This is a genomic window from Halofilum ochraceum (assembly GCF_001614315.2).
Classification (GTDB): domain Bacteria; phylum Pseudomonadota; class Gammaproteobacteria; order XJ16; family Halofilaceae; genus Halofilum; species Halofilum ochraceum.
This window is the reverse complement of the sequence record NZ_LVEG02000001.1, coordinates 626,310-683,980: the sequence shown is the minus strand read 5'-3', so window position 1 is coordinate 683,980 and position 57,671 is coordinate 626,310. Positions and strand designations below refer to the sequence as shown.

The following is a 57,671-nucleotide window of genomic DNA, read 5'->3' as shown; positions in this document are numbered from 1 at the left end:
CCGCAAAGGTGCCTCTCCTCCTCAGCGCAACACCAAACACGCAATGACCAGAAATCAGTCCGGCAATTCGGACGACGCCCAGCCGACCACCCCGTCGCTCGACGCAGAGTGGAGTTTCATTTTCCGCTCGGCCGTCGAGTCGGCTTATGACGCCGTGCTGATCACCGACGCAGAGCTCACGGCCCCGGGCCCTCATATCCTCTACGTGAACAAGGCCTTCACCGAAATGACCGGATGGAGCGCCGAAGAGATCATCGGCCAGAGTCCCCGGATCATGCAGGGGCCGGAAACGGATCCCGAAGTGCTCACTCGCCTGCGCCGCGCCCTGGAACTTGGCGAATCTTTCGACGCACGCGCGATCAACTACCGGCGTGACGGCAGCGCCTTTCAGCTCGAGTGGCGTACGGCCCCCATCCGCGACGCCGACGACAGGATCACGCACTTCATCTCGATCCAGCGCGACGTGACCGCGGAAGAGCGGATGCGCTCACGACTTCAGCAACGCGCGGACTTCGACGACCTGACTGGCGTGCTGCGCCGGGCCCCGGCCGAGCAGGCCCTCCAGGGTGAGATCAAGCGCGCCGGACGGTATGGGACACCATTCAGCCTGATCCTGTTCGACATCGATCACTTCAAGACCATCAATGACGAACACGGACATGCCGCAGCCGACGAAGTGCTCAAGCAATTGACTCGGGTGATCACGACACGCCTGCGCGAACATGACCATTTCGCACGCTGGGGCGGTGATGAATTTCTGCTTGTGCTCCCGCATACGTCGCTAGACGGGGCCGAGCAATTGGCACAAGCCCTTCAGGATCGGGCCGCGAATGCCACGTTCGTCGATCACATCGCGATCACGCTCAGCATGGGCATAGCGGAATACGCAGAAGGCGATACGCCACAACAACTCATCGAGCGGGCCGACGAGGGCCTGTATGCAGCGAAGGAAGCCGGGCGAAACTCCGTCGGCGCAGGCGGAACGCCTGCTGCCACCCGCTGAGCCGACCACCGCGCGTGAACCAAGCGAATCTGGAAACGCGTCCGGCGGCCCGCGACTCTTCCAGCCTCTACTCTACACTCCCACGCGCTCCCGCCAGTAAAAGCCACTGACGCCCGGCATCGCCGGGGCTCCATGATCATGTCGGCCATGGTCAATTCCACTGCGGCTTCGTGCACGACGCCTGCCGGCCCCGCCTCCATGCTCTCCACATTCGTGAAACCAGGGCTTACGGAGACGGCATCATGCTGGAACGAGCGCAGACATTCACTTTCGAGAACGGCGAGAAGGTCCCGGGGACTTTCTCCGACGCGGAAATGCAACGCCGGCAGTCGGCGCTCCGTGCATATATGGAATCAGCCGGCATCGATGCCGTGCTGTTCACCTCCTACCACAACATCAACTACTACGCCGATTTCCTGCACTGCCGCTTCGGCCGGCGTTATGGGTTTGTGGTCACCAATGAACGTGCTACTTCGATCTCCGCCGGAATCGACGGCGGTCAGCCGTGGCGCCGAACGTTCGGCGACAACCTCGTGTATACGGACTGGCATCGCGGCAACTTCCTGGTAGCAGTCCAGCAACTGATCGAGGATGGAATGTGCGTCGGCATCGAGTATGACGAAGTCAGCATCGAGCTCCGCAAGCAGATCGAGGGTGCGTTGCCCACTTGTCGATTCGTCGATATCGCACGTCCGGCCATGCGTATGCGCATGATCAAGTCGGATGAGGAGATTGCGCAGATACGCGAGAGCGCGCGGATCGCCAACGTTGGCGGTCGGGCCTGTCTGGATGCAATCGGCATCGGCGTCGCCGAACACGAGGTGGCGCTGCACTCCACCCAGGCGATGGTCCGAGAGATCGCACGTACCTTCCCGCACGGCGAACTCATGGATACCTGGACCTGGTTCCAGTCCGGCATCAATACCGACGGTGCGCATAATCCGGTGACCGCCCGTGAAATCCGCGAGGGGGACATTCTAAGTATCAACTGCTTCCCGATGCCCGCCGGCTACTACACGGCACTCGAACGAACCGCCTTCGCCGGTACCTGCGACGAGGCCGCCGAGCAACTCTGGCGCGTAAACACCGAGGTTTTCGAGAAAGGCTGCGAACTGATCCGCCCGGGCGTGCGCTGCTGCGACATTGCCCACGAACTCAACGCCATCTACGACCGCCACGGCCTTCTCCAATACCGCAGCTTCGGTTACGGGCACTCGTTCGGTGTGCTCTCGCACTACTACGGCCGTGAGGCCGGACTGGAACTGCGCGAGGACGTGCAGACGGTACTCGAGCCGGGAATGGTGGTCTCGATGGAACCGATGATCACGATCCCGGACGGCATGCCTGGTGCCGGTGGTTACCGCGAGCACGACATCCTGGTCCTGACCGAAGACGGCGCCGACAACATCACCGGCTTCCCGTACGGCCCCGACAGTGAACTCGCGGCGGCGGGCTGACCCCGCCGCCGGCGCACCCTGTGCCCCGACAAAGCGGAGGTTAAACATGTCTACCGGCTCCTGGCCACTCGATCTTTTCTGGCTGCTCAGCGGTCTGACGCTGCTCTTTGCCATCGGTGCATACGTTGTCGGCCAATCCCGGCAATGGCGGAAAGATCAACGCGGATGACCGCCACAAACGGCGGAGGAGACGACCAACATGAACGACTGGCTACTGCTCAACTGGACGCTGATGGGGCTGTCGATCGGCGTGCTGATCTACCTCGGCATCCGCTCAATGCGGATCGCCAACACCCGGGACGAATCGGGCTTCCTGATCGCGGGGCGTTCACTCGGGCCGTTCGTCGGTGCCGCCAGCATCATGGCGACCGGCTACAGTGGCTGGGGCTTCGTCGGCTCACCCGGCGTGGCCTATCAGTATGGCGCAATCGAGGTGCTCGGCAATTTCCTGTTCGCGCCGGCCTTCGTACTCGCCATCCTGTTCTTCGCACAGGCCCTGCGTCGCCGCGCGGAGGAAATCGGTAGCTACACGATTCCAGAGTACATCGCCCGACGCCACGGCGGTGGCGGGCACTGGCCACACGCACTGCAGGCCGTATCAGCGATCATCATGGTGGCGTTGCTTCTTGTGTTCCTCACCAGCCAGATCAAGGCGGTCGGCGTGATGGGCGCGGAATGGCTCGACATCCCGCTCGGTGGCAGTGCGGCGCTGATGATCTCGATCATTATCCTGTACACCCTGCTGGGCGGGCTGGCGGCCGTTGCCTGGACGGACACTCTGATGCTCTGCGGAATGATGGTCGCCGGTCTCGTGATTCTCGCCCAGATCATGGGCGATACGGGCATGACGGGGCTCGTCGATCGTCTGCAGGCGGTCGACCCCGAGCTGGTCAACCCGAGTGACTCGGGACCGTATGGCGACACACGAGCGTCGGTGTTCACGATTCTCGTTTATGCCACGCTCTGGGCCTCGGTGCTCCCCTACATGGGAATGCGCTTCATGGCCTTCCGGCCATCGGTGAACATGCGCACCGTAGCGCTGTGGGCCGCCCCCATGGGCGTCGTCCTGAGCCTCGTACCGCTGGTCGGGATGTATGTGCGCGCGAAGATCGGCGGCCTCGAAGATTCCGACAACGCCATGCCCGTGTATCTCGATCAGTTCATGCACCCCGCCGGGGCCGCGTTGATCACGCTGTGCATCCTGTTCGCGATGAAGTCGACAGCGAACTCGATCCTCCATGCGGTTTCGTCGGCTGTATCGCACGATCTGCGGCGGGCACTGATGCCATCGCCTGAGCTCGCACCCGGGCAGGCTTTGACCCTCAACCGTGCGGCCGTGGCCGTGCTCGGGATCGTCGGCCTCATCATGATGCTGTACGCACCACCGTTTCTGCTCTCATGGCTGGGTATCCTCGGCACCGGCACGCTGTTGGCGGCCACCGTCGCCCCCGTATTCGTTTCGGTGTTTTGGAGGGGCAATGCGGTCGGCGCGCTCGCAGCCATGGTCGTGGGAACGATCACCAGCGGCGGTCTCCTGCTAACGACGGACATAGGCTGGATGCTGGGGCCGCTTGCCGGCTGTGTCAGCTCGACGGCCACCTACGTCGTCGTCAGCCTCGCGACATTCGGCATCCAGCCGCGCGGCGCGATGGACACGTCCTGATACACCGTTCACCCCCTGGGCCCCATCATCAGAAACAGGCCCTCTGCCGGCCGGCGGGCGCAGCATTCCGCCGGCCGGCCTTTTTCATTTCATGCCCCTGTCCAACAGGCTGCTACAGTACTTCACGCTGAACTCCCGTAATATTCACCGGGGATGGCTGACGCCATGACCGCAACACGCGAACACCCGGAACCGGAAACACACAGCGCAGCCGCGCCCGTCCCGCTCAATGGAGCGACGTTCGACGCGGCACCCCACCGCGTCGCGCTCCTGTTGGTACCCGGGTTCTCCTACATCGCCTTCGCTTCCGCGATCGAACCGCTGCGCATGGCCAATATGGTCGTGCACGAGACTTTGTTCGGTGCCCTCACCTGTTCGCCGGACGGGGAGCCCATAGTGGCCAGCAACGGGGTCCGTACCGAGGTCGACTGCGCGATTGACGATCTACCCGCGGTGACAGCCCTGTTCCTCTGCGGTCCCAACCCGATCGAGTTCCCGGACGAGCGCCGGCTGATCCACTGGCTCCGGCGCATGGCCGGACGCGGCACAGGGCTGGGCGGAATCGACACGGGCAGCTGGCTGCTGGCCCGTGCCGGTCTGCTGGATGGTTACCGCTGCACAATTCACTGGCAGGACCTGCCTTCGCTGACGGCCGATTTTCCGCGCATCATCGCCTCCGAGCATGTATTCGAGGTCGACCGTCAGCGCTATACCTGCAGCGGCGGCACGGCCGCTATGGACATGATGTTGCAGTTCATCGCAGAGACCTGTGGTGACGGCACCACCAGCCCCGCCGCGGCCGATCTGTTGATTCACGAACGCATGCGGGATCGAAACGACCGACAGCGGATTCCATTGCGCCACCGTATCGGTACCGGCCAGGACCGACTGAGCGGTGCGGTCGCGTTGATGGAAGCGAACGTCGAGGAACCGATACAGCTGACCGAGATATCGGGCTACATCGGTGTGTCCGAGCGCCAACTCGAGCGGCTGTTCGAAGCCCATCTCGCCACCACGCCGACCGCATTCTACATGGGTGTCCGTCTGGCCCGCGCCCGCCAACTGTTGCTGCATACGGCCGCCAGCATCACCGAGATCGCGCACCGAAGCGGTTTCCGCAGCCCGGCCCATTTCAGCCGTCGATACCGCGGTTATTTCGGTATATCCCCGCGGGCTGACCGGAAGGGGCTGGATGCAGAAATGACGTAGCCGCCGGGCCTGTAAGAATCGACGCTGGCAGTTCCCGTTCACCCCCTCATCCACTCGCAGCATGCAGTCGAATGACTGCACGAACTCCCCGGGAAGACTTCCTGATGCGGACGATCAATCGCTGTCTGACCGTACTCCTGACGCTGCTGTCGGTGCCGGCCACCGCCGATCCGTCGAGCGCATGGGAGGCGATGTCACAACCGGGCCACGCGATTCTCATGCGACATGCGAACGCACCGGGAACGGGCGATCCAGCCGACTTCACGCTCGGCGACTGCAGTACGCAGCGCAATCTGGATCAGACGGGCCGCGAGCAGGCGCGGCAGACCGGGGCGCGGCTGCGCGAACGCGGCATCGATGGGAGAACGGTCTATACCAGTCGCTGGTGCCGCTGCACCGAGACGGCGGAACTGCTGGATATCGGGCCGGTCGAGCCGCTCGACGGACTCAACTCCTTCTTCGGCGACGCGTACACGCGCGCGGAGATCATGCCGCGGCTGCGGGCGTTCCTGCGCGAGGCCGCGCTCGATCCGCCCCCCGTGCTTGTGACCCACCAGGTGAATATCACCGCCCTGACGGGCGTGTTCCCGCGCGAGGGGGAACTTGTCGTCGTAGCGGTCGAAGATGACGCCGACGTGCGTGTGGTCGGCCGGATTCCGGCAATCGATTAAGGCCCGGGATTACTGCCCAGCGGGCGCTGTGCGGTACCCGCGTCAGAGAATTTGGAGAACAAACGGGGCCGGCGGGCATACCCGCCGGCCCCTTTCCTGGGCCGCCTTCAGCTCTCGCCGGGGAGGCCCGGATGGTCCTCGATCGACAGCAGCGAGGCATTGCCGCCGGAGGCCGTCGTGTCCACGGACAGCGAACGCTCGTGGACGAAGCGATACAGATAGTGCGGACTGCTCGCCACGGGCTGCCCCTGGCCGATGAAGTCGTCCGAATCGGCGGGCATTTCCTGGAACAGCACCAGCTGGCGCAGTGGTCCCTCGGTCCCGGCCAGTACGGTCGCGGCCTCGCGTGCCGTCGGCCCCTCGCCCGCGAACGCGACCAGATCGATTGCTTCAGCACTGATCAGATCGGAGAGCGTCGCATCCTTGCCCGGTGCGACGGCCTGGACCGCGTACTGCGGCACGCCCGCTTTGTGCAACACTTTGACGACCGCCTCCGCGGCGCCCGCTTCCGGGTGCCAGAGGACGGCGGTGTTGCCGGCCGCGAGTGCGGCGCCGGCCTGGGCGATCAGGTTCCCGACCGCGCTTTGCCCGTCCAACGCGATACAGGCCACGGCACCCTTCGGCCAGAACGACAGTTCGTTGCGCTCGCCGGTTGGGCCGGCCAGCTGCATCGGCGAGGCGAAATCCGCTTCCACCTGGGCGGCATACACGCGCAGATAATCGCCGCCGCGCCGGGCTTCACCGTCGCCGGCGGCGTCGATGCCCCGCAGCGCCTTCGGTTCCGATTCGAAGGCATCGGCCGCTTTCTCCAGTACGCCTGATCGGGCCTCGGGCCCCTCGTGCCATTCGGAGCCGTTCTTCGCCAGGGCTTCCACCGCGCGCTTGAGGCCCGAGGCGCTGACACATTGCTCGTCGATCGCGGTCGCACCATTACCGGCCGAGGACGCGGCCCGGGCATCGCCGTTCACCGGGCGGTCCGAGACGAAGCGGTGGAGATACAGCGGTCCGCCCGCCTTGGGACCCGTCCCCGACAGGCCCTGTCCACCGAACGGCTGTACGCCGACGATGGCACCAATCTGATTGCGATTGACATAGTTGTTACCGACACGGGCGCGCTGGTAGCACTGCTTCCACATCTCGTCGATCCGGCTGTGCACGCCCATGGTCAGGCCATAGCCGGTGGCGTTGATCGAGTCGATCACCTTGTCGAGCCGGTCCGCTTTGTAACGAACGACATGAAGCACCGGCCCGAATACCTCGCGCTTGAGCTGTTCGATGCCGTCAATCTCGAACGCCGCCGGCGTCACGAAACTCCCGTTCTCGGTCGCCGGGCCCAGACGCGCACGGCGGATTTCGGTGGCATCGCCCAGCATGCGCTTGATGTGATCCTTCAGCATCTTCTGGGCGTTGTCGTCGATCACCGGCCCCACGTCCGTCGAGATCAACTGCGGATCGCTGACCGTCAGTTCATCCATCGCGCCCGAGATCATGTCCAGCGTGCGGTCGGCCACATCCTCCTGCACGAACAGTACGCGCAGAGCGGAGCAGCGCTGACCGGCATTCTGGAATGCGCTGGTGACGACATCGCGCGTGACCTGTTCGGTCAGCGCGGTGGAATCGACGATCATCGCGTTCTGGCCGCCGGTCTCCGCGATCAGGGGCGGGATCTGGCCATCCCGCTTCGACAGCACGCGGTTGATCGCCCGCGCGGTCTCGGTCGACCCGGTAAAGCAGACACCGGTCACGCGCGGGTCCGCAGTCAGTTTGCCGCCGACGCGTCGGCCCTCGCCCGGAACCAGATGCAGCACGGCCGGCGGGATGCCGGCCTCGTGCAGCAGTTGCACGGCCTCGGCTGCGATCAGCGGGCTCTGTTCCGCCGGCTTGGCGAGCACGGAGTTGCCCGCCACCAGCGCCGCCGTCACCTGGCCGTTAAAGATGGCGAAGGGCAGGTTCCAAGGGCTGATGCAGGTGAACACGCCACCGCCCTGCAGCTCGATCCTGCGGTCGACACCGATCGGCGCCCGCAGCTGGATCTCGCTGGAGAAGTCCTGTTTCGCCCGCAGCGCGTAGTAGCGACAGAAATCGATCGCTTCGCGTACCTCGGCCACGGCATCGTTGAGCGTCTTGCCGACCTCGGCGACGATCAGACCCAGCAGCCGGGTCATGCGCTCTTCCATCAGGTCCGCGGCACGCTCGAGGCAGGCCGCCCGCTCCGCGACCGGGGTTCGCGCCCATTCGCGGGCGGCATCATGGGCCGCCTGGAGGGCGCGTTCGATCTGCTCGTCGGTCGCCTCGCTGGTCTCACCGAGGACCCGCCCGCGGTCGTGCGGTGCGCGGATCTCGCGTTGATCCTGACCGTCAACCGCTTCGCCATTGATGATCGGATCCGCCCGTCGCGCCTTGCTGGTCGCGGCCTCCATGCCGTCCTTGAGGCCCTGCAGTTCCGTCCGATCGGTGAGATCGACACCGAGTGCGTTGGTCCGCTCCGGGCCGAACATATCGCGCGGCAACGGGATCCGCGGGTGCGGCACGCGGGTCAACGCCTGTACCTGCGGCACCGGATCGGCGATCAGCTCATCGATCTGCAATGACTCGTCCTGGATGCGATTGATGAACGAGCTGTTGGCGCCATTCTCGAGCAATCGCCGCACGAGATAGGCCAGCAGATCCTCGTGCTGACCGACCGGGGCATAGATGCGGCAGCCCGCGCCGACCTGATCGTGCTCGATCACGCGCTCGTAGAGGTCCTCGCCCATGCCGTGCAGCCGCTGGAACTCGAAGTCACGGCTGTTGCCGGCGAACTCGAGCACGCTGGAGATCGAGTGTGCGTTGTGCGTGGCCAGCTGCGGATAGAACACATCCGTGTTCGCGAAGAGTTTGCGGGCGCATGCGAGATAGGAGACGTCGGTGTTCACCTTGCGGGTGAACACCGGATAGTCCTCGACGCCCATCTCCTGGGCGCGCTTGATCTCCATGTCCCAGTAGGCGCCCTTGACGAGGCGCACCATGAATCGCCGCTCGTGGCGCCGGCCCATATCGGCCAGCACATCCAGGACGTACGGCGCACGCTTCTGGTAGGCCTGGACGACGACCCCGAAGCCCTGCCAGTCCTTGAGTTCGGGATCGCCCGAGATGGCCTCGATGCAGTCGATGGAGATATCCAGGCGGTCCGCTTCTTCGGCGTCGATGTTGAGGCCGATGTCGTAGTGCGCGGCATCGACACACAGCGCCCGCAGCCGCGGCATCAGCTCTTCCATCACGCGCTCGTGATTGGCGACCTCGTAGCGCGGATGCAGGCCGGAGAGTTTGACCGAGATCCCCGGCCCGTTGATCGGGCCACGCCCGCCAGCGGTCTCGCCGATTTTCTTGATCGCGTGCTTATAGCGGCGGAAGTAGCCCTTGGCGTCGTCCATTGTGCGCGCGGCTTCGCCGAGCATGTCGTAGGAATAGCTGTAGCCGCGCTTCTCCCACTTCTCGGCGCGCTCGATCGCGTTCTCGATACTGCGCCCCATCACGAACTGACGACCCATGATGCGCATCGCCTGGTTCACCGACTCGCGCACCACCGGCTCGCCGAGGCGGGCCACGAGGCGCCGCAGCGCGGCATCCGGTGAGCGGCCGACGGAATCGTGCATACCCACGACCCGTCCGGTCATCATCAGCGCCCATGTCGAGGCATTGACGAACAGCGAGCGCGAATGACCCAGATGCTGTTTCCAGTCGGCGCTACCCAGCTTGTCGCGGATCAGGCGTTCACGGGTCTCGGAATCGGGGATCCGCAGCAGGGCCTCCGCGATGCACATCAGCAACACGCCCTCATGGGTCGCGAGCCCGTACTCGTGCAGGAAGGCGTCGATGCCGCCCTGGTTTGCACTCTCCTCGCGCACGGCCTCGACCAGCGAGCGGGCATAGGCATGGATCCGGCTGCGGCTGTCCCCGGAGAGTTCGAGGTCGGCGAGCAGATTGCGGATACAGTCACTCTCGTCGGCGCGGTAGTGCTGATCCAGCGCGGCCCGCAGTGCGTCACGCTCGGAAAGGGGCGTCTTGAAAACCATCTTTGAGGACATGGGCATACCCGTTGGTTCAGTTGCAGAGGCCTGGACCGCGGTCTCCCCGACCGGGGCTGTGGCTTCGTCGTGAGTGGGAATGGATGATGGATGGATCGAAAATCAATGGACCGGTCCCGCGACCGTTGTGTCCGTGTCGGCATCGAACCGCTGTCGATGCTGCCCGGTGCGGAACGCGTGCAATGACTGTTCCACTCTCTTCCCCGGCCAGATGAAGGTCGCCTCACCACTGGCCGGACGATAGACCGCCGTGTAGATCGTCCCGAACCCGTTCGCATACGCGCGCGTGTACAACGGGGGTTTGAGGAAATGGTCGATCAGGCGCTCCGTGGTCATCGAGCTGTCCTGCAGGCGGAAGTACAGAAAACGCTCGCGCTCCAGCGTCGCGGTCGCGCGCGCGAAGTTGTGCCAGTCGATCCGGCCCTGATGGTTGGCGGCAACCGGCACCTGGCGGATGACGGTCTCGCGGTCCGGCGCGAGATAGGCGGTCGCGAAACGTCCCGCCCGGTCGACCACGGTCACGTTGTACGCCATGTGACTGGGCAGTCGTTGCAGCGCAGCGCAGGCCTCGGGGACATCGGCACAGAACTCCAGCACATACCGCACGATCAGGGGGATCCCGAAGCCTTCGCCGACGACCTGCCGGCCGCCGAACGTAAGCGATGCGGCCAGACCATCCTCATTGACGCCATCCAGGGCGCCCCAGAGGCAGTCGGTCGCGGCCATCACCTGGCGACCGTTCCAGCACGAATCAAGCAGAACGCCCTCACAGGCGCCCGGCGCGTAGTCATAGTTGCGGATGAGCATCGGCTCATCATCAAGCCAAACGACCTGGCTGCAGCCGGTTACATATGCCGGCGGCGACCACAGCGCGAGGCAACGCGCCTCCAGATCACCGCCCCCGGCGGCCTCGCAGGCGGCCTCGTAGGTCGGGATCAGCTCCGGCATGTGCTCGCGCAGCTGGCGCAGACCGGCCGCGTAGGTCGGCCGCCGGTCGATGCCCTCGCCCAGAAACCAGCGCCGATACGCGGGCCAGAATGAGCGGAACAGGCGCGACCATTCCGACCCGATCCGCTGTTCCGCTACTGCCTGAAAGGTCAGTTCCACGCTTTCTCCCCGATCCGGTCACACCGAGCGCCCCCGGCGCTTGCTGATGTGACTCGCCTGATCGCTCGAAACCGAAGTGTAGCGCCCGGCCCACCGCCCCCTCGCCGCCGCTGCGCGACCACGTGGCGCCCAGTGAAGCTAGAAGATCTTGAAGGCCCCCGGTTCAGGAACCCGCTGCCCTTCCTCCGCCGCCGGACGCCCAGCGTACTGACTCTTGACGCCTTCGATCCAGCGCCGGGCGCGCTTGTTGAGCCGGAACCCTTTGGTCATCAGGCGTCCGCGGGTGATCAGGATGCCCAGATCGGCCCCTTCATAACGGACGTCGCCGGGACCGGCGATGCGCATGAAGAAGCACTCATCCTCGTTCTCCACGGCACGCCGGTGATAGTCGAAACGACTGAAGACCATGCCTTCATCGGTCAATTTGTAGATGCCGGTTTCCGGTGCCGATTCGACGACGTCGACCGTCTCTTCGGTGTGTTTGATGACGACCTGGCTCCAGCTGTCGATGTTGTCCGGGTCCGACCAGCGGGCGTTCAGCTCGTGCACGTCCAGATCGAAATCCACGCCGGACATTTCGAGCAGATGGAACACGAACAGCGGCGCATCCGCGTGCGCGAAGGCCGCGTGGTTCGTCATCGAGCTGGCGCCGGTGATCCGGGGATTCAGTTCGCCCAACCAGAGTTCCCCGGTCTTCTTGTCGATGAGGAAATCGAGATCGAAGTAGCCACGATACCCTTCCTTGCGCAACTGCTCGCCAAACCGGAACGTGAGATCACGCGCCCTGGCGCGGATCTCCGGGGTGAACGCGTCCGCGAAGATCTCGTTCCCCGCCCAGCCGCCGCGATACGGCGTCAACTCGCTGAACCCCACGATCTCCGTCATCAACGGGCCAACGATCGTTCCGCGGCGCGTCGTGCACGCCTCCAGTGTCGCCTGGCGCACGTCGACGCGCTTCATGACCTTGATCTCGCCCTGGTCGACGATTTCCCCGGCGTGCCGATCGAAGTCCCGTCGTTTCGAGACGAAGAATGTCGTATGGCCGCTATCGCCATAGGCCGACTGCAGCACGAGGTCGCGGCCCAGCCCGTGTTTCTCGGCCTTCGCCATCAGGTCGTCGTACGACTTGATGTGAACCAGCATGTTCGGGACGGACGGCACGCCCGCCTTGTTGCCGATCCGGACCGTTTCGATCTTGTCATCGAGTCGGCTTCGCAGTTTCGCCGACGGCATCCAGACCTTCAGCCCGAGTTCTTTGGCGAGTTTCTCCGTGGATTCGTCGAACATGAGGAAGACCGCCTTGGGCCTCCCGCCCCGCTGTTTGATCCAGTCGATGACCTCCTTGTGCTCCAGCAGGTAGTTATTGATCTCTTCGATCGACTGGAACTCCGGATGCGGCTCGGGGCTGGGTGCCAGCGTGTTCGGGTGGCGTCCGTCGTAACAATCCATGTAATTGATGTACTTGAAGTTCTTGACCCACTCGTCGAGTCCGAGCAGGTTGAAATTCGTTGCGCTGATGAAGTAGATCGGGTCCGAATTGCGGTGAAAATACCGGCGGATATCGGAAATCCCTTTGAGCTTCTTTTTTCCGCGCTTCTGTGTCATGCCCTGCGCCCCCTCATGAGCCGGCCGTCCCGCTTCCCCGTTCATGCACGGGCGGCGACCGTTCCGTTGTATTGACCCGTTAGGCCCCCGTGCCCGCGCTGCTTTCGTCGCCCAACACCGCCTGCGTAAAGACGCGCAACCCGAGTTCCGGCCGATAGCCGTGAATCTCGGTTACATCGAGCGCCCGCATGAAATCCAGTATATCGTTCGATACGACCTGCCCCGGGACCAGAATGGGAAAACCCGGCGGATACGGGATCACGAACATGGCCGATACGATCTCGCGTCCGGATGCCATTTCGCGGTCGATCTCGCGGTTATTCAGTCCGAGGTATTCGCAGGCCGGCTCGTCGTACGACAGGAAGAACGCCTCGCGGATATTGCCCTCGGGGGTATCGCCGGCCGCATCGATGCGGAACCGGTCATGGAAATAGCTGAAGTCCGGCAGCGGCGGCAGTTCGCTCGTCAGCGCCCGCACGCGCTGCTCGTGGATCCGCTTCTGCGTCCGCGACATGTCCTCGAGCTGCCCGTCGAGATCACGCGCGATGGCGACCAGCACCTTGATCAGATACGCCACCGAGGAGCGCGTCGTGCCGATGTTCGTCATGAACAGCACGGTGTTGCGCGAGGTCTTGTTGATCTGGATGCCGTACTTGTCCATCAGGTGGGCATTCTTGAACTCGTTGCCCTCGATCCCCGCTGCGCCGACGAACAGGGTCAGGCGGGTGGGGTCGAGCACGAATTCGCCGTCGGTCCACGCATCCCATAGCACCTCGCCCTTGCCGCCATCCACCTCCGATTCGTATGCACTGCCGGTGCCGCGGAATTCCTCGGGGATGAGATCCGCGGTCTCGAGGAAGCGGAACCAGCGCGACAGGAGCGGGTGGCTGCGGATGCGCTGGCGCAGGACCATGGCCATTTCGACCTGTTTCTGGATCAGTTCGTAGCCCTCAAGCTCCACCTGGCGACGCCCCAGGTCCAGCGATGCAAGGATCTGGTAGTTCGGTGAGGTCGAGGTATGCGTCATGTAGGCCTCATGAAACGCGTCCTCATTCAGGTGTTTGAAGTCCTGATCGTGGACGTGGATCATCGAACCCTGGCGCAGCGCCGTCAGCGTTTTATGGGTCGAGTGCGTGGCATACACGCGCATCCGCACGGCGGCTGGATCCGCAAGCAGGTGGGTCGACTGCAGGGTTTCGTCGTCGGCCCCTTCGAGCGCCGCGACCTGCGCGCGATACGCCTCGCGGTAGCTCTCGCTCGCCATCCGCTCGCGCAGTTTCCGGGCCGCCCACATGGCGGTGCGCTGGCGGTAGGTGGCGCCCAGCGAGGCGAACGCGAACCAGGCCTCATCCCAGAGAAAAACGAGGTCGGGCTTGATCGCGAGGCACTCCTCCATCACGCGCTGAACGTTGTAGACGATGCCGTCGAAGGTGCAGTTGGTGAGCAGGAGCAGTTTGACGCGATGCAGCTTGCCCGCCGCCTTGAGTTTCAGCAGGCTGCGCTTGATCTCGCGCAGCGGTACGGCGCCGTACATCGAGAAGTCGTCGAGCGGATAACTGTCGAGGTAGACCACCTCGGCGCCGGCGAGCACAAGGCCGTAATGATGCGACTTGTGGCAATCGCGATCGACCAGAACGATGTCGCCCGGGCGTACCAGCGCCTGCACCACGATCTTGTTGGCGGTCGACGTGCCGTTGGTGACGAAGAAGGTGCGCTGCGCGAAGAACGCGCGCGCGGCGGCCTCCTGGGCTTCCTTGATGGGACCGTGCGGGTCCAGCAGCGAGTCCAGTCCACCGGATGTCGCCGAAGTCTCGGCGAGGAAGATATTCATCCCGTAGAACTCGCCCATGTCGCGGATCCAGTTCGACTTGGATATCGACTTGCCGCGACTGATGGGCATGGCGTGAAACACACCGGTCGGCTGGCGGCTGTATTCGCTCAGCGCCTCGAAAAACGGGGTGCGGTAGCGCCGATTGATGCCGCGCAGCAGGTTCAGGTGGAGCTCCAGGAAGTCTTCCTGCTGATAGAACACGCGCTGGACGTTATCGGGCAACCGCACGGCGATATCTTCGACCGGGAAATCGGTCACGAGGTAGACATCGACCTCGGGCCGGAGATCGAACAGCAGACTCGCCAGGAGTAGCCCCCGTTCCGATGGCTCGGCCTCCGCCGCCTGGTCGAGCGAGACGTGGCTCAATTCACGCTGGATCAGCGGCTGTTCGTTCTGCGTCTTCAGGGGGAAATCGTAGCGGATGACGACCGCCTGGATGATCGGATTGAGCAATGCGGCAATCACGGCATCCTCGAGTGAGGGCACGATCACCGTCTCGTACAGGAATGCGTCCTCGGAGCGCCGCATCCGATGCAGGCCATGGCGCAGCGACTGCTTCGCCTGGTGTGACATGTGGTCGACGACCATGACCTCGAAATAAGGCCGCCCCGCCTGCGGATCGCTGGAGAAATCGTCACTCGCCTCGTGGTCATCGAGGTCGTCGAAGTGGCTTTCCTGGTCCTGATCGAGACGCCGGCGCCGGTAACTCCCGGAGACCATCGCCCGCACCAGACGCCCGACTTCATGGGCGAGTTCTACATACTCTTCATCGTTGAAAAAGTCATGCAGTTGGCGGAAATGGAACGGCCCCGGGAAAGCCCAGTAGGTCTCGATGGGAGTCAGTGTCTCGAGTGCCGCTCGCACCCGCTCACGCAGTTGCTGCACCTCGCGGCCGCTCGATACGTGCTCCGCCAGGCGCATCGAGTCGTGCTTGAGCCGCTGCCAGGTGTCGGCACGCAGCTGCGAGGCGTTGTAATAGTGTCCCGGAGACAGCGTCATGCTCACCGTGCGGGCCCTCGGCGGATCGGGTGGCGGGTGGACCATGCAGCCGGGCAATGCCCGGCCTGCATCGCGAGGATGCCACGGCGGCTCACGCCCTGCGCGGCCGATATCCGGTCTGACGGAGTCAACCCGGCTGGAATCCGGGCGTGCCGTCGCCGGTGGGCGGCAACTGGAGATCGTCTGGGCGCGGATGCGTACCGGCCGCCTTCGGTGGCTGACGCCGATCCGGCTTGCGGATCTCGCCGAGGCTGTCGAGATAGGTGCTGTCGAAGGTTTCCCAGCGATAGACCGGGAATTCCACCCGCCGGTCCCGGAACGATTTGAGCACCTGCCCGAGACCATGGATTCCGTTCTCGCGCTCCCAGCGAACCCGTTCCAGATTGAGCTGCAGCGGCACGAGCTCCGGACCGGCGCCCGACTGGTGGATCACGTTGCCCTGGGGACCGACGAAAGTGGACTGTCCGTAGCCGCCGTCACCGACCCCATTCACGTCGATCACATAACACTGGTTGACCGCGGCCATGGCCCGGGCGATAGCCAGTTCAACGCCCCGATCGATCGTATTCGTCAAGGTGGGTGCCAGGATCACTTCCGCGCCCATCGACGCCAGCGTGCGGGCCACCTCCGGGAACCAGAGGTCGTAACAGATGGTCAGGCCGAAGCGGCCGACACCCGGGACGTCGAATACAAGGAAGTCGTGCCCCGGCTCCACGCCCTGCTCATAGGGGGTGAACGGGAACATTTTCCGATACCGCCCGACGATGACGCCGTCCGGATCCAGCACCATGGCCGTGTTGTACATGCCCCCCTGGTCGTGGACGAACATGGATCCTGGAACCAGCCACACGCCGAACTCCCGCGCCATCTCCTGGAACTCGGCTTCGGCCGCGGCGGCGTCCTCGGGGGCATTGCCCGGAAGCGGTCCATACGGTGCCAGTTCACTGAAGACGACCATGTCGACCCAGGGGAACTGATGGACCAGGATCGCGAGCTGGCGGCGCATCTCGCTGACGTTGCTGGTGGTGGCCGAGACGTACATCTGTACGCCGGCGACTGAAAACGGTGTCATTCGATCCCCGATTGTGCTGATTCCCGATCTCCGGCCGACGGCGCGGGCGTGTCGTTGTTATATGCGCATGGAAACATACGCGTACGCTTCACCGCCCGCAATCCGAAGGCGCGCGGCGAGCGCTTTTCATTCATCCGTCGCCTCGCCCGGAACGGTCGCGCTCTCCGCCTCGCCCTCGAAGAGGGCCGTCGGCTCGAGATCGTTACGGGTCCACCAGTAGCGGAACCCCTGCTGGCGGAGCCACCGCTCGAGACGATCGAGACTGGTCCACTCGCGCGCGGCGCCCCGCACGGAGTACATGCGCGCGAGCACACCGTCCACGTAGACCAGCACGCCCCAGGTCAGCGGATGCTGTTCCTGGCGGCCGAAGCCGCCGCCGGCCTGGTGCCGGTATGTACGGTAGACCACCGCGAATTCCCCCACACGGCCGACCGATCGCAGGTAGGCGAGATCCGCCTGGGAAATGGTGGTGGCGACGCCGAGACTTGCATCATGGCCCATGGTGCTGACATCATGGCCTTCAATATCCACATCATGAAACATGATGTCGGCACGGAGCAAGAGCAATCGCAGGCAATCGACCGCGGTCGCGGTCGCGGTCATCTGGAGAACTGACCACCATGACGCAGAAGATCAATCCCGTACCGAAAGGCTACCGCACCGTCACGCCGGGCCTCGTCGTCCGGGGTGTCGAGCAGGCCGTCGAGTTCTACGAAACCGTATTCGAGGCCAAGGCCGGTCCCCGCAGCCACGAGGCGGAAGGCGAACGCGTGAGCCAGGTCGAACTCAAGATCGGCGGCTCCCTGATCCTGATGGCCGAGGAAATGCCCGAATGGGGCCTGCTGTCGCCTCTCGCCCTGGGCGGGACCCCGGTCGGCCAGAAGGTGTTCCTTGCGGATCCGGACGCGGTTTTCGAGCGCGCGCTGGAGGCCGGTGCCCACGCGCTGCTGCCGATGACGCGGATCGAGATCAGCGAGCGTTCCGACGAACGCATGGGCCGTTTCATCGATCCGTTCGGCCATGTGTGGACCGTCGCCGCCCGGGTACCGGCGGCCCCGCGCGAAGCGGCGCCCGAGCCGGAGGCCACGCGGCACGAGGCCGACGAGATGAGTGCTACGACTCCGCAGCCGCCGGTTCACCATGGCGACGACCACCGCCACGAGGCCGGTTTCGGTCAGGCCTGAAGGCGGCCTAGGTCCGCTGCAGGTACGAAATCGAGCCGGTTTGAGCATGCGCGGGAGCGATCACATGAACGATAACGCCAGTCTGAATGGGCGGCGTGCGGCAGCGACGCCGCGCGCCGTCACGCCGGGCGCGCCGTTCTTTGTCGATCGGGCCGAAAATGCCGAGCTGTGGGATGTGGAGGGATACCGCTACATCGACTTCGCCGGCGGCATCGCGGTGCTGAACACAGGCCACCGGCACCCGGCCGTCATGCGGCGTGTCGAGCAGCAGCTCCAGCGCGTCACGCATACCGCGTGGGCGGTCGCACCCTACGAACCCTATGTCGAGCTGGCCGAACGCCTGAACGCGCTCGCACCCGGGTCTTCAGCGAAGAAAAGCCTGTTCGTAACCACGGGCGCCGAGGCGGTCGAGAACTCGGTCAAGGCTGCCCGCGCCTGGACCGGGCGCTCGGACGTGGTCGCGTTCAACGGCAGTTTCCATGGCCGCACGCTGCTGACCATGGGCCTGACCGGCAAGGTCGACCCCTATAAGCGCGACTTCGGACCATTCCCGGGCGATCTGCATCATGTCCCCTTCCCCATGGCGGCCCACGGGATCACCGTCGACGATTCGTTCGCGGCGCTCGAGTGGCTGTTCCGCACGCGCGTCGAACCCGAACGCGTGGCCGCCATCATCATCGAACCGGTCCAGGGCGAGGGCGGTTTCAACGTCGCCCCACCCTCCCTCCTGCAGCGCCTGCGCGAGCTTTGCGACGCGCATGGCATCTGCCTGATCGTCGATGAGGTACAGAGTGGCTTCGCCCGCACGGGCAAGCTGTTCGCGGTGGAACACGCGGGTATCGAGCCGGATCTTATGACGGTCGCGAAGTCGCTGGCGGGCGGTTTCCCTTTGGCAGGGGTGGTCGGCAAGGCCGACATCATGGATGCCGCGCAACCGGGCGGCCTCGGTGGTACCTACGCCGGCCATCCGGTCGCCTGCGCCGCCGCGCTCGGCGTGCTGGATGCGATCGAGCAGGAAGGACTGGTCGAACGGTCGGCAACGCTGGGCAGTCAGATCGTCTCCCGACTCCAGCAGATCGCCGCCCGCGACGACGTCCACCCGATCGGAGAACTGCGCGGACTGGGTTCGATGATCGCATTCGATCTGGTCACGGCGGCAGGCAGCACGACCCCCGCCCCCGAGGCCGCCAGGGCCCTCTGCGCCCGCGCGCGTGAGCACGGCCTGGTCCTCCTTTCCTGCGGCGTCTACGGCAATACCATCCGGATTCTGGTGCCGCTTACGGCATCGGACGCGATCGTCGAGGAAGGCCTTGCGATCCTGGAGCATTCACTGACGGAAATGGCGCCAGGGCACCAGGCCGCGTAACCAGCGTGCCGCCTCGCTTCAGCGTGCCAGATTGATCCGGCCACTGCGCTCGACGGGAAAATCGAACGCGCCGAAGCCCTGCAGCCCCGCATCGCCGGCGATGTCGGCCGTGAAGCGATAATCCGCGCTTGCCCCGCCCCGCAGCAGTTCGTAGGCACCCATGCCGATCGCACCGAAGTTGACCTTTAGCGGAAGCTCCACGGCAGTGCTGCCCTCGGGGGCAAGTGAGAGGCCGGTCTCGCGGCTGCTCCCGGCCCAGCGACGCCCGTTGATGGCAAGGGCGTAGACCAGACGATCCAGATCGATGCCGAAGTCGTTCGGATTATCGATGCCGAGTTCGAGGACGAGTTCGGCGCCCGACAATCCAAGCTCCGCCACCCGCACGCCTTCAAGCGAGATTCCGGGCCGTTGCGGTATCGGGATGTTGCCGGTGGTGGATGTCCCGAGCCTTTGACGACCGAGAGCGGGCAGATCGAAGTCGAGCCCGAGGTCGAGGCCATAGTCCACGCTCTGACGCCCACGCAGGTCGCCGGGCAACTCCGCGACGCGTGCAAACGGTATGTCCAGCGGTATGGCGATGGATTCCCTGCCATCCGGCGGCAGGCGGACCGCACGGTCGCGTTTGCCAGAGAGGAATTCGTTGCCGCCGAGACGGAGGACATAATCGAACCCCGCGAGATCGATCCCGACGGGATTCGGGTTGTCGATGACGACATCGAAGACGACCCGGGCGCGATCGAAGTCGACGGCCGCGAGGCGCATCCCTTCCATCGAGACCTTCGGCTTGCGATCTTCCAGCGCCTGTTCCAGTCCGGCGCAGCCGCCAGTCAGAACCAGTATCGCTGCGGCGAGACACCATTTGTGCATGGCTGACATACCGGTTCCCATTATCGATGGCTCCCATAGCGGTACCGGGACCATCGTCCATCATCGCCTGCCCGCGAGATCGATGGTACGCGCGATCCGCGCTGCCGTGATACATACAGTCAGGCCTCGATCCCCCGGCTTCGCCGAATCCCGCCCCGATCCAGCCTTCAGGCCGTTGGAGCAAACCGCATCAGTCCTGCTTCGGGGGTCCGGCCGTCAGTGAGCGAACGATCAGGTCCACCTGGATCCGACCGGCCCGCTCGAACCGCAGCGTGACCGGGACACGCTGGCCCTGCTCCAGTGGCGCCTGCAGCTGCATGAGCATGAGGTGATACCCGCCGGGGCTGAATTCGAGCTGCCCCGCGGGCGGCACGACCACACCCCCCTTCTGATGGACCATCGAACTCGTGCCTTCCTTTTTCACGCTGCGATGGATCTGCACGCGTCCGGCCGCGGGTGATTCCGCCGCGATCAGGCGATCGGGTTCATCCGCGGTATTCACGATGGTCATGTATCCCGCCCCGACCGGTGTTCCCGGTGGCGTCACCCGCGACCACGGCCGCTCGATCCGGAGATCACCCACCGAGCGGGAATCGCTCGCATGCACGGGTATGGCGGTCAGGGCCGCGACCACAAAGACGATCAGTGAAAGTGCGCGAAATCCAGAGATCTTCATGGAATGGGTCCACGGCGTCGGATGGGGATAGCCTGTTGCAGGCGGTAAAGCAATCTGCCGGCCACCGTGGCGGTGGTCAAGCATGCCGCGCCCTTACAGGGCACCGCTTGATCAGTCCTTCGGGCTGTCACGCCTGCGTGGCCGCAGCCGCAGAAAGCGCGCGAAGCGGGGCACACCGTTCACCGTGAAGCCGTTGTAGCGATACGTGACGCGGCTGCCGACGGGCGGTGGGTCCGCGCGTTGCGCGTCGCTGAAGCCTGTACCGAGGCGGAATCGCAGGCCGTCGGGTCGCTCGACGACCAGCGCACCGAGCATGCCCCGGTAACGCCCCCTGCCGGGCGTATGCGCCACCACCCGGGCCTCGGCGTCAGCCGACGTCTTGTACTTCAACAGGGTATCGCTGCGTCCGGCCCGGTAGTGCGCATCGCGGCGATGCAGCATCAGGCCCTCGCCGCCCGCATCGACGATCCGCTCGAGGCGTTGATCGAGCGCGTCCGCGTTCGCGACCGGAAACTGCCGCACGGGCTGCAGCCACCGTACGGCGGCGCCATCCAGCAGCGTCCGGATCCGCCGGGCACGCACCTCGAACGGCCCCTCATGCGCCGGCAGGTCGAACACCATGAACCGCACCTCGCGCCATTCGGCGTCTACCGGTTCCCGGGTCCGCACGATCCCGCTAACCGCGGCGAAACGGCCACGGCCGAGCCACAGCTCGCCGTCCATCGGGGTAGATGGCCAGCCGGCGGTGAACCATTCGGGGGGATCGACCGCATGACCGCCACGGGTGAGGAGGCGCTCGCCGGTCCAGTGACCGCGGACGCCATCGAGCTTCTCGCTGACCAGGTACGACGACACGTCTCCCCGCTCGCCCCAGCTCGAGGCGTGCATGAGATTCGGTGGGTCCGGGTCTGGATCCGCCGCCGTAACCGGAAGTACCGCAAGAAAGGTCAACAAAACGAATGCGAAGGCGCGCATGGTTCCCTCCGTGGATGGCCTGATGATCGGCGCGCATCCGGCGCGCCTGGCATGAGTCTACAGCGCAGTGGAATTCTGGAGCCAGAAAAACGGTATCACGCGGAGCCGCGGAGTCCGCAAAGCACGCAAGGGGAGGCAAATGAGCTTTGCAGTGCGGGGAGTATTCACCGCAACGCGATTATCGGCCTTCTTCGCGTTCTCCGCGCGCTCTGCGCCTCTGCGGGATACCGCGGGCACGGGATGATTCCAGGATTCCACTGCGCTGGATCCGGGCTACGCCGATCGGCGGACCACGTGCTCAGGCCCGTTGCCGCGGCCGACGGGACAACGCTGGCGCAGGCAGCAGTCGGCACAGCGCGGGCGGACCGCGCATACGGCCTTGCAGTGCTCGACAATCAGTCCGTGGTATTCCTGATACACGGGCACGTCCGGGCCAAGGGCCCGTTCGAAGGCGCCCCGCAACGCCTCGTACGCCTCGCCGCCCGCGAACAGGCCCAGGCGCTCGAAGATCCGGCGCGTGTAGGCATCGATCACGAACACCGGGCGGTGGAACGCGTACAGCACGATATCGTCGGCGGTCTCGCGCCCGATCCCGTGGACAGCGAGAAACGCGGCCCGCAGATCGTGAGTCTCGCGGTCACGCAGGGCTTCAATGCCACCCGCATCCACAAGGAATCGGCACACCGCCTTGAGGCGCTGCGCCTTGACGTTGAAATAGCCGCTGGGTCGTATCAACGCGCCCAGCCGCTCGTCCGGCAACGCGAGGATCGCCTCCGGTGACAGCGCATCGGCTTCGCGCAGGTGAGTGAGCGCGTACTCGACGTTGGTCCAGGCAGCGTTCTGGGTAAGCACCGCGCCGACCACGATCTCGAACGCGCTGTCCGCCGGCCACCAGCCCTGCGGGCCGTAGGCATCGAGCAGGCGCCGGTACACGCTGCGCGCCGTGTTCGCGTGCAACCGGGTCATTGCGCCACCGGTGCCACACGCTCGACCGGCCGATCCGCAATCGGCGCGTGCAGGGCGGCGGCGAGCAGCGACAGCGCGATCGCGAGCAGCCAGATGATCTCGTAACCGCCCGTCATATCGACGCTGACGCCGCCGAGCCAGGCGCCGAAGAATGCGCCGATCTGATGACTGAACATGACGATACCGAACAGCGTCGCGAGGAAACGGGCACCGAAAATGTCACCGACCAGACCACTGGTGAGCGGCACGGTGCCCAGCCAGAGAACCCCGAACACGGCGGCAAAGGCGAACACGCTGGCCGTCGTGAACGGCACGACCAAGAGCATCCCGATAGCGGCCGCCCGCGCGAGATAAATTCCGCAGAGCAGGTGTTTTTTGCGCCACCGTCCGCCGGCCCAACCGAACCCGAAAGTACCAATGATGTTGAAGAACCCGACGATACCGAGGGCGGTCGCACCGACCAGCGGTGCGAGACCGTTGGCGGTGACATACGCCGGCAGGTGCGTGGCGACGAACGCGATATGGAAACCGCAGACGAAGAAACCGCCGGTGAGCAGGAGATAGCCGCGATGCCGGCCGGCTTCGCCGAGCGCTTCACCGAGTCGCTGCTCGCTGCCCTCGGCGCGCATCGGCCGTCCCCGCAGCGGGATGGCGAACGGCAGGATGAACGCCGCCAGCAGGGCTAGACCCAACAGCGCCGCCGGCCAGCCGAGGCCCGAGATCAGCCCCTGGGTGCCTGGCAGCAACAGGAATTGCCCAATCGAGCCGCCCGCGGTCGCGAGCCCGAGCGCGGTGCTGCGGCGCGCTTCCGGAACGCTGCGGGCCACCGCCGCAAGGACCAGCGGAAATCCCGTCGCCGCGACCGCGATGCCGGTCAGAATCCCGGCGCCCAGATGGATGCCGACCGGTGTCTGGGCGGTCGCCATTACCACGAGCCCCGCACTGTAGAAGACCGCGCCGACAGCGAGCATGCGGCCCGTGCCCCAGCGGTCGGCAGCCGCGCCGAACAACGGCGTGAGCGCGCCCCAGAGCAGATTCTGGACGGCAATGGCAAGGCCGAAGGCAGTGTGACTGACCGGCAGCGCCGTGGTCATGGGTTCGAGAAACAGGCCGTACGTCTGCCGCAGCCCCATGTTGAGGGCGAGCACGACACCGCCGGCGAGAATCGCCGCGATGCCAGCGCGTCGGCCGGCCACGGTCATCGTCGCTTCCGGCCTCCGGATTCGGTCGCGCCGGTGCCGGCCCGCGTACGCGACTTGCGCGGTTTACCCTTGCCACGCGCCCGGGCGGCCCGTTTGCCGCGGCTGGACTCGGGTTCGAGCGCGAGTTCCCCGCCACCATTACCGACGCCGGCGAGCTGCTGCAGGGCCCGGATGTCCTCGGTGGGCAGATCCTCGAAACGACCCGGCCGGATGTGGCGCGGCAACGTGATCGGGCCGAAACGCACGCGGGTCAGGCGCGCGACCTGACAGCCGACCGCTTCCCAGATACGCCGCACCTCATTGCGCCGGCCTTCGTGCAGGATCACGTGGTACCAGTGGTTGGCGCCCTGCCCCCCGGCGTCGATGATGCGATCGAATTTCGCCTCTCCGTCATCCAGCAGCACGCCCGTAGTCAGGCGTTCGAGCGTTTCCGCCGCGACCGTACCGCGCACCCGGACCGCGTATTCGCGTTCGATTCCGGCCGACGGGTGCGTGAGCGCATTGGCCAGGGCCCCATCATCGGTGAACAGCATGAGCCCGGTGGTGTTTACGTCCAGCCGCCCGAGCGAGACCCAGCGCCCGCCCGCTTCACGCAGCCGCGGCAGCGGATCGAATACGGTCGGTCGGCCCTCGGGATCGCTGCGGGTGCTGACCTGACCTTCCGGCTTGTGATAACGCAGCCAGCGGGCGTGCTGCGCGGGGCGCATGACGACGCGGTAGGACCGGCCTTCAACCTGGACCCGATCATCGCGCTCCAGTGCGGCGCCGACCGCGGCGACCTCTCCGTTGACGCGGATCGCGCCGTCGGCCAGCAGGCGTTCGACGGCCCGCCGCGAGCCCAGCCCCGCTCGCGCGAGGACTTTGTGTATTCGTTCGCTCAAGTCCAGCTCCGGATGGGCGGGTGATGGGCGTTGGCAGGGCCGCACGACCGCTGGTGAAGGGCGCATGCTACCAGAGCACCGCGAACGGCGACGCGTCTTCCGCCCGCCCGGAACCAATGGAGGAACTGCTCACCAGACATTACAGATTTGACAGGCGCTGGCACCACCGTACACTCGATTATGCACATTCCGGGTTTCACAAGGAGGCAACAATGTCAACAGAAACCCATGTATTCCCGCGGGTACGCCGTGGCGGCGTACTCCTCGGCTCCACCCTCGCCACGATCCTCTCCGTGGGCGGAGCACAGGCCGCCGGCGAACCGCCGGACCCAGTTTTCGACAAGACCTCATACGGGGACATGAACTTTCCGGAGGAATTCCCCGACGGCACGAGCATCAGCATTACGCAGTGGAGCCACTTCGTACCCCGGTACGACGAGTGGTTCGAGAATTATGCCGAGGCATGGGGCGAGGCCAACAACGTCGATGTAACGGTCAACTTCATCAACATCGCCGAAGTCCCCTCTACCCTGTCCGCCTCGATCTCCGCCGGCGAGGGCGCGACGCTGTTCGAGATGAACGCGCCACCGACCTCTTTCATCGAGGGCCTTAAGCCGCTCGAGGACGTCAACAAGGCCGCGCAGGCGGAGTTCGGCGAGCGTTCCGGGACCTGTGAGCGCTCCAGCTATCTGCCCTCGCAGGACATCTGGTACGGCTTCTGTCATGGCTGGGTGCCCGACCCGGGCGACTATCGTCGTTCCCTCTGGAAGGACGCCGGCTATCCTGAAGGCCCGGAGAGCTATGACGACCTCCTCAAGGGCGGCAAGAAGATCTTCGAGAAAACGGGCACGCCCGTCGCCCTCGGCATGTCGCCGGAAATCGACTCGGAGTTCTACGCCCGTGCGCTGATCTGGTCGTTCGGCGGCTCGATCCAGGACGAGGAAGGCAATGTCACCTTCGACTCGCCCGAAGTCCTGGAGGCGGTGAAATACCAGAAGAAACTGTTCGACAACGCCATGACGCCCGAGGTTTTCGCGTGGAACGCGGCGTCGAACAACCAGACCTTCATCGCCGGACAGGCCTCGTACATCCAGAACTCGATCTCCTTCTACCGCAGCGCGCAGGAGGACTCGCCGGAGGTTGCCGCGGATACCGGTTTCCGGCCGGGGCTCAAAGGCCCACGCGGCGACAAAAAGATGCCGGCCCACGTGTGGTTCATCCACACCATGCCGGAATACGTGACCGACGAGGACAAGATCGCGGCGGCGAAGAAGTTCATGCTGGACCTGGAGAACAACTACGCCAGTGCCAGCTATTACTCCAAGTTCTATAACTTCCCCGCGTTCTCCTCACAGGTCCCGCAGCTGTTCGGGGACGACAGCTGGCTGGACGACGATCCCTGGGGTGCGGAGCCGCCGGACAAGCTCAAGCTGCTGCAGACTGCCGAGGACTGGACCGCCTGGCTGGGTTACCCGGGCTACGCGAACCCGGCCATCAGTGAGGTGTACCAGACCAACCTGGTCTCCAGCATGATGGCGGACGTCGCGCGCGGCGTGAAAGAACCGGAAGAAGCGGTCGAAGATACGGCCGAAGAGATCCGGGCCATCTTCGAGAAGTGGCGCAAACGCGGTTACGTCGGCGACGGCTGACGTTCCGGGCCACTGGCCAGCGCCGGGCCGGACCGCGCAGGTTGCGGTCCGGCCGGGCAACTTCACAACGCAGCACGGACTCGACCGCACGACCGGTTGGGCGGGTCCACTGCGATCTCAGCAACGCTCCCACCACCCAACCCGGACATGGATCCATGGCGATACTCGAAACGCGGGCACTCGAGAAACACTTCGGCCGCATCCCGGCGGTCAATGGCATCGACCTGACTTCGGAGGACGGTGAACTGCTTGCGATTCTCGGCCCATCCGGCTCGGGCAAGAGCACTTTGATGCGGATGGTGGCAGGCCTGGAGGAACCCTCGTCCGGCGACATTCTCGTCGACAACGAGTCCATCGTCGGCGTGCCGCCGAAACGGCGCAACGTCGCGATGGTGTTCCAGAACTTCGCGCTCTACCCGCACATGAACGTACGCGACAACATCCGCTTTCCATTGGTCGCGCGCAAAGTGCCGGAGGCGGAGCAGAAACAGAAAATCGACTGGGTTACCGGCATCCTCGAGATCGAGAACCTGCTCGAGCGCCGCCCAACCCGGCTTTCCGGGGGCCAGATGCAGCGCGTTGCCCTGGCGCGCGCCCTGGTCCGGGATCCGGAGCTCTTCGTGTTCGACGAACCGCTCTCGTCGCTCGACGCGCAGATCCGCAGTCAGGCACGGGGCGAACTCCGTGAGCTGCACGACCGCACCCAGATCACGACGCTCTACGTAACGCACGACCAGCTCGAGGCCCTAGGTCTCGCCGATCGCGTCGCCGTGATTCATGACGGCCGGATTCATCAGTTGGGTACGCCGCGCGAACTCTACGAGAATCCCGGTAATCTGTTCGTCGCCGGGTTTATCGGCGATCCGCCCATGAATCTGCTTGATCTGGGCGATACGATTCTCGGCGCGCGCCCGGAGCATCTGCTGGACGCCGAGAGCGTGCCCAAAGAAGAGATCGCTCTGGACCTCGATGTCGAGATCGAGCACCTCGAATTCCTCGGTGCCGAATGGCTGATCTACGGCGCCGTGCGTGGCGGTGTCCCGGAGGGTGACCGTGCCCCACGGGTGATCGGCCGCCTGCGCTCTGCGGAACCGCCGAGTTTCGGCACCGGCGAGCGCCGGCGTTTCGTGATCCGCCAGTCCAATGCACGCTACTTCGATCCCCGCAGTGGTGAGCGCATGAATGGTCCGGGGGTGGCCGCCGCATGAGTACCGCGACCGGACGACACCACCCCGTATCGGCAGCCCCCACCGGTCTGTTGGGGCGCGTCAGCGAGGCACTCGAACGCCCGGGCGTGCTGGGACTCGTCATGCTGGCGCCGGCGGTCCTTTATGTCGTGTTCTTCGTCGCCGTTCCCTTCTTCATGGCGATCCTGCTCAGCCTGAGCGATGCGACCGCCGGCGATCCGCGGATCGACAATTTCGTCGGACTCGACAATTTCATCGCCGTGACCGGCCAGGAGGCGTTCTGGACGGCCCTGTGGAACAGCCTGATCATCACCGCGGCGACCGTCACGACCATCGTCGTGCTGGCGACCATCGCCGTGGAGATACTGGCGCGCGAATTCCGTGGCAAGCGGCTGGTACAGGTCCTGTTCATGATGCCGTGGGCGATGCCGGTGTCACTGGCCGCGATCACGTGGCTGTGGTTACTGGATTCGCAGTTCAGTCCGATCGACTGGATCCTGGTCCAGATCGGCATCCTCGGACCGGACGGAATCTTCGGGCCAAGCCGTCACGTGTACTACCTCGGCCGCACGGGCTGGGGCATGGCATCGGCCGTTTTCGTCGACGCCTGGCGGACCCTGCCGCTGGCGACCATCATCGTGCTCGCCGGACGCCTGTCCATCCCGCGTGAACGGCTCGAGCAGGCCCAGATCGACGGCGCCGGTTTCTTCCGGACCCTGTTCCGCATCGTGCTGCCGGCGCTGGCCCCGGTGTTGATCGTCGCCATCCTGTTCACCGCCCTGCTGGTGATCGGCGAGGTCTCGACGATCGAACTGCTGACGCGCGGCGGCCCGGGACATTCGACCCAGATCCTCCCGCTCTGGGCCTACGAGAAAGGCATCGAGAGCGGCGACCTCGGCCAGGGGGCGGCGATCGCGCTGTTCCTGTTCCCCGTCCTGCTGGCGGCGGCGATCGTGGCGCTACGCTTCGCATCCCGCCTGCACCGCGACTGAACGGAGCGACTCATGCACAGAAACGTACGCAAGTCGGGCTTCTACTTCGCGGTCGTCGGTCTCGTACTGTTCTCGATCCTGCCGATTCTTTATGCGGTGATCACCGTATTCAAGAAGCAGTCCGAGCTCTTCGATGCGGACGCCAACCCGTTCATCTACGAACGCGGCCCGACCATCGAACACCTGATTTTCCTGTTCACCGACACGAAGTATCCACTGTTCCTGTGGAACTCGCTGATCATCGGTATCTGCGTGGTGGCCATCACGGTGCTGCTGGCGGTGCCGGCCGCCTACGCCCTGGCCCGGCTGACGGGCCGCTGGGGCGAGAGCTCAGGGATGGCGATCTTCCTGGTCTATCTGGTGCCGCCGTCGCTGCTGTTTCTGCCCCTGTTCCGGATCGTGGTCGATCTCAACCTGACCAACACGATCTGGTCACTGGTGCTCGTACTGCCCACTGCCACCGTGCCGTTCTGCACTTGGCTGCTGCTCGGCTTCTTCCGCTCGGTACCGCGGGAGCTCGATGAGGCCGCGCTGATCGATGGCTGCTCGCGCTTCCAGGCGTTCCGCAAGGTCGTGCTACCCCAGGCGTTGCCAGGTATCGGCGCCTGCGTGGTCTTCGCATTCTCGCTGTCGCTGGCGAACTACATCTACTCGGTCACCTTCATCAGCGAGAGCGCCTCACGCAACCTGAGCGCGGGCGTGCCCATGGAACTGATCCGCGGCGACGTCTATTTCTGGCCCTCGCTGATGGCGGCGACCGCGATCGTGGCGATTCCACTCGGGATCGCCTATGGCCTGCTGTTCGACTACCTGGTCCGCGGCTTCCAGAGCGCGGGTGCCGAGGCCAAGGGCTGACACGGGCACTGGTGTATTGACGGAACCGTGATTCTGGCGGACCGTATGCCGGTCCGCCTGCAATCACCGGGAACCGCTTGCCATGGCCGCCGAAGAGCGCAGCTTCCAGCCACTGCACATCGCCGTGCTGACCGTCTCCGACAGCCGCACGGAGGCCACGGACAAGTCGGGACAACTGCTTGCGGATCGACTGGAATCGGCTGGCCATCACCTCGGTGATCGCCGTATCGTGCGCGACGATCGCTATGCGATCCGCGCGGTCGTGTCCGACTGGATCGCGCGCGCGGATATCGACGCAGTGATCGCCACCGGCGGCACCGGCCTCACCGGCCGCGATGGGACACCCGAGGCCCTCGCGCCGCTGTTCGACAAAACGATCGAGGGGTTCGGCGAGATCTTCCGCGCGATTTCCTACGAGGAGATCGGGACGTCGGCTCTACAGTCGCGTGCGATCGCCGGCGTGGCGAACCGGACCTTCGTATTTGCATTGCCGGGCTCGTCCGGGGCCTGTCGGACCGGGTTTGACCGGATCATCCGCGACCAGCTCGACTACCGCACCCGACCCTGCAATCTGGTCGAACTGCGGCCGCGTCTCGACGAACGATAACCGGCGCGGCCACGCGCGCATCCCGAAACCGCTGCCCCCCGAAGAGCCCCGCATGTCGACCGCAATCGTCTGGTTTCGCCGCGACCTGCGCCTGGCCGACCAGCCTGCGCTGGCAGCGGCAGTCGAGCGCCACGAGCAGGTGATCCCGCTGTACATCCACGCGCCGGAAGAAGATGGCGCGTGGGCACCCGGCGATGCCCAGTGCTGGTGGCTGCATCATTCGCTGAAGGCGCTGGCCGACAGCCTCGATGCCGCCGGCGCGCCGCTCACCATCCGCCGTGGGCCGTCCGGGCAGGCGCTGGCCGAGCTGATCGACGAGACCGACGCCGAGGCCGTCTACTGGAACCGGCTCTACGAGCCCCTGGCGATCGAGCGCGACCGCCGGATCAAGTCGTGGCTGCGAGACGAACGGGGCGTGCACGCGGAGAGCTTCAACGCCGCCCTGCTCTACGAACCCTGGCAGATCGAGACCGGACAGGGGCAGCCCTACCGCGTATTCACGCCGTTCTGGAAACGCATATCGGGCTATGGCCTGCCGGATGCCGTCCTGGCGGCGCCGGCGGGCATTCCGGGGCGGCCTCACGCACCGGCTTCCGAACCGATCGCCGCCCTCGATCTAAAGCCAACCATTCCCTGGGATCAGGGGCTCGAGGCCACCTGGCAACCGGGTGAGGCCGGCGCGCTCGCCCGGCTCGACCACTTCTGCAGCGACCTCGTGGGCGGCTATCGAGAGGACCGGGATCGTCCCGCGCTGGACGGGACCTCGGCGCTTTCCCCGCATCTCCATTTCGGTGAGCTCGGCCCGCGCCAGATCGTCCGGGCGCTGCGCCAGTGCGGACAGGCGGAGACCGACTCCGCCGGGGTATTCCTGAGCGAGCTCGGCTGGCGCGACTTCGCCCATCACCTGCTGTTTCATTTCCCACAGACACCGGAACGCCCGCTCAACGAACGCTTCGAGGCGTTTCCATGGCGCGACCCCGACGGCGAGGCCGCCCAGGACCTTGCCGCGTGGCAGGCCGGGCAGACGGGTGTGCCACTGGTCGATGCCGGCATGCGGCAGCTCTGGCACTGCGGCTGGATGCACAACCGCATCCGCATGGTCGTCGCCTCATTCCTGACCAAAAACCTGCGCCTCAACTGGCTGCAGGGCGCCCGCTGGTTCTGGGATACGCTGGTCGACGCGGACCTCGCCAGCAACACGCTCGGCTGGCAATGGGCCGGCGGCTGCGGTGCCGATGCGGCCCCGTATTTCCGGATCTTCAACCCGGTCCGCCAGGGCGAGCGCTTCGATCCCGATGGCGCATACGTACGGACCTGGGTACCGGAGATCTCCGCGCTGCCGGACCGGCACATCCATGCGCCATGGCAGGCGCCGGCAAACGCACTCGAAGCCGCCGGGATCACGCCTGGCCTCCATTACCCGCGGCCGCTCGTCGATCTCAAGGCGAGCCGCCAGGCGGCGCTCGCGGCCTTCGAGACCATCAAGGGGATCGCATGAAATACGTATCCGTCGACGACGCGGACGCACCCGCCGACATCGCGGAGTTCCTCCGCTCGGCCCGGGTCGTCATCTTCCGCAGCAATCTGACCGACACCCGCAGCCTGATCGCGCACCTCGAGCGCGAAGGTATCGGCTATCGGGAGATCACGATGGGCATGGGCTCGGGCGTCGAGCGCGACCGTTTCCACCGGTTGCGTGACTGGACCGACTGGCCACTGTTGCCCCAGGTCTTCGTCGACGGCGCATTCGTTGGCGGCGCCGAGGAAGCACTCGAATCGATTACCGACGCCCGCTGAGCCGGATCGGGGCGATTCTCGCTCGGACCGGATGCCGATCCGTGCTACCGTTTCCGCCTCGAAAAACGATATCTATCCCGCCGAAGGGCTCACCTTATACCCATGACCGATCACGAAGAGAATCGCGAAGAATTCGACAAGCAGGCGCTGATTTATCACCGGATGGATCCGCCCGGGAAACTGGGTGTCGTCGCGACCAAACCGCTGGCCAACCAGCGCGACCTGAGTCTCGCCTACTCTCCCGGCGTCGCCGCGGCGTGCCGTGCCATCGTGGACGACCCGCTGGAAGCCTCCACCGTGACCGCGCGAGCGAACCTGGTCGGGGTCATCACCAACGGTTCCGCCGTCCTGGGCCTCGGCAATATCGGCGCACTCGCCGCGAAGCCCGTCATGGAGGGCAAGGCGGTTCTGTTCAAGGCATTCTCCAACATCGACGTGTTCGATATAGAGGTCGACCAGCCCGATGTCGACCGCTTCTGCGATGCAGTCGCCGCGCTCGAGCCAACCTTCGGCGGCATCAACCTGGAAGATATCAAAGCCCCCGAGTGCTTCGAGATCGAGCGCCGCCTCGGCGAGCGTATGAACATCCCGGTCTTTCACGACGACCAGCATGGCACGGCAATCTGCGTGGCCGCCGCGACGCTTAACGCGATGGAAGTGGTCGGCAAGAAAGTCGAGGATCTGCACATCGTCTGCTCGGGCGCCGGCGCCGCCGCGCTCGCCTGTCTCGATATGCTCTGCTCCGTCGGCGCACGCAAGGACCACATCACCGTAACCGACGCGAAGGGTGTCGTGCGGACCGACCGTGAAGACAGCATGGACCAGTACAAGGCTCGCTATGCCCGCGAGACCGATGCGGAAACGCTGGGCGAGATCATCGACGGAGCGGATCTCTTCCTCGGACTCTCGGCCCCGGGCGTTCTGACCGCTGAAATGGTCAAGCGCATGGCCGCGAACCCGCTGATTTTCGCGCTGGCGAATCCAGTACCCGAAATCTGGCCCGAAGAAGCGAAGGCGGCGCGCGATGACGTGATCATGGGGACGGGCCGCTCCGATTACCCGAACCAGATCAACAACGTGTTGTGTTTCCCGTTCATCTTCCGGGGCGCACTCGACTGCGGCGCCACCGAGATCAACGACGCGATGAAGGTCGCCTGCGCCGAAGCGATCGCCGCGCTCGCGCAGAAAGAGGCGACAGAGGCGGTCGCAAGCGCTTATGAAGATCAATCGCTTACGTTTGGCCGCGATTTCCTGATCCCGAAACCGTTCGACCCGCGCCTGATTCTGGAGATCGCGCCCGCGGTGGCGCGGGCCGCCATGGAAACGGGTGTCGCGGCCCGCCCGATCCAGGATTTCGAGGCCTACAACAACCGTCTGCAGGCATTTGTCTATCGGTCGACGATGGTCATGAAGCCCGTGTTCGAGAAGGCCCGCCAGTCACCCAAGCGCGTGGTCTTCGCCGACGGAGAGCAGGAACGGGTGCTCCGCGCCATCCAGGTCGTGGTCGACGAGCAACTGGGCGTACCGATCGTCATCGGGCGTCGGGAAGTCGTGCGGCGGCGCATCAACCGACTGGATCTGCGCCTCGAAATGGACACCGATTTCGAGCTTTGCGATCCGGAGGACGATCCGCGTTACCGCGAGTACTGGACCCTCTATCACCAGTGCATGGCGCGCAAGGGTGTGTCGCCCGACACCGCCCGTACGATCGTGCGAACCAATAACACGGTCATCGCGGCATTGATGGTCAAGCGCGGCGAGGCGGACGGAATGATCTGCGGCCACACCGGCATTTACCAGGATCACCTGCGCGACGTCGACGACATCCTTGGCCGGCGCCCGCGGGTCAGTCACCTGTCGGGCCTGACGATGCTCATCATGCCGAAAGGTACCCTGTTCCTCGCGGATACACACATCTCGCCGGAACCGGACCCCGACGCGCTTGCCGAAATGGCCGTCCTGGCCGCCCGGCAGATGCGACGGTTCGGCATCGAGCCGAAGGTGGCGATGCTGTCCCATTCAAACTTCGGGACCTCGAACGCGGAATCGGCCCAGCGGGTACGCGACGCGGTCGCCCTCCTGCGCCGGGATCACCCGGATCTCGAGATCGAGGGGGAGATGCAGGGCGACGCGGCCCTGGACGAGCAGATCCGCGAGCGTCTTTTCCCGGACGCGGAACTCAAGGGCGCGGCGAACCTGCTGATCATGCCGTCGCTGGATGCGGCAAACATCGCCTACAACCTGCTGAAGCAGACCACCGATGCCCTTTCTGTCGGCCCGATACTGCTCGGCTGTGACCGGCCGGCCCACATCGTGACGCCATCCGTTACCGCGCGCGGGATCGTCAACATGACCGCCATCGCCGTCACGGACGCTCAGCTTCAGCAGGAAGGGCCGGGCATTACCTGAGCCGCGTCGGCCCCGGAGCCTTTTACCCGCCCGCCGGATATGGGGCGGTGGCGCCAGCGGGGGGACTTCCACGCCCGTCGAGGAATGCCCTCGGGCGGCCCGTCCCCGCCCTATCCCCGGTTACCGTCACCGCCCGTGGAGTGCGGGCGATTGACGCCCGCCGTGAGTACCACCCGCATGGCCTGCTCGATCGAAAGATCGAGCGGCTGCAGCCGGCTCTCGGGCAGGTAGAGGGTATACCCCCCTACCTGGTACCCCATCGGCATGTAAACGGAAACCAGCGGATCGTCGGCATCGCGCGCGAGTTCAGGCAGCCCCTGACCGACGTCGTTATCGGTCACGAAGCCGATCACGTGGACCTCGGGCTGGATCTCGACCGAAACCACCTGCTTGAGATCCGACTCCCCGCCCGAGCGCGAGAGGAATCCGAGAATATCGCGCAGTCCGGTATATACGGTTTTGACCAGGGGAATCCGGCTCAGTATCGCTTCGCCCAGATCGACCAGACGGGCGAACAGCCATGCGTTCAGAAAGGCCCCGACCAGCAGAACGACCCCGATCGCGACCAGGATTCCCAGGCCCGGAAAGTACCAGCCGTCGGGCAACACGACTCGCACCAGCCCGCCAAACAGCGACTCGGCCTGCTGCAGCAGCCACCAGACCAGATAGAGCGTGATACCGACCGGCAGGACGGTCGCCAGACCGGAGAGGAACGTGCGCCACAGGCGCTGCCAGAGCCCGTCACTTGGGTGCCCGGCCAAGTCAGTCACTGTACCAGGTACCGTCGGGATTGGGTTTCATCCATACGTAGCTGTACCAGAACCATTGATCACCATCGGTCGCCGGTGCCGTGCAATTGATCTTGGTTCGGCCCGTCCCCAGCGCCTCCGTGGGTCGCACGCGCAGTGTTGCCGGCATACTCTCGTCGATTTCGGTCTCGGCGGGCCCGCCCCCGATGTAGCAGCGTACCGTTTCCGGACGGTACGGCCCCTCCTCCAGTGTCAGATTCAGGACCGGGCGCTCGGCATCGGGGCCCAGCACGCCACTGGCGGGCTCCGCCTCCGCCACGGGCAGGGGCCGCGAGCGGACCTTGAGGGCAAAGCTGTCCAGCGAATCGAAGCCGGTCGCAAGCGGGAACCGGGGTAACGCGGTGAAATCGCTGTCCGGCCCGACGGCGCCGGACTGCTGTCCGAAGCCGACGTAATCGAGATCCGCGAGCAGCCGCTGCAGCGGCGGCGAGAACTCCCCGAATGGCCAGGCGAAAAGGCGCGCAGGGGACTCCAGTTCCTCATTGAGACGCGCCTGGGCATCGACGATATTCGCCCGCGCGTCCTCAAGCCACTCCCGGCGATCGCGATCGCCCTGCGCCACCATGTGGGCATGATCGACGCTGTGATTGGCGATGGTGACGCCGGCCGCTTCCATTTGCCGCAATTCGTCCCAACTCGTGTACGCATCGATCCCTTTGTCGATCGACCCGGTCGAGACAAACACGGTGAACGGCCAGCCGCGATCCTGAAGCCGCGGGAAGACCTCATCGTAGACCGAGGCGTACGCATCATCGAACGTGAGCGCGACGGTCCGTTCGGGGACGTCACCGCCCTCGCGAAGGGTCTCGACGAGTTTTGGCAGCGGCCAGATACTGAAATCGTTGTCCGCGAGGTGATCCATGTGCGCCTCGAATTTCGCCGGCGTCACGCTGGTCGATGGCGGCGTATCGTTCGCCACGTGATGGTATTCGAGCACGACCCCACTCGCCGCGGACGCGAACGAGGAGAAAAACGCCGCCATGGAGGCGAGCGCCAGACAGCCGGCGCGCACTTTACCCCGACTGCTGGTCCGGCTGCCGACGAAGCCCGTTGGCCTCGATGACGCTGCGGATGTGGCCGACATACTTCTCTCCTATCGCGGCGTAATTCACCAGCCCGGCCGCCATCTCATAGCCACTCGGCATCTCGCCCGCGGCCCGCGCCCGGGCCCGGATTTCGCGCAGTGGCGCGTAGGCGGGATGGGAGTTGAGGTTGTGGATATAACTGCGTACTGAGCCACCGACACCATCAAACGCCTCGACCTCGTAGGTTTTCCCCGCGGGCCGTCGCTCCGGGACCACGCCGCAACCCGGCTCAAAGCACCACTCCCCGAACAGATTGTTGGCCTCGCGGGCGAATCGCGACTGACCCCACGCGGATTCGAGGGCGGCCTGTGAGAGGGCCAGCGAGACCGGAATGATATCGATGCGCGCCCACAGGGCACGCGCGCGCGCCAGCGGCTCATCGGCCTTGACACGATAACGTTCCGCCATGCGCGCAAGCCACTTGCGCTCGCCCGAGGACAGCGACCCCTCCGCTTTCAGGGTCTCAAGCAGTCCGCGCAGGCGCTCGCGCTGCTCGCGTACCCGATTGTTCTCAGCGCGAATCACCGGGCGGAGGAAATCGAAGAAGTTCTGTTTCTTGGCCGGGAGTTTCTGCTCTCTCTCCGCCTGTTTTTCCTCGGGCTGCTCTTCCTCCGCTTTCGGAAGATCGGCGACATTGCGCACACCGGGTCCGGGTGGTGCCACCAGCAGCGGACCGGCTACCGCAAAAACGATGAGGAGCCCAGCGACCATACTCACGACCACGATCGGCCTGTGATCACGCAGGAACGCGACGAGGCCGCGCCTGCCGGTTTCATTCGTATTCATGGCTGTATTGTGCCCGACTCGTGCAGTGCCGCGCCAATCCGGGCTACCGGACTCGATCCCGACGGTACCGGGGTGGTTCGGCCGACGGGCTCGAACGGCCGGAGGCGGCGCCCCGCCGATCACCGCCCCCGGGTCACGCAGTCACATCATGCATCCAGATGGACGACCTGATTCCGGCCCGCGCTTTTGGCCTCGTAGAGGGCGCGATCCGCGCGTTCGAGGAGCTGGTCGATATCCCGGTCCGCCGCCATCAGAGCCGCGGCGCCGAAGCTCGCTGTCAGGGACAACTCGCCCCCATCGCACTCCACCGTCAGCCGCGCAAGCGCGTCGCGCATACGCTCGGCGACCGCGTCGGCCTCCGCTGGCCCGCTTTCCGGCAACAGCACCGCGAATTCTTCGCCACCGTAGCGGGCCAGGCAGTCCGTTTCCCGCAGCCCCGCACCCGCCGTTTCCGCGGCCGCCGTCAGCACCCGGTCGCCGCACTGGTGCCCATGGCGGTCATTGATCCGTTTGAAATGATCCAGATCGAACATGATCAGCGACAAGGCCCGGTCGTAGCGCCGTGCGGCGCGCAGCTCATGCTCGGCGACCTCGAGGAAACGGCGCCGATTACAGACCCCCGTCAGTTCATCGGTGGTCGCCAGTCGTTCGAGCTCCGCGTTGCTGCGTTCGAGTTCCTCCTGCTTCGCGTTGAGATCCGCGGTTCTGGCCTCCACGCGCTGCTCGAGTGTGCGCTGATGACGCCGCAGTTCCGCTTCGACCCGCGCCCGCCGCTCGACCGCATAACCGAGACGCCGTGCCGACAGCCGGGAAACCTCCGCCTGGTACACGGCCACCCCGACGAGCAGCGCGAGCGCGAGACCGATGGCCAGGGTCAATCCGGGCAAAGACGTCAGGTAGCGTTCGCGCGTCTCCTGACCGGGCGCGATCCGGATCGTCCACTCGGCTCCATAGGCCTTGAAGCGATCTTCCTTCCACCAGCCGCCATCCGGCCTCTCCACCAAGCGCCGGGCGGGGAAGATCGTCCCGGCATCGTTCGCCAGTGAGATCGTATATCCCGGCGCTACATCCCCCCGGATCCGCTCCATGATCGGTTTGAAACGGTAGAAACCGACGATATGACCGAGGAAATCCGCGCCGCGCGGAACCGGTGCCGCCACGATGAACCCGAGTCCGCCGATCGCCAGTTCCACCGGGTCGCTCATGGCCGGACCACGCGCCTCACGCGCGCGCTCGAGCGCCGCGCCCATGACGCCGTGATCCCTGAGCAGGTTATTCTGCAGCGCATGCGAGCCGGCCAGCGGCGCGAGCCAGCGTACACGTGTCTCCGGGTCTACCCAGGCGACGGCCCGCACCTCGGGGTAATGATCGACGAACAGCCAGGCGTCCGTCTTCCAGTCATTGCGCTCCGGCTGCCCGGTCCACGTCCAGGAGCGCGCCATTCGATCGATTCCCAGTACGCTGGATGCCAGTCGGGCGGCGAGCTGGTCTTCGATCCGCTCCATGGTCGTCTCGATGCGGGCGTCGAGCTGACCCATTTCCTGAATCCGGACCAGCTGCGCAAGCAGCAGGGCACCCGCGGCGACCGCGAGGGCCACTGGCACGAACAGCCACCGCGTAAGCCGGCTACGGGCCCGGCGGCGCGCCGGCCGACCGACCAGGATAATGGCTGTGCCCAGCACGACCAGCAGCAGTGCACGCCAGATCGTGAGCCACAGCGCCGGCCCGCTTGTCTCGGCGCCGGGGAACAGATCATGAAGGAGACCCGCGAGGCCAAGGGCGACCGTGATCGCCCCCACGGAAACCACGGTCATTGCGCGCCGGCGCGGCTTGCGCAGCCAGGCGGCCGCACCGATCGCAAGACCCGCCAGCACGGTCGCCATGGCGATTACCCGGGTCAGCAGGCCGGCGGTATCGCCGGCATCCGGACCACCGCCTATCCACGGCACATACAGGCCATCGAGCGAGGCCATACCGCCGGTAATGGCGACGATCGCAAGCGCGGTCGACAGCCGCGGCGCGCCGATGGTGATCGCCATGAGGCCGCCGGCACAAGCGAGCAGCGCGGCGATGCTGGTGGCATCCAGCCAATTCCCAGCCGCGTGCGAAGGTGCCGCGAACGCGGCCAGCGCGAGCAGGATCACGACTGCTGAAGCCGCGACCTGCAGAATCCTGCCACTGGACCGGATTTCGGAGAGTGTGCGCATCGGTGTCCGGTTTCTGCCCGCCCCGGGCCGGCCGGTATAGAGAATACAGGCCTGACAGGGTCCGGATGGAGCGATTGCAGCGGGCGGAGAAAACGCGACGTTGGGCCAACACGCGCCGGCGGCTACAATCGGACGAAACCCTCGACCGGAATACTTATGCAACGAATCTGCCAGATTGTCCCGCAGCTACTCGCGCTCGCGCTCGTATTCACGCTCATTCCCGCCCATGCCGAAGATTCCGACTACGGGGAGCGCGTCGCGGAAGAGCATGCGGACGACACCCCGAGCGCCAACATAGAGGCGGACCAGGAGACCGTGCACGCGGAAACGCGCGACTACGCGACCCTCGACGGCGAACCCGTCAGCGGTTATCTGGCGCGCCCGCGCACCGGCTCGGGCCCGTTCCCCGCCGTCGTACTGATCCATGAGTGGTGGGGACTGAATGACAATATCCGGGCGATGGCCCGTCGGTTCGCCGACGCCGGCTATGTGGCGCTGGCGGTGGATCTGTATGAAGGCGAAACGGCCCAGCGCCCGAAACGGGCCCGCACACTGATGGACAAGGCGATGGCCCGGACCGATCGGCTCGAACGCAATATCGAGCAGGCCTTCTACTACCTGGACGTCATGCCGTCGACGGCAAGGATCGGCAGTGTGGGCTGGTGCTTTGGCGGCGGCTGGTCCCTGCGCACGGCACTGATGTTCCCGGAGGAGCTGGATGCCAGCGTGATCTATTACGGTGAGCTCGAGACCGATGCCGACCGCCTCGCGCCGCTGGACGTGCCCATTCTGGGTCTCTTTGGCAGCGAAGACAGTGTCGTGCCGACGGAGACAGTGCGGGAATTCGGTCAGGTGCTCACGCAGCTGGAGAAACCCCACGAGATCCACGTTTACGAGGGCGCGGGCCACGCCTTCGCGAATCCGTCCGGCGAAAATTACGAGCCCGATACCGCGGCCCGTGCATGGGCGGAAACGACCGCGTTTCTGAATCGGTATCTGAAAGGCGCCGCGGACGGCTCGGGGGCATCGACGTCCGAGTAACGGCGGGCCTTCCGGCGGCGATCGAGCGATGCCGGGCCGCCGTGCGCAGTCCTACCTCGGATCCTCGAGTACGCTTTCCAGCGTGTGCGTCATATTGACGAATTTGTACTCGGGGATCGCGTAGAGCCAGCCATCGAAACGCGCATTGAGCGTATCGACCTGCTGGCGCACCGGATCGCCCGAACCCGCTGCCGCCTCCGCGCGGAGGCGGATATAACGCGGGCCCGTTCCGCGCTCGGCGGCAAACGCTTCGATCACGATCCGCAGACCGTCCAGCGTCTCGAACCGGGCCTCGGCCAGGCGGGGAGGCAGATCGACCGCAGGGGCCGGATGCACGTCCGTCAGGCGCAGATCGGAGACGATCCGCACGACCGAGCGGGCGATACTGTTGGACAGCGGGCGGCGACCTTCGGGCCGGTTGGCGATCTCGAAGTTCCGGGACCGTGGTTGCTCGCGCGCGACCCGGACCGGTTCACCATCGCGCGCAACGATCTCGACCGAGCGCATCCGCTGGATCGGGATTTCCGTCAGGCGGTCATCGAGCCAGTCACCGATCTCCGCGGGCCTTTCAATCCGTTCCGAGACCAGCCACGCGCGCCCATCGTCGCCGTCCAAGCGGCGCAGGTATGTCCCCCCGGTATCAGCGCCCGCCGTCTCGCCGATGATGACGCGCGGCGCCGGATCCAGCCCCTCGAGCGTCAGCTCGACCCCGCCGGCATCGGCTTCCTCGATCGGCTGCAGTCCCAGCCGATCCCAGCCTTCCGGGCGATCCGTTTTCGCATCCTGCCGTCGCGCCTCGGACAGCGCGATCAACGTGCCCCGCAATGTGCCGGGGTCCGCCGGATAACCGTCGCGGTTGCGCACACGCCAGATATCGCCGTCGCGCACGACGTCCGCGAGGAGCTTCCCTCCCGCGATCCGGGCGCGGACGCCCGTCACCGACGGGAGACGATCCGCCAGACCGGGCATGAAGTGATCACCGGCGGTATCCGCGGCGGGCTCCGGCACCGGCTGACGCACGTACCATGCCGCAGCCACGGCGAGTACGGTCAGGAGTGCCAGGGCAGCGAGCGTACGTCCGCTCACGCCGCTGCCGCCGCGCGTCTGCGACGGCGCCGCCGCCGGAATCCGAACACCAGCAGCGCCGTCAATGCGACGACGCCGGGTACCGCGACGATATTCAGCAGCCGCAGGCGATCGCCCAGCGCCTCGATCCGCGCGTCCAGACGCTGCCGAACCTCGCGCAACTCGCGCCGCAGGCGATTACGGCGCTCGCGCTGCGCGGCGAGTTCCTGCTGCTGTTCCTCGCTCAGGATCACGCCACCCTCACCGGCTTCGCGGCCACTGCGCAGCGCCTCCAGGCGCTGTTCGGTCTCCTCCAGGGCCTCGCGCAGCTCCCGTTCCTTTTCCCGGAACTGGTTGGCCGCTTCACGCTCAAGTTCCTGAACGCGCGTGAACGGGCGCGCCGAAGTGCCCGCGCCGCGAATGCCGATCAGGGCATCGCTGCCCAGCAGGTTTTCGATGGCGTTCGCCACCATGTCGCCGTTCCCCGCGAAGGCCTCGCGCACGGTCTGACCGCGCTGGCGGCGCTCGTTCACCCAGAGCCGATCGGACAGGACATCGGTATCCGCAAACAGCACCATATTGGCCGGATCCGCTGCCGCCGCCCGATGGCCGCCCGCCGGCGGTTCCCCTTCGGGCGGCGGTCCATCGGGCCAGGCCGAACGCAGATCGCCGTGCAGACGTGCGGCCACGGTCAAGGGACGCCCCAGCGGTTTCAGGCCACGCGCGAGTTCAGACGGATCGTCGAGACCCACAAAGCGCTCCGCCGGCAGTACGCTGGCGGACGGCGCGGCCTGCACCAGCGGCGTGATCTCGAGACCGCCTTCGGCATTGGTGATCACGCCCGGCGAGCCGAATACGAGGCGCTCGACCGTGGCGGTAATGACATCATCCGTCGCCAGCCCCTGACGGGTGATCCCGAGCAGCCCGGGATGCACGGTCTGGCGGCCCTCGCCGGTGCTGACCACCAGGCCATTGCGCGGATCGGCGACGGCGTGCCCGAGCGTGACGTCGACCCCCCACGCCTCGAGCAGCGGCCCCGGGTCCGACGCACTGACGCGACCGTCCGGCTGATCGCGAGTGGGGCCCGAAGCGGTATCCGCCACCGGATCCACGAATACCGCCGCGCGCCCGCCGTGGGTCAGGTACTGATCGACGGCATATAACGTGCGTTCCCGGTAATCGCGCGGGTGCACCAGCATGAGCACGTCGATTTCCGGGTCGATGCCCGTGGTCGGCGTGTCCACCTCGCGGACTTCGGCGAATTCCTTGATCCGGTCGACAACGGCCCACGCCGGGATCGGTTCGCGCGTGCTCGGGTTGTAGCGCTCGGTGATATCGAGCCGGGACATGACCCCGACCACGGGCGGGTCGGGATTCATCAGCGACCAGACGAGACGCGAGATATCGTATTCGAGGAAGCGCTCGCGCTCGGGCTCGAAGAACTCGATGACCTCGACGCCATCGGTGCTGTTGGTCGCGACCAGGCCGAGGAACAGCCGGGCATTGTTGCCGGTGCCGGAAGGAACCGGTTCGAGACCGTGCTCAAGGGCGCGGTCGCGCGCCTCCGTCAGGGGTTTGGGGTCGACCGTGCGCACATCGATGCGGCCACCGGACAGGGCCTCGTATTCCTCGAGCAGTTCCCGTACACGCTGTGCGTACTGACGCACGAACGGCACGCCCTCGGCGGCGTCGTTCGAGAAGTACAGCGTGAACTCGATCGGCTCATCGATATCCTCGACGATACCGTGCGTGGCCTCGGACAGGGTATACAGACGGTCCTCGGTCAGATCGACGCGTGCCCCGACCAGCAGGGCATCGGCGAGCAGCACGACGGCGACAAACAGGACACCGGCAAGCGCGATACCGGCAATGGACTGCAATCGGCGACCCGGCGCGAAACGCATCGTTCATTCGCCCTTTTTCATTTCGATGACGGTGACATTCGCGAACAGGAAGAACACGATCAGTCCGACGAAATAGATCAGATCCCGCAGTTCGAGTACCCCGCGCCTTATGGACTCGAAATGCGCCTGGAATGACATCGCCGATATGGCATCGACCACGCCCTGTGGCGCCCACCCGCGGAAGGCATCGAGCACCAGCGGATAGCCGGCCATCAGGAACAGGAAGCAGAGCACGAACCCGATCACGAACGCGACCACCTGACTGCGGGTCAGCGCCGACACGAAGCTGCCGATGGCCAGAAACCCGCCGGCCATGAAGCCACTGCCGATATAAGCGGCCAGGATGACGCCGTTATCCGGTTCCCCGAGATAATTGACCGTCCACCACATCGGGGCGGTCAGTGCGAGCGCGAACAGGACGAAGACCCACGCCGCGAGGAACTTGCCGATGACCGCCTGCGCGGTCGTGACCGGCAGCGTGAGCAGGAGTTCGATGGTGCCGGTATCGCGCTCCTCGGCCCACAGCCGCATCGCGAGCGCCGGCACCAGAAACGCGTACAGCCACGGGTGCAGCCCGAAGAACGGGCCGAGATCCGCCTGCCCGCGCTCGTAGAAAGCGCCGAAATAGAACGTCAACGCGCCCATCAGCGCGAGGAAAATCACGAGGAATACGTAGGCCACCGGGGTTACGAAATAGCCGCTCAGTTCGCGCCGGAAAATCGCTCCGATCGCCCTCATGCCGCCGTCTCCGATGCCGTGATGTCACGGAACACGTCGTCGAGTCGACCGCCCTCGGCGCGCAGCGCGGTCACCGTCCAGCCCTGTTCGTGGCAGCACGCCCGCACCCGCGCGGCGGTATCGAGCCCGTCCTCCCCGAACACGGTCACGCTGTGGCCGTCGGCCGCGCGCTCGATCCCGGTCACGCCGGGCAGACCGGCAAGGACATCGGGCGCATCATCGATATCCTCCTCGATCGCAACCGTGACCGCGTTGCGGTAGCGCGAGCGCGCCAGCAGGCCGGCGGGCGTATCGTCGGCAACCACCCGGCCGCTGCGGATCACCACGGCCCGGGTGCAGACGGACTCCACTTCCTCGAGGATGTGCGTCGAGACGATGATGGTCTTCTCCGGCGCGATGGCGTTGATCAGGCGGCGCACTTCATGCTTCTGGTTCGGATCGAGACCGTCGGTCGGCTCATCGAGGATCAGCACGGGCGGGTCGTGCAGCAATGCCTGGGCGAGACCGACGCGGCGCTTGAAGCCCTTGGAGAGGGTCACGATGGGCTGATACAGCACCGGTCCGAGATGCAATTGCTCGACGACCGTATCGATACGCCGCTGGCGGTGCTCGCCGCGGAGCCCGCGCATATCGGCGATGAAACGCAGGAAAGCCCGCGGCACCATCTCCGCGTACGCCGGCGCACCCTCGGGCAGGTAACCGAGCGCCAGCCGGGCGGCGTGCGGTTCGTTCACGACGTCATGACCACAGACCGCGGCACGGCCTTCGCTGGGTGCCAGGAATCCGCTGATCATTTTCATCGCGGTGGACTTCCCGGCACCGTTCGGCCCGAGGAATCCCAGCACTTCGCCCGGTTCGACACGCAACGTGAGATCATCCACCGCAGTGAACAGGTCGAACCGTCGGGTCAGGTGTTCCGTCTCGATCATGGGGACCGCCGATGGGCAAACCGGGGTTTGTAAAGATGATGCGCACCGAATGCAAGCCCGCACGGACGGCGGGCTGGCGCCGACCGCACCCGGGGCCATGCCTCGACAAGGCTCGCCTGCACCCCGCAGGACGCCGCTGGCTGATCATCCTGGTGCTGGTGCTGGGCGCGACCGGCGTGGCGCGGGCGGAGCCGCTCCCCGGGCGGATCTGGAAACCGGCCGAAGCGCGGTTCGTGGACCCGGGCGAGGTCATTGCGGCGGCGCGGGCCGCGCCTTTCGTACTCCTCGGCGAGACGCATACCGTCGCCCGACACCATGCGCTCCAGGCGCGCCTGATCCGGGCCATTGCCGAGAATGGGCGCCAACCCGCCATCGTTCTTGAGATGGTCGCGCGCGACCGGCAAGGCGATATCGACGCATGGCGACGGGCGGATGCACCTGACGCCGTCGCGTTCGGTGCCGCGGTCGAATGGCGGGAACGGGGCTGGCCGCCCTGGTCGGCGTACCGCCCGATCGTCGAAGCGGCCCTCGCGCACGGCCTGCCGGTGCGGGCCGGCGGCCCCGCCTCGGACCTGTCCGGTCGTGTCGCCGAGGCAGGACTGGCCGCCCTCGCTGACCGGACCGAAGAGACGTTTCCCGGGCTGGAAACACCGCTCGATGCGGCCGCCGAACGGCGTCTGCTCGATACACTGACGCGCGCCCACTGTGGCCTGCCGGAACATGCCCCGGTCGATCGCATGATCGCGGTGCAGCGCCTGCGTGATGCCGCCATGGCGCATACGATGCTCGAAGCGGATTCGGCCAGTGGCGCGGTCCTCATCGCCGGCCGCGGCCACGTTCGCCGGGATTACGGAGTCCCCGTCTATCTGCAACGGGGAGCCCCGGAGCGCGATTTTGTCACCGTCGCCTTTCTCGGCACCGCCAATCGGCCGACCATCGCCGACCAGCGTGAAGCGGCGGGTGGTACCCTGCCATTCGATTACGTCTGGTTCACGGAGGGCGGCGCCGCCGGGCCGGACTGCTCGGCCGACCGATCCGGGACGCCCGGCAAGTGAGATCGTAACCGTTGCGCCTGGCGCCTGATGGCGAACATTCAGGGTCCCGTTCACCGTGTTCTGCCGCCATTCAGCCGCAGCCGGGAAGTGCGTCTACCGCAGCGTCACTGAAGCACCGCGGCAGATATTCCCCCGAAACCGCCCCATGGAGGAAAATTCGCGCGTTGACCGGACACGGGTACGATGGATTTTCCGGAAACACGGATGGGTCCATAAGGACACTTGGCAAAACGCGATGCTGTGACAGAATCGCCTGAACCGTGCTGCACAGGGCTCCGCTTTACGGGCCAATCCGAATCACGAATGGGGATCGAGCAATGACCGCGAACGAAAACGAAACACCGGGCCTCACGCAGAAGGGGCCACGCGTCACCTCCAATATCGACTGGAACGCGGACGGCAAGCAGCACGGGTACATCAGCGCCCCCTATTCCGCCAACGATTCCGCCTGGGGCGCCGTGCGCGTGCCGATCACCGTGATCCGCAACGGCCCGGGACCGAGCGTGCTGTTCACCGGCGGCAATCACGGTGACGAGTACGAAGGGCCGATCGCCCTGAAGAAACTCGCCGCGTCGATCGACCCGGCATCGGTCCACGGGACGATCATCATGATCCCGTGTCTCAACCCCCCGGCCGTTCAGGTCGGCGCCCGTTGCTCGCCGCTTGATGGCGTCAACATGAACCGGGCGTTCCCCGGACAGCGCACCGGCTCGATCACCGAGATGCTGTGCCACTATGTGACCTATGTGCTCCTGCCACGGGTCGAAGCGGTCATCGATCTCCATTCCGGTGGCAAGACGCTGGACTTCGTGCCATTCGCGGCCATGCACTACCTCAACGACGCCGAGCAGTTCGAGCGCACCAAGGGCGTCATCCAGGCTTTCGATGCACCGATTTCGCTCATCATCGAGGAACTCGACACCGAAGGCATGATCGACGGCGTGGTCGAGGAATCAGGCAAGATCTTCATGTTCACCGAACTGAGCGGCGGCGGTACCACCACGCCGGAAACGGTACAGATCGCCGAACAGGGCGTCGTCAACGTCATGCACCACCTGGGCAATCTCGACGGCGAGCCGAATACGCGCGAGTGGCGCGGCGAGACGCCCTCACGCGTGATGGCGACGCCGGACGTCAACTCGTACACGATCTCCGACGAGACCGGACTGTACGAGTGCCTGGTCACACTGGGCGATGAGGTGGTCGACGGCCAGTTGATCGGTCGCATCCACTCGATCGAGAAGACCGGCCTGGAGCCGGGACTGTATTACGCGAACCGCAGCGGCACCCTGATCGGCCGCCACTTCCCCGGCCTCGCACGGCCCGGTGACTGCCTGGCCGTGATCGGTATCGATCAGGACGAACTCCTGTAGGTGGACCGCCTCGTTCCCGTGCCGCGGCAGCGTATTGCGACCAGTTCCACCCGCGGGTGCCTTCCCGCCGGGCCGGAAGATCGTTGATCAGGGCCCGGCCTGGTGGGCCAGTCGCTGGTTGACGGCGCGGCGCAGGCGCTCGACGCGGGCGCGATTCACCCCGAAGTCATACCAGCCAACGCGGGCGGCCGAGCGCACATGGACGAGGCGCTCGTCGTTTGGCAGATGGCATTCGAGGTCATCCGGAAAGCCGAACCAGCGGGATCGCTGGACTACATGGATATAGTCGTCCTCAACCGTGACAAGCTCGGTCCGCGGCCATGAGCGGAGCACATCCACGAGTATGGCGCGCATCTCCGCCCGGGATCCCGGATAGCCGATCGGCGCCACCCGGCGTGAGGGCCGGCCCGCCTCCGTGGATACGCAGCATGGCGCCCCCGGACACGCACGCAGGCGCCCGTCGTGCAGCCCCGGGCCCGATCCAGCCCCTGCAGAACCAGTGCTGAACAAGCCCCTCAATCCCGCCATTTTGCCGCCGATCACGCTACCGGTCGGTCCCGGACAAGGCGGATAATCCTGCGAACTCCATCAAGTTTCACTTGCAAGCTCCGGAAAACAGGCGATAATTGCACGATGCGCATCGGAGAGACTGCCATGCGGGCCAGACGCATACCGGGCCGACATCCGGCCCCTGCCGGACTTCTGCTGGTCACGATCCTGCTCATCGCCGGCTGTGCGACCGCCCCGCGGCCGACGGTCGAATCCGGCGATGACGGGGCCACACATCAGCGGGCGGCCGATATCGCCCTGTCGCTGCGGGGCAGCCCCTACCGCTATGGCGCGAACGGTCCGGACGCGTTCGACTGCAGCGGTCTCGTACAGTACGCCTACCGCCGGGCTGGCGCGAAGGTGCCGCGCACGACGCGCGCGCAATACGAGGCCGTCAATCGACGCTATCTTGACCAGCTCGAGCCCGGGGACCTGGTGTTCTTCCGCATCACGGGAATCCAGGTCTCGCATGTCGGCATCTTCGTCGGTGAAGACGAGTTCGTGCACGCGCCGAAGACCGGCGCGGACGTCCAGATCAGTAGCCTCGACCGGGATTACTGGCGTTCGCGTCTGGTGCGCGCCGGTTCATTGACCCGCTGACCAGCGCTCGCGGCGTGGATCAGCCGCGGCCGGATGGTACGTGGATCGCACCAGCCGGCGTCGCGGGGGCACTTGAACGCAGGACCGCCCGCTCCGCGATCCGGGCTTCGGCGAGCCGATCGGCCGCGAGCCAGGTCGGAATGGCTTCGGCTCGCGCCCGCTCGAAGATCGCACTGATCGTGTCCTCGATCCGCTCGGCCATGGCGTGTGCGCGCTCCGCGCTGTAGCCCTTCATCTCCAGCGAGACATTCATCACGCCGCCGGCGTTGATGGCGTAATCCGGTGCATACACGATGCCGCGACGATGCAGTTCGTCACCATCGGCAGTGGTCGCCAGCTGATTGTTGGCGGCGCCGGCAACGATATCGCAACGCAGCCGCGACAGCGTCTCCGGATTGATCACCCCGCCGAGGGCACAGGGCACGAACACCTCGGCGCCCGTATCGAATATCGCCTCCTCGTCGACCGGCACACAGCCGAACTCGTCCACTGCGCGCTGCACCCGTTCAGGATCGACGTCGCAGACGAACACCCGGGCATCGTGATCGCGCAGGCGGCTGATCAATTCGGTCCCGACGTGGCCCGCCCCCTGCACCGCGTAGGAAACTTCACCGATATCGACATGTCCGAAGCGCTCGCGCAGACAGGCACGGATGCCGGCCAGCGTACCCTGGGCCGTGAACGGCGACGGATCGCCGCTGCCGCCACGGTACTCGTGGGTGCCGGTCACCCATGGGGTTTCCTGCAGGATGTACTCCATGTCGACAGCCGTCATGCCGACATCCTCGGCCGTGATGTACCGCCCGCCCAGCGAATCCAGGAAACGCCCGAAACAGCGCATGCGCGCCTCGGTGCGGTCCACCGCCGGATCGCCGACGATAACGGCCTTGCCGCCGCCGTGTTCGAGTCCCGCCAGGGCATTCTTGTAGGTCATACCGCGCGACAGGCGCAGGACATCCATCAGGGCGGCGTCCCCGTCATCGTAGGGCCACATGCGGACACCGCCCAGGGCGGGCCCCAGCGTGGTGTCGTGGATCGCCACGATCGCCCGCAGGCCAATGCGCGGGTTATTGCAGTAGACGACCTGTTCATGGCCGCCCGCGTCCATTCCTTCAAACACGCCGGTCGCGGTCACGCCCCGGACTCCCCTGCGGTGCGGCGATCAAACCCGTTCAGCAGGTCGATCATGTCCTGGCGGTACGCGTCGAAGCGCTCGGCATCCACCACCACGCCGTAATCGGCCGTGCCCTCGTCGCCACGCCACAGATAGCTGCGCACGACCACTTCCTGGCCATCGGCCGTGGTCGCGCGGGCCCGCATGAACAGCACCTCGTGGCCATTGACCCGACGCCGCTCGAAACCCTCAATTTCGTGACTTGCGAAGGCGGACTCCAGCTCGGCGATCTCGCGCTCGCGCAGTGCCTCCTCGGTGAGCGACTCCGCGCGGTAATCGAACGCGCCCGATACCGCTTCCTCCCGGTGCAGGACCCGCGCCAGCAGGGCGAGCTGCGAGCGCTGGGGCTTGATATCCCACTGCCCGCTGTCGTAGTGGAGGTGGAACGGCAGGTCCTTCGCCCGCAGCGCTTCATCGGCCCGGTCCGGCGTGGAAAACACGGGCAGATCGGCCGCTCCGGCGGCGCCGGTCAGCGACAACAGCAGCAGTACGAAACACGCGCGGATGCGCCGCATGATGGGGTCTCCAGTGACCATGGGGATGCTATACCCTGGCACAGGGCTCCGCGGCACGGAACCGCAGGTAGACCAAAACCCCAACTGCACCGATAATACGCGCCCTCTCGCACAACCCTCGGCAGGACCAGCTATGGCGCAGTATGTATTCACGATGGACGGCCTCACGAAAGTCGTTCCGCCGAAGAAGAAGATTCTCGAAAACATCAACCTGAACTTCTTCCCCGGGGCCAAGATCGGCGTGCTCGGGTACAACGGCGCCGGCAAGTCGACGCTGTTGCGGATCATGGCCGGCCTCGACACCGAATTCGAGGGCGAGGCGCGCCCGCAGCCCGGCCTGAAGATCGGCTACCTGCCCCAGGAACCCCAGCTGGACGACAGCAAGGACGTCCGCGGCAACGTCGAGGAAGCGGTCGCCGATACCAAGGCGATGGTCGATCGCTTCAACGAGATCGGCGAGGCCTTCGCGGACCCGGACGCCGACTTCGAGAAGCTGCTCGAGGAACAGGGCAAGCTGCAGGACAAGATCGATGCCGCCGGCGCCTGGGACCTGGACCGCAAGCTCGAGGTCGCCGCCGACGCCCTGCGACTGCCGCCGTGGGAGGCCGAGACCGCCAACCTGTCGGGCGGCGAGCGCCGCCGCGTGGCCCTGTGCCGCACGCTCCTGTCCGAGCCCGACATGCTCATCCTCGACGAGCCGACCAACCATCTCGATGCCGAATCGGTCGCGTGGCTGGAACAGTATCTGGGCGAGTTCGCAGGCACCGTGGTCGCGGTCACCCACGACCGCTACTTCCTGGATAACGTCGCCGGCTGGATTCTCGAACTCGACCGCGGCCGCGGCCATCCCTTCCAGGGCAACTACTCCGCGTGGCTCGAGTACAAGGAAAAGCGCCTCGCGCAGGAAGAAAAGACCGAGAGTGCCCGACGCAAGGCGATGGAGCAGGAGCTCGAGTGGGCCAAGAGCAACCCCAAGGGCCGGCAGACGAAGAACAAGGCACGCCTGCAGCGGATCGAGGAACTGCAGCAGCCCGAGTACCAGAAGCGCGCCGAGACCAACGAGATCTACATCCCACCGGGCCCGCGGCTGGGCGACAAGGTCATCGAGGCCGAGAACCTCACCAAGACGTTCCGTGACCGTGAGCTCTACCAGGGCATGTCGTTCCGGGTGCCGAAGGGCGCGCTGGTGGGCGTCATCGGGCCCAATGGTGCCGGCAAGACCACGCTGCTGCGGATGATCACCGGCCAGGAGCAGCCGGACAGCGGCACCATCGAGATCGGCGATACCGTCGAAGTCGCGTACGTCGACCAGTCACGCGATCACCTCGATGGCAGCAAAACGGTCTGGCAGGAGATCTCGGACGGCCACGATTACATCGAGGTCGGCAACTGGCAGGTCGCCTCGCGCGCCTATTGCGGCCGCTTCAATTTCAAGGGGCCGGATCAGCAGAAAATGGTCAAGGACCTGTCGGGCGGCGAGCGCAACCGCGTGCACCTGGCCAAGCTGCTGAAAAGTGGCGGCAACCTGCTGCTGCTCGACGAACCGACCAACGACCTCGACGTCGAGACGCTGCGGGCGCTGGAACAGGCGCTGATGGACTATCCCGGCAGCGCCGTGGTGATCTCGCACGATCGCTGGTTCCTGGACCGTATCTCGACCCATACGCTGGCGTTCGAGGAGACCGGCGAGGTGTTCTTCTTCGAAGGCAGCTATTCCGAATACGAAGAAGACCGCAAACGTCGCCTCGGCGCCGACGCCGCCCAGCCCCACCGGCCGAAGCACAAGCGGCTCGATCGCTGACCGTCAGTGCGGGTGCGTGTTATTGGAACGACGGATGAAGAACCACGAATGAACACGAATGCACACGAATGTTGATTTGTGGTTTGCGAACCCCGTGGGAGCTTCGCTGACAGGGTCTCGATCCCCGATATCGACGGGCATTACATACGCAGAGTGGCTACAGGCAGTCCCCTGTTTCAGGGGGCTCAGTACCCTCGCGATTTCAGCGAAGCCCCGCGGACTCCCACACACCCCGGACACTATTCGTGTCCATTCGTGTTCATTCGTGGTTCCGGCTTTTTCCGCACCGGTCCCCCGAACGCTCTCAGCGAAGCTCCAAATGTTGGTTTGTGGTTCGCGAACCCCGTGGGAGCTTCGCTGACAGGGTCTCGATCCCCGATATCGACGGGCATTACATACGCAGAGTGGCTACAGGCAGTCCCCTGTTTCAGGGGGCTCAGTACCCTCGCGATTTCAGCGAAGCCCCGCGGACTCCCACACACCCCGGACACTATTCGTGTCCATTCGTGTTCATTCGTGGTTCCGGCTTTTTGCGCGCTGGTCCCCCGAACGCTCTCAGCGAAGCTCCAGATGCGCCACAGTTCCCCTCAAGCGCCACCCGCACGCATTCGCGGTTCCCGATCACTGCACGTCGTTGAGTGACCAGTCATAGCGGTGGCTGTCGTACTCCGTGCGGCGCTCGATCATGGCCGCGCCGGATTCGTCCGCGTATTTCTGCAGGTGTTTGATCACGCCCAATTCGCTGCCGCCGAAGTCCTCCTGGAACCATTCATAGATGCTCGACACGATCAGATCATCGTTCTGGTCGATCGTGAAACCGCGGCTGTCGTTCACGTATCCGCGCGCGGCCCGGTCGAGCTGTTTCTCCATGTTCTCCGGCGTGAACGCCTGCGGCTGCAGATCCGGACAACCCACGGACGCGCAATTGACCGCGTAGTGGATCCGCGGGTCGGACCAGATCGGTCGCAGGATGCGATGCTCGATATCGTCGAGCGACAGTTCCTCGCCCTCGACGGTTACGAGTTTGGCCCCCCAGGGGCCGCTGCTGAACCAGCCCGGCGAGATATCGATGTCGCGGATCGACTCGACCGGATAGTGCTCCAGCACGACGTCGACCGTCACGGCGTTGTACAGATTGACCCAGTACGCGAACTGCTCCGACCGGCTGTAATCGCTGATGGGAACGCCGGCCAGGCGCTCGATATAGCGATCGAGCCGTTGCTGGTCGGCCTGGTCGACGCCGCCATAATCCAGCCGCGTCACGTCTTCCGCGTCTTCCTGCAGGTATTCCCCGAGAAACCCGGTCCAGGCGGAGTGATCGATCGTCTCCGTGGATGTCTCGTCGTGCGCGGTCCATCGCTCCCAGAGATCGGCCTCGGGGGCTGCCGCGGCCGGATGGGTCGCCAGCAGTCCGAACACCAGCAGGCCGTGAATCAGTCGCTTCATGGTCAGTCTCTCCGTACAAACCGCCGCCAATGCTCACGAGGGCGTGAGCGCGCATGCTGCTCGGACACCTTCAAGCGGGCAGGAGTTCCGTTCGAGCGGCTCAGGCGCGCACAAGCCGATCGATCAACGATTCCAGCTTGTCGGGATCAAGCGGCTTGGTCAGAAAGCCATCCATACCCGCCTCGAGGCCGCGCGCGCGCACTTCGACCGCCGCATTCGCACTCAAGGCCACGATCGGGAGCCGGGTTCCGTCGCGTTCATGGGCGCGAAGCCGCTGTGTGAATTCGACGCCATCCATGCCCGGCATGCGCAGATCCACGAGCACCAGCTGAACGCCGCCGGCCGCAAGCCGTTCCAGGGCATCGCGGCCATTGCGGGCCACCGTGACCGTATAGCCCAGACGCCCCAGCACGGTCGCCGCGAGCTCCGCATTCACCGAATCGTCTTCGACGACCAGGATACTGAGCGGCTTAACGCCCCTGACGCCTGCGAGCATTGCACGCGCGGCGGATCCACGCTCGGCGCCCTCGCGGTCGACTACGGCCGCGAGGGCGGCCCAGAACTCATCCGGATGCCAGGGCTTACCCACCGCGGTGGTCGCCGAACCATTCGCCAGGCGACCGCCATAGCCTACATACAGCGTAGGCACGGTGTGGCCGATGCGCTCGCGCAAACGCTCGGCGACCGCCCCAAGATCGAGTCCCGGCGGGTTATCCGCGACGATCGCCACCTCGATCCGCTCGCTGACCCCCGGTTCCTGGAGGTGGCGTTCGAGTTCCATATCGTCCGAACACGACACCGCCTGCATGCCGGCCTGCCGTAACGATTCCTCGAGGGCACTGCGCGCCTCCGGATCGCATTCATAGACCAGGGCGGTGCGTCCCTGCAGGACGGCGGGCGGCTCGGGCGGCCGGTCGTGCGCGGATCCCGGCAACAGCGGCAGACGTATCCGGAAGGTCGTCCCCTGTCCCTCCTCGCTGTCGACGGAGATATCCCCGCCCATCCCGGTCGTCAACCGATGGGCGATGGTCGTACCGAGGCCGGTTCCGCCACGCCCCCGGCTCGCACGCGTGTCCGCCTGCCAGAAACTGTCGAAGATACTGTCGAGCCGCGCGCGCGGAATACCGACACCGGTATCGGCGATGACGACCTCCACGTGCTCTTCGGGTAACCGCGGGTGTGGCCCGGAGCGCTCGACCTCGATCCGGATCCTTCCCGCCGGCGTAAACTTCACGCTGTTGCCGATGAGGTTGTACAGGATCTGCTCGAACCGCAGCCGGTCGCCATACGCCAGAACCGGAAGCCGACCGTCGATGCAGCAGATAAGTTCGACGCCATTGTCCAGCGCCTGCTGACCCACGTTGCGGCTGACATCGAGCACGCTTCGGCGCAGTTCGAAGAGTTCCGGGTGCAGATCGAGACAACCCGAATCGATCTTGGACAGGTCGAGAATGTCCCCGATCAGGGCCTGCAGCGTATCGCCGGATGCGCAGATCGACTCCGCGCAGCGTTGCTGCTCCGGATCCAGATCAGAGTCGCGCAGCAGGCGAGCGGCCCCGACCATACCCGCCAGCGGCGTGCGCAGTTCGTGACTCACGGTCGCGAGAAAATCGCCCCGTGCCGCGTTGGCGTCCTCTGCCCGCTGCCGCGTCGCCTGCAGGTTACGCAGCAGACGGTCCTGATAGAGCGGCAGGATCAGAAGCGAAGCGAGGATGAATCCGACCTCGAAGCCGTGTGTCTGCCATCCGCCCATGACCGTGGCGATCGCTCCGTACGCGAGCACGCTGCCGATGGACGCGATCGTAAGATTCGTGCGCCCGTAACGCGTGCCCTGGGACAGAAACGACAGGATGTACACGAGATAAAACGGGGCCAGCGGTTCGCCCGCGAGCAGGATCAGCAGCGTGATCGCGCTCAGGTCGGCCACGATCGCGAACCGCGTGCGCCAGGGGCGCAGCCACGGGCGTCGAACGATGTCGTACAGCAGGCCCGCGAACCATACGAAATGGACGCCGAAGAGCCATGCGTATAACGACCAGGAGATCGTATAGTGGCCCTGGATACCGCCGATGCCGATGAACACGGCCATCACCAGCCAGGCGGTCAGGCGGACGAGTGCCGACTGGAATTCCTGGCTCTCACGCAGTGTCGCGACCGCCCGGCCCGCAGACACTCGGGGCCAACGGTTCAAGAGCGCGCTCCCGGCCCGCGCAACGGAGTGGCATTCATCGCGCGACATTCATGCGGACCGCATCGGTCTTCCATTGGCCCTTCCCTCCCTGCGTTCCGGCGAGGCAATATACTGTCGCGCGCTATGACAATGCCACTCCGGTTACATTTTTCCCCGCGCGCCCGCATGTTGCCGTCGCGTCTGTTACAAATGTCCCCGGCACTCGGGTCGGCGAGACAAAATCGTCGCCGGACCAGAATCCCACCACGCGGATGACCGAAATCGTGCACGTCGCCCTGCTCGCCGACACCCATGGCTGGCTCGATCCGCGGATCGCCGAGGTCGCACGGGCCTGCGATCTCGTCGTGCACGCGGGCGATATCGGTGCCGCGTGCATCCTGGAGGCGCTTGGGGCGGATCATGCGCGGGTCGTGGCCGTGAGTGGCAACAACGATACAGCGCGACACTGGCCCGCCGCCGACCGGGCGGCACTCGATGGTCTCCCGGAGACGGCGACGATCGACCTGCCGGGCGGACAACTCTGGATCGTGCACGGGCATCGTCTGCCGGCACGCACACGACACCGGCGCCTGCGCGAGCAGGCCCCGGACGCCGCCGCGATCGTCCTCGGCCACAGCCATCGGCGTGCGATCGAATATACGCCGGCTCCGTGGATCCTGAATCCCGGGGCTGCCGGGCGCAGCCGGGCGTACGGTGGACCGGGCTGTTTCGTGCTGCACGCCACCGTGGACGAGTGGGTCGTCGAGACCCATGTGTTTGACCCCCTGCCCCGGCGGCGACGCCGCCCTTCCTGAGCAACGGGCATTCGAAAAGAGCAATTGCGCCAGGGACAATATTTCGACTATTCTGGAAATATGGAAACAGATACAGCAGTAGACGCACTCGCTGCCCTCGCCCAACCGAGTCGGCTCGAGATCTTCCGGCTGCTGGTCCAGCAGGGCCCGGAGGGCATGTGCGCCGGCGAGATCGCGTCGACGCTCGGACTGGCGCCGGCAACGCTGTCATTCCATCTTTCGGCCCTGCGTCACGCCGGCCTGATCGAGCGCCAGACCTCTGGCCGGGAGCGGATCTATCGCGCCGCGTTCGGGCACATGCATGCGCTGGTCGATTACCTCACCGAAAACTGCTGCGGCGGCACCGACTGCCACCCCGCGAGCCAACGGAGATCCGCATGACCGCCCAGCACCCCGATGAACCCTGGCGCATACTCTTTCTGTGTACGGGCAATTCCGCCCGCTCGATCATCGCCGAGAGTCTGTTGCGGCACTGGGGCGGCGACCGCTTCGAGGCGCACAGCGCGGGCAGCGCGCCCACCGGGACGATCCAGCCTCTCGCGCTGCAGTTACTGGAACGCTATGGCCTGCCCACCGACGGGCTGCGCTCCAAATCCCTGGACGTCTACACCGGCCCGGATGCGCCACCGTTCGACTTCGTCATCACGGTCTGCGATCACGCGGCCGAGCAGTGCCCGGTGTTCCCGGGCCAGCCCATTACGGCCCATTGGGGATTGCCGGATCCGGCCAGGGTCGAGGGCGACGATGCGCGCCGCATGCAGGCCTATCGCAATGTCCTGGCGGATTTCGAGCGCCGTATCAAACTGTTCCTGAACCTGCCCCTGGCCAGTCTCGACCGGTTGTCCAGCCAGCACCGCGTACGCGCGATCGGGGACGGTGAAGCACCGGGAGCAGCCTGATCCCGGGCCTTCGCGGCCGAGCCGCAGCGATCGCCCTGGTTTCATCGACGGCCGATCACGCCCCCGCCAGCCGCGACAAAGCACCGGCTGATCAATACGGAGAGTTCATGAACGATACGCCCGCAGCCACCGATCACGAACCCGATATCCGCTCAGGCATGGGCCTGTTCGAGCGCTGGCTCACGGTCTGGGTCGGACTGGCTATCATCGCCGGCATCATGCTCGGGCAATTCGCACCCGCGATCCCCGATGCACTGTCCCGCTACGAATACGCGCAGGTCTCGATCCCGGTGGCGGTCCTGATCTGGGCCATGATCTTTCCGATGATGGTCCAGATCGACTTCGCCTCGATTCTCGGGGTCCGCCGTCAGCCCCGGGGACTGATCATCACGACCACCGTGAACTGGCTGATC

General features: G+C 65.6%; 49 protein-coding genes (1 of these 49 only partly in view). 24 read left to right on the top strand and 25 right to left on the bottom strand.

Annotated elements, in window-relative coordinates:
• Positions 1-43: 43 nt before the first annotated feature.
• The 5 genes from A0W70_RS03060 to A0W70_RS03040 all read left to right on the top strand — a co-directional run bounded on the left by A0W70_RS03060 (position 44) and on the right by A0W70_RS03040 (position 6,003).
• Positions 44-1,003: a sensor domain-containing diguanylate cyclase gene (locus A0W70_RS03060; RefSeq protein WP_070988162.1), complete on the top strand. Its 960-nt coding sequence runs from the start codon at positions 44-46 to the stop codon at positions 1,001-1,003.
• A 242-nt stretch (positions 1,004-1,245) separates the two neighbouring features.
• Entirely contained in the window at positions 1,246-2,460 is a 1,215-nt protein-coding gene (locus A0W70_RS03055; RefSeq protein WP_070988161.1) for an aminopeptidase P family protein, read from the top strand.
• Between the two features lie 199 nt (positions 2,461-2,659).
• Positions 2,660-4,123 (top strand): sodium:solute symporter family protein, encoded by a 1,464-nt coding sequence (locus A0W70_RS03050; protein ID WP_070988160.1) that lies wholly within the window; start codon positions 2,660-2,662, stop codon positions 4,121-4,123.
• 165 nt (positions 4,124-4,288) lie between these two features.
• Complete coding sequence (locus tag A0W70_RS03045; protein WP_217495366.1) at positions 4,289-5,332, top strand: GlxA family transcriptional regulator; 1,044 nt, start codon at positions 4,289-4,291, stop codon at positions 5,330-5,332.
• A gap of 104 nt (positions 5,333-5,436) precedes the next feature.
• Positions 5,437-6,003: a histidine phosphatase family protein gene (locus A0W70_RS03040; RefSeq protein ID WP_070988159.1), complete on the top strand. Its 567-nt coding sequence runs from the start codon at positions 5,437-5,439 to the stop codon at positions 6,001-6,003.
• 107 nt (positions 6,004-6,110) lie between these two features.
• On the opposite strand, the gene putA is transcribed toward A0W70_RS03040, so the two are convergent.
• The 6 genes from putA to A0W70_RS16940 form a co-directional block, all read right to left on the bottom strand.
• Entirely contained in the window at positions 6,111-10,070 is a 3,960-nt protein-coding gene (putA, locus tag A0W70_RS03035; protein ID WP_245675792.1) for a bifunctional proline dehydrogenase/L-glutamate gamma-semialdehyde dehydrogenase PutA, read from the bottom strand.
• Positions 10,071-10,172: 102 nt separating this feature from the next.
• Positions 10,173-11,177 carry a C45 family autoproteolytic acyltransferase/hydrolase gene (locus A0W70_RS03030; RefSeq protein ID WP_070988157.1) on the bottom strand — a complete coding sequence of 335 codons (1,005 nt, stop codon included), beginning with the start codon at positions 11,175-11,177 and terminating at the stop codon, positions 10,173-10,175.
• Positions 11,178-11,315: 138 nt separating this feature from the next.
• On the bottom strand, positions 11,316-12,782 hold the full coding sequence (locus tag A0W70_RS03025) for a biotin carboxylase (protein ID WP_070988290.1): 1,467 nt from the start codon (positions 12,780-12,782) through the stop codon (positions 11,316-11,318).
• A gap of 79 nt (positions 12,783-12,861) precedes the next feature.
• Complete coding sequence (locus A0W70_RS03020) at positions 12,862-15,612, bottom strand: aminotransferase class I/II-fold pyridoxal phosphate-dependent enzyme (protein ID WP_070988156.1); 2,751 nt, start codon at positions 15,610-15,612, stop codon at positions 12,862-12,864.
• Between the two features lie 127 nt (positions 15,613-15,739).
• A complete protein-coding gene (locus A0W70_RS03015; protein WP_083330719.1) occupies positions 15,740-16,684 on the bottom strand; it encodes a carbon-nitrogen hydrolase family protein in 945 nt (314 codons plus the stop codon).
• Positions 16,685-16,810: 126 nt separating this feature from the next.
• Positions 16,811-17,287 (bottom strand): hypothetical protein, encoded by a 477-nt coding sequence (locus A0W70_RS16940; protein WP_175443052.1) that lies wholly within the window; start codon positions 17,285-17,287, stop codon positions 16,811-16,813.
• A gap of 17 nt (positions 17,288-17,304) precedes the next feature.
• On the opposite strand from A0W70_RS16940, the gene A0W70_RS03005 reads away from it, so the two are divergent.
• Positions 17,305-17,868, top strand: coding sequence for a VOC family protein (locus A0W70_RS03005; protein ID WP_070988154.1), 564 nt, complete (start codon positions 17,305-17,307; stop codon positions 17,866-17,868).
• Between the two features lie 64 nt (positions 17,869-17,932).
• Positions 17,933-19,234, top strand: coding sequence for a 4-aminobutyrate--2-oxoglutarate transaminase (gene gabT, locus A0W70_RS03000; RefSeq protein WP_070988288.1), 1,302 nt, complete (start codon positions 17,933-17,935; stop codon positions 19,232-19,234).
• 18 nt (positions 19,235-19,252) lie between these two features.
• Here gabT and A0W70_RS02995 read toward each other — a convergent pair whose 3' ends face one another.
• From A0W70_RS02995 to A0W70_RS02970, 6 genes are all read right to left on the bottom strand, one after another.
• Positions 19,253-20,101: an LEA/WHy family protein gene (locus A0W70_RS02995; protein ID WP_070988153.1), complete on the bottom strand. Its 849-nt coding sequence runs from the start codon at positions 20,099-20,101 to the stop codon at positions 19,253-19,255.
• Between the two features lie 190 nt (positions 20,102-20,291).
• Positions 20,292-20,777, bottom strand: a complete 486-nt coding sequence (locus A0W70_RS02990) for a copper chaperone PCu(A)C (RefSeq protein WP_070988152.1) — start codon at positions 20,775-20,777, stop codon at positions 20,292-20,294.
• A 111-nt stretch (positions 20,778-20,888) separates the two neighbouring features.
• A complete protein-coding gene (locus A0W70_RS02985; protein ID WP_070988151.1) occupies positions 20,889-21,752 on the bottom strand; it encodes a DNA ligase in 864 nt (287 codons plus the stop codon).
• Between the two features lie 273 nt (positions 21,753-22,025).
• On the bottom strand, positions 22,026-22,718 hold the full coding sequence (locus tag A0W70_RS02980) for an endonuclease III domain-containing protein (protein WP_070988150.1): 693 nt from the start codon (positions 22,716-22,718) through the stop codon (positions 22,026-22,028).
• Positions 22,715-23,920, bottom strand: coding sequence for an MFS transporter (locus A0W70_RS02975; protein WP_070988149.1), 1,206 nt, complete (start codon positions 23,918-23,920; stop codon positions 22,715-22,717). Before A0W70_RS02975 ends, A0W70_RS02980 begins: the two co-directional genes overlap by 4 nt.
• Positions 23,917-24,801: a pseudouridine synthase gene (locus A0W70_RS02970; RefSeq protein WP_075109818.1), complete on the bottom strand. Its 885-nt coding sequence runs from the start codon at positions 24,799-24,801 to the stop codon at positions 23,917-23,919. The genes A0W70_RS02975 and A0W70_RS02970 overlap by 4 nt, the downstream gene beginning before the upstream one ends.
• 212 nt (positions 24,802-25,013) lie before the next feature.
• Here A0W70_RS02970 and A0W70_RS02965 point away from each other — a divergent pair, with 212 nt between their 5' ends.
• The 8 genes from A0W70_RS02965 (at position 25,014) to A0W70_RS02930 (ending at position 34,297) form a co-directional block, all read left to right on the top strand.
• The gene (locus tag A0W70_RS02965; RefSeq protein ID WP_070988147.1) at positions 25,014-26,450 is read left to right on the top strand and encodes an extracellular solute-binding protein; all 1,437 of its coding nucleotides are present in this window, start codon (positions 25,014-25,016) and stop codon (positions 26,448-26,450) included.
• Positions 26,451-26,605: 155 nt separating this feature from the next.
• Positions 26,606-27,658 carry an ABC transporter ATP-binding protein gene (locus A0W70_RS02960; protein WP_070988146.1) on the top strand — a complete coding sequence of 351 codons (1,053 nt, stop codon included), beginning with the start codon at positions 26,606-26,608 and terminating at the stop codon, positions 27,656-27,658.
• Positions 27,655-28,629: a carbohydrate ABC transporter permease gene (locus A0W70_RS02955; RefSeq protein ID WP_083330715.1), complete on the top strand. Its 975-nt coding sequence runs from the start codon at positions 27,655-27,657 to the stop codon at positions 28,627-28,629. Before A0W70_RS02960 ends, A0W70_RS02955 begins: the two co-directional genes overlap by 4 nt.
• 12 nt (positions 28,630-28,641) lie before the next feature.
• A complete protein-coding gene (locus A0W70_RS02950) occupies positions 28,642-29,484 on the top strand; it encodes a carbohydrate ABC transporter permease (protein ID WP_070988145.1) in 843 nt (280 codons plus the stop codon).
• 82 nt (positions 29,485-29,566) lie between these two features.
• Positions 29,567-30,091, top strand: a complete 525-nt coding sequence (moaB, locus tag A0W70_RS02945) for a molybdenum cofactor biosynthesis protein B (RefSeq protein WP_070988144.1) — start codon at positions 29,567-29,569, stop codon at positions 30,089-30,091.
• A 52-nt stretch (positions 30,092-30,143) separates the two neighbouring features.
• The gene (locus tag A0W70_RS02940) at positions 30,144-31,589 is read left to right on the top strand and encodes a cryptochrome/photolyase family protein (protein WP_070988143.1); all 1,446 of its coding nucleotides are present in this window, start codon (positions 30,144-30,146) and stop codon (positions 31,587-31,589) included.
• Positions 31,586-31,888: a glutaredoxin gene (locus A0W70_RS02935; protein WP_070988142.1), complete on the top strand. Its 303-nt coding sequence runs from the start codon at positions 31,586-31,588 to the stop codon at positions 31,886-31,888. Before A0W70_RS02940 ends, A0W70_RS02935 begins: the two co-directional genes overlap by 4 nt.
• Positions 31,889-31,990: 102 nt before the next feature.
• Positions 31,991-34,297: an NADP-dependent malic enzyme gene (locus A0W70_RS02930; RefSeq protein WP_070988141.1), complete on the top strand. Its 2,307-nt coding sequence runs from the start codon at positions 31,991-31,993 to the stop codon at positions 34,295-34,297.
• Positions 34,298-34,407: 110 nt separating this feature from the next.
• On the opposite strand, the gene A0W70_RS02925 is transcribed toward A0W70_RS02930, so the two are convergent.
• From A0W70_RS02925 to A0W70_RS02910, 4 genes are all read right to left on the bottom strand, one after another.
• Positions 34,408-35,067 (bottom strand): DUF502 domain-containing protein, encoded by a 660-nt coding sequence (locus A0W70_RS02925; RefSeq protein ID WP_175443051.1) that lies wholly within the window; start codon positions 35,065-35,067, stop codon positions 34,408-34,410.
• Complete coding sequence (locus A0W70_RS02920) at positions 35,060-36,190, bottom strand: polysaccharide deacetylase family protein (protein ID WP_083330713.1); 1,131 nt, start codon at positions 36,188-36,190, stop codon at positions 35,060-35,062. The genes A0W70_RS02925 and A0W70_RS02920 overlap by 8 nt, the downstream gene beginning before the upstream one ends.
• The gene (locus A0W70_RS02915; RefSeq protein ID WP_070988138.1) at positions 36,120-36,977 is read right to left on the bottom strand and encodes a glucosaminidase domain-containing protein; all 858 of its coding nucleotides are present in this window, start codon (positions 36,975-36,977) and stop codon (positions 36,120-36,122) included. Before A0W70_RS02915 ends, A0W70_RS02920 begins: the two co-directional genes overlap by 71 nt.
• Positions 36,978-37,123: 146 nt before the next feature.
• Positions 37,124-39,184: a sensor domain-containing diguanylate cyclase gene (locus A0W70_RS02910; protein ID WP_083330712.1), complete on the bottom strand. Its 2,061-nt coding sequence runs from the start codon at positions 39,182-39,184 to the stop codon at positions 37,124-37,126.
• Between the two features lie 156 nt (positions 39,185-39,340).
• Between A0W70_RS02910 and A0W70_RS02905 the strand changes: the two genes are divergently transcribed.
• The gene (locus tag A0W70_RS02905; RefSeq protein ID WP_070988136.1) at positions 39,341-40,225 is read left to right on the top strand and encodes a dienelactone hydrolase family protein; all 885 of its coding nucleotides are present in this window, start codon (positions 39,341-39,343) and stop codon (positions 40,223-40,225) included.
• Positions 40,226-40,276: 51 nt separating this feature from the next.
• On the opposite strand, the gene A0W70_RS02900 is transcribed toward A0W70_RS02905, so the two are convergent.
• Genes A0W70_RS02900 through A0W70_RS02885 form a run of 4 tightly spaced genes read right to left on the bottom strand, consistent with a single transcriptional unit; the run spans position 40,277 to position 44,861 of the window.
• Positions 40,277-41,311 (bottom strand): DUF4340 domain-containing protein, encoded by a 1,035-nt coding sequence (locus tag A0W70_RS02900; protein WP_070988135.1) that lies wholly within the window; start codon positions 41,309-41,311, stop codon positions 40,277-40,279.
• Positions 41,308-43,194 carry a Gldg family protein gene (locus A0W70_RS02895; protein ID WP_070988134.1) on the bottom strand — a complete coding sequence of 629 codons (1,887 nt, stop codon included), beginning with the start codon at positions 43,192-43,194 and terminating at the stop codon, positions 41,308-41,310. The genes A0W70_RS02900 and A0W70_RS02895 overlap by 4 nt, the downstream gene beginning before the upstream one ends.
• 3 nt (positions 43,195-43,197) lie before the next feature.
• Positions 43,198-43,932 carry an ABC transporter permease subunit gene (locus tag A0W70_RS02890; protein WP_070988132.1) on the bottom strand — a complete coding sequence of 245 codons (735 nt, stop codon included), beginning with the start codon at positions 43,930-43,932 and terminating at the stop codon, positions 43,198-43,200.
• Complete coding sequence (locus A0W70_RS02885; protein WP_070988130.1) at positions 43,929-44,861, bottom strand: ABC transporter ATP-binding protein; 933 nt, start codon at positions 44,859-44,861, stop codon at positions 43,929-43,931. The genes A0W70_RS02890 and A0W70_RS02885 overlap by 4 nt, the downstream gene beginning before the upstream one ends.
• A gap of 35 nt (positions 44,862-44,896) precedes the next feature.
• On the opposite strand from A0W70_RS02885, the gene A0W70_RS02880 reads away from it, so the two are divergent.
• Positions 44,897-45,916 (top strand): ChaN family lipoprotein, encoded by a 1,020-nt coding sequence (locus tag A0W70_RS02880; RefSeq protein ID WP_175443050.1) that lies wholly within the window; start codon positions 44,897-44,899, stop codon positions 45,914-45,916.
• A 317-nt stretch (positions 45,917-46,233) separates the two neighbouring features.
• Entirely contained in the window at positions 46,234-47,289 is a 1,056-nt protein-coding gene (locus tag A0W70_RS02875) for a succinylglutamate desuccinylase/aspartoacylase domain-containing protein (protein ID WP_070988127.1), read from the top strand.
• Positions 47,290-47,376: 87 nt separating this feature from the next.
• On the opposite strand, the gene A0W70_RS02870 is transcribed toward A0W70_RS02875, so the two are convergent.
• The gene (locus A0W70_RS02870; protein WP_070988286.1) at positions 47,377-47,817 is read right to left on the bottom strand and encodes a DUF1499 domain-containing protein; all 441 of its coding nucleotides are present in this window, start codon (positions 47,815-47,817) and stop codon (positions 47,377-47,379) included.
• Positions 47,818-47,943: 126 nt separating this feature from the next.
• On the opposite strand from A0W70_RS02870, the gene A0W70_RS02865 reads away from it, so the two are divergent.
• Positions 47,944-48,438, top strand: a complete 495-nt coding sequence (locus A0W70_RS02865; RefSeq protein WP_070988285.1) for a C40 family peptidase — start codon at positions 47,944-47,946, stop codon at positions 48,436-48,438.
• 19 nt (positions 48,439-48,457) lie between these two features.
• Here A0W70_RS02865 and A0W70_RS02860 read toward each other — a convergent pair whose 3' ends face one another.
• A complete protein-coding gene (locus A0W70_RS02860) occupies positions 48,458-49,573 on the bottom strand; it encodes a Glu/Leu/Phe/Val dehydrogenase dimerization domain-containing protein (protein WP_245675791.1) in 1,116 nt (371 codons plus the stop codon).
• Positions 49,570-50,127, bottom strand: a complete 558-nt coding sequence (locus A0W70_RS02855; protein WP_070988126.1) for a hypothetical protein — start codon at positions 50,125-50,127, stop codon at positions 49,570-49,572. Before A0W70_RS02855 ends, A0W70_RS02860 begins: the two co-directional genes overlap by 4 nt.
• 133 nt (positions 50,128-50,260) lie before the next feature.
• Between A0W70_RS02855 and ettA the strand changes: the two genes are divergently transcribed.
• Positions 50,261-51,928 (top strand): energy-dependent translational throttle protein EttA, encoded by a 1,668-nt coding sequence (gene ettA, locus A0W70_RS02850; RefSeq protein WP_070988125.1) that lies wholly within the window; start codon positions 50,261-50,263, stop codon positions 51,926-51,928.
• A 621-nt stretch (positions 51,929-52,549) separates the two neighbouring features.
• Here ettA and A0W70_RS02845 read toward each other — a convergent pair.
• Both A0W70_RS02845 and A0W70_RS02840 read right to left on the bottom strand, forming a co-directional pair.
• Entirely contained in the window at positions 52,550-53,374 is an 825-nt protein-coding gene (locus A0W70_RS02845) for a DUF547 domain-containing protein (RefSeq protein ID WP_070988124.1), read from the bottom strand.
• Positions 53,375-53,474: 100 nt separating this feature from the next.
• Entirely contained in the window at positions 53,475-55,565 is a 2,091-nt protein-coding gene (locus A0W70_RS02840) for a response regulator (protein WP_175443048.1), read from the bottom strand.
• Between the two features lie 251 nt (positions 55,566-55,816).
• Between A0W70_RS02840 and A0W70_RS02835 the strand changes: the two genes are divergently transcribed.
• From A0W70_RS02835 to arsB, 4 genes are all read left to right on the top strand, one after another.
• Entirely contained in the window at positions 55,817-56,359 is a 543-nt protein-coding gene (locus A0W70_RS02835; protein WP_070988120.1) for a metallophosphoesterase family protein, read from the top strand.
• A 60-nt stretch (positions 56,360-56,419) separates the two neighbouring features.
• A complete protein-coding gene (locus tag A0W70_RS02830) occupies positions 56,420-56,740 on the top strand; it encodes an ArsR/SmtB family transcription factor (RefSeq protein ID WP_070988118.1) in 321 nt (106 codons plus the stop codon).
• Positions 56,737-57,258, top strand: a complete 522-nt coding sequence (locus A0W70_RS02825; protein WP_070988116.1) for an arsenate reductase ArsC — start codon at positions 56,737-56,739, stop codon at positions 57,256-57,258. The genes A0W70_RS02830 and A0W70_RS02825 overlap by 4 nt, the downstream gene beginning before the upstream one ends.
• Positions 57,259-57,365: 107 nt before the next feature.
• On the top strand, positions 57,366-57,671 hold the beginning of the coding sequence (arsB, locus tag A0W70_RS02820) for an ACR3 family arsenite efflux transporter (RefSeq protein ID WP_217495364.1). The gene runs 792 nt beyond the window's last position; only the first 306 of its 1,098 coding nucleotides appear in the window; the start codon lies at positions 57,366-57,368; its stop codon lies off the right edge, out of view.

What these genes read in the sequence shown, in the direction of transcription:
- A0W70_RS03060 (WP_070988162.1), top strand. Translation starts at nt 44, where the DNA reads ATGACCAGAAATCAGTCCGGCAATTCGGACGACGCCCAGCCGACCACC.
- A0W70_RS03055 (WP_070988161.1), top strand. Translation starts at nt 1,246, where the DNA reads ATGCTGGAACGAGCGCAGACATTCACTTTCGAGAACGGCGAGAAGGTC.
- A0W70_RS03050 (WP_070988160.1), top strand. Translation starts at nt 2,660, where the DNA reads ATGAACGACTGGCTACTGCTCAACTGGACGCTGATGGGGCTGTCGATC.
- A0W70_RS03045 (WP_217495366.1), top strand. Translation starts at nt 4,289, where the DNA reads ATGACCGCAACACGCGAACACCCGGAACCGGAAACACACAGCGCAGCC.
- A0W70_RS03040 (WP_070988159.1), top strand. Translation starts at nt 5,437, where the DNA reads ATGCGGACGATCAATCGCTGTCTGACCGTACTCCTGACGCTGCTGTCG.
- putA (WP_245675792.1), bottom strand. Translation starts at nt 10,070, where the DNA reads ATGTCCTCAAAGATGGTTTTCAAGACGCCCCTTTCCGAGCGTGACGCA.
- A0W70_RS03025 (WP_070988290.1), bottom strand. Translation starts at nt 12,782, where the DNA reads ATGACACAGAAGCGCGGAAAAAAGAAGCTCAAAGGGATTTCCGATATC.
- A0W70_RS03020 (WP_070988156.1), bottom strand. Translation starts at nt 15,612, where the DNA reads ATGACGCTGTCTCCGGGACACTATTACAACGCCTCGCAGCTGCGTGCC.
- A0W70_RS03015 (WP_083330719.1), bottom strand. Translation starts at nt 16,684, where the DNA reads ATGACACCGTTTTCAGTCGCCGGCGTACAGATGTACGTCTCGGCCACC.
- A0W70_RS16940 (WP_175443052.1), bottom strand. Translation starts at nt 17,287, where the DNA reads ATGACCGCGACCGCGACCGCGGTCGATTGCCTGCGATTGCTCTTGCTC.
- A0W70_RS03005 (WP_070988154.1), top strand. Translation starts at nt 17,305, where the DNA reads ATGACGCAGAAGATCAATCCCGTACCGAAAGGCTACCGCACCGTCACG.
- gabT (WP_070988288.1), top strand. Translation starts at nt 17,933, where the DNA reads ATGAACGATAACGCCAGTCTGAATGGGCGGCGTGCGGCAGCGACGCCG.
- A0W70_RS02995 (WP_070988153.1), bottom strand. Translation starts at nt 20,101, where the DNA reads ATGCACAAATGGTGTCTCGCCGCAGCGATACTGGTTCTGACTGGCGGC.
- A0W70_RS02990 (WP_070988152.1), bottom strand. Translation starts at nt 20,777, where the DNA reads ATGAAGATCTCTGGATTTCGCGCACTTTCACTGATCGTCTTTGTGGTC.
- A0W70_RS02985 (WP_070988151.1), bottom strand. Translation starts at nt 21,752, where the DNA reads ATGCGCGCCTTCGCATTCGTTTTGTTGACCTTTCTTGCGGTACTTCCG.
- A0W70_RS02980 (WP_070988150.1), bottom strand. Translation starts at nt 22,718, where the DNA reads ATGACCCGGTTGCACGCGAACACGGCGCGCAGCGTGTACCGGCGCCTG.
- A0W70_RS02975 (WP_070988149.1), bottom strand. Translation starts at nt 23,920, where the DNA reads ATGACCGTGGCCGGCCGACGCGCTGGCATCGCGGCGATTCTCGCCGGC.
- A0W70_RS02965 (WP_070988147.1), top strand. Translation starts at nt 25,014, where the DNA reads ATGTCAACAGAAACCCATGTATTCCCGCGGGTACGCCGTGGCGGCGTA.
- A0W70_RS02960 (WP_070988146.1), top strand. Translation starts at nt 26,606, where the DNA reads ATGGCGATACTCGAAACGCGGGCACTCGAGAAACACTTCGGCCGCATC.
- A0W70_RS02955 (WP_083330715.1), top strand. Translation starts at nt 27,655, where the DNA reads ATGAGTACCGCGACCGGACGACACCACCCCGTATCGGCAGCCCCCACC.
- A0W70_RS02950 (WP_070988145.1), top strand. Translation starts at nt 28,642, where the DNA reads ATGCACAGAAACGTACGCAAGTCGGGCTTCTACTTCGCGGTCGTCGGT.
- moaB (WP_070988144.1), top strand. Translation starts at nt 29,567, where the DNA reads ATGGCCGCCGAAGAGCGCAGCTTCCAGCCACTGCACATCGCCGTGCTG.
- A0W70_RS02940 (WP_070988143.1), top strand. Translation starts at nt 30,144, where the DNA reads ATGTCGACCGCAATCGTCTGGTTTCGCCGCGACCTGCGCCTGGCCGAC.
- A0W70_RS02935 (WP_070988142.1), top strand. Translation starts at nt 31,586, where the DNA reads ATGAAATACGTATCCGTCGACGACGCGGACGCACCCGCCGACATCGCG.
- A0W70_RS02930 (WP_070988141.1), top strand. Translation starts at nt 31,991, where the DNA reads ATGACCGATCACGAAGAGAATCGCGAAGAATTCGACAAGCAGGCGCTG.
- A0W70_RS02920 (WP_083330713.1), bottom strand. Translation starts at nt 36,190, where the DNA reads ATGTCGGCCACATCCGCAGCGTCATCGAGGCCAACGGGCTTCGTCGGC.
- A0W70_RS02915 (WP_070988138.1), bottom strand. Translation starts at nt 36,977, where the DNA reads ATGAATACGAATGAAACCGGCAGGCGCGGCCTCGTCGCGTTCCTGCGT.
- A0W70_RS02910 (WP_083330712.1), bottom strand. Translation starts at nt 39,184, where the DNA reads ATGCGCACACTCTCCGAAATCCGGTCCAGTGGCAGGATTCTGCAGGTC.
- A0W70_RS02905 (WP_070988136.1), top strand. Translation starts at nt 39,341, where the DNA reads ATGCAACGAATCTGCCAGATTGTCCCGCAGCTACTCGCGCTCGCGCTC.
- A0W70_RS02895 (WP_070988134.1), bottom strand. Translation starts at nt 43,194, where the DNA reads ATGCGTTTCGCGCCGGGTCGCCGATTGCAGTCCATTGCCGGTATCGCG.
- A0W70_RS02890 (WP_070988132.1), bottom strand. Translation starts at nt 43,932, where the DNA reads ATGAGGGCGATCGGAGCGATTTTCCGGCGCGAACTGAGCGGCTATTTC.
- A0W70_RS02885 (WP_070988130.1), bottom strand. Translation starts at nt 44,861, where the DNA reads ATGATCGAGACGGAACACCTGACCCGACGGTTCGACCTGTTCACTGCG.
- A0W70_RS02880 (WP_175443050.1), top strand. Translation starts at nt 44,897, where the DNA reads ATGATGCGCACCGAATGCAAGCCCGCACGGACGGCGGGCTGGCGCCGA.
- A0W70_RS02875 (WP_070988127.1), top strand. Translation starts at nt 46,234, where the DNA reads ATGACCGCGAACGAAAACGAAACACCGGGCCTCACGCAGAAGGGGCCA.
- A0W70_RS02870 (WP_070988286.1), bottom strand. Translation starts at nt 47,817, where the DNA reads ATGGCGGGATTGAGGGGCTTGTTCAGCACTGGTTCTGCAGGGGCTGGA.
- A0W70_RS02865 (WP_070988285.1), top strand. Translation starts at nt 47,944, where the DNA reads ATGCGGGCCAGACGCATACCGGGCCGACATCCGGCCCCTGCCGGACTT.
- A0W70_RS02855 (WP_070988126.1), bottom strand. Translation starts at nt 50,127, where the DNA reads ATGCGGCGCATCCGCGCGTGTTTCGTACTGCTGCTGTTGTCGCTGACC.
- ettA (WP_070988125.1), top strand. Translation starts at nt 50,261, where the DNA reads ATGGCGCAGTATGTATTCACGATGGACGGCCTCACGAAAGTCGTTCCG.
- A0W70_RS02845 (WP_070988124.1), bottom strand. Translation starts at nt 53,374, where the DNA reads ATGAAGCGACTGATTCACGGCCTGCTGGTGTTCGGACTGCTGGCGACC.
- A0W70_RS02835 (WP_070988120.1), top strand. Translation starts at nt 55,817, where the DNA reads ATGACCGAAATCGTGCACGTCGCCCTGCTCGCCGACACCCATGGCTGG.
- A0W70_RS02830 (WP_070988118.1), top strand. Translation starts at nt 56,420, where the DNA reads ATGGAAACAGATACAGCAGTAGACGCACTCGCTGCCCTCGCCCAACCG.
- A0W70_RS02825 (WP_070988116.1), top strand. Translation starts at nt 56,737, where the DNA reads ATGACCGCCCAGCACCCCGATGAACCCTGGCGCATACTCTTTCTGTGT.